The organism is Enterobacter cloacae complex sp. P24RS, from assembly GCF_014982165.1.
GTDB lineage: Bacteria > Pseudomonadota > Gammaproteobacteria > Enterobacterales > Enterobacteriaceae > Enterobacter > Enterobacter quasihormaechei.
Genome location: NZ_JADCKU010000015.1, coordinates 1 through 57671 on the forward strand (window position 1 = coordinate 1; position 57671 = coordinate 57671).

Here is a 57671-nt window from a genome sequence, read left to right on the forward strand (position 1 = left end):
GCTGGGGGTGAGGGGCAACTCACATAAACTCTACAATATCATCATCATTCGGCTTACCGCCGCTGAGCGCTTCATCAAAGTAGTGCTTCGGTACGGTATAGCGCAGATGATCGAGCGCAAACTGCATGCTGCGATCGTCAATGGCATGCCCCAGATCGTCCACGATATCCAGCGTCACATCCCCGCCTTCACGCATCAGCGCGTCCTGGGCTGCAACCGCATGCGAAAGCTCAATCACCCGGTCTTCACTCCCGTGGATCAGATGGATCGTGGTCTGCGTCGTCGCGCTTTGCGGCAGCGTCGCGAAGCGGCCGTTAAAGGCAATCACGCGGGACGCCAGCCCCGGCTGCGCTTTTACGCTCTCAAGGGACATGATCGACCCCTGCGAAAAGCCAATCAGCGCCGTCGCGTCGGCACCCACGCCGCTCTGCTGCTGCCAGTAGCGTACGGTGTCGATAAACGCAGGCATGGCGGCATCAACGCGCGCCTGACGGCTCTCTTCCGTCACGCCCTCAACGGAGAACCACTGCCGTCCGTTCGGACCGCACGGCTCCACGCCACCGATGCTGACGATCAGCGCCTGCGGGAAAACGGGTGCAAACCAGCTGCCTATCTGTCCCATGTTGACGGCATTGTCGCCCACGCCATGAAACAGAAGCAGTAACTGTTTAACCGGTGTGTCCGGGCTTTGCACAACAAAATGGTCATGTTTCATGGCGATCTCCTTAATTGATAAGCAGGATTTTACGCCTCTGCGGGGTAATGACCATGCCACTTTACTGAAGAAGTCATTGAAAAAATTGCCATTGCAAAATGTCGGCTTTCAGCTGCTGGCTGCGGGGATAATCAAGCCTTTCAAGCGCTTGTGCGGTTTCTTCGCGTAATTTTGCCAGCAACGCTTTCCGTCCTACGTCGTGTGTATGCCCTTCCATTTTTCCGCGCAGCGCTGGAAGCGGCATCTCCACGGCTGACAACAACCGGGTCAGCGCCGCTACCGAGGTCGAAAACGCCCGGTGCGCAAAGGCAAATCCCGCCAGCTCCAGCCAGTCGTCACTATTAAGGGTAGCTTCCCACGCATCCGTCACCGGGATCTTTTCGCCGTTCCAGGCCGACAGGACGCGTATATCACGACATAAACGTTGATGTGCCTGCTCGCAGAGCTGATGCCCCGCCTCGCTTAGCGGCAGCAGCGCCATCGCCGTATAGCACCCGCTGCTCGCCTCCCGATGGCTGCCCATTCGCACCAGCACAAAACCGCACCGCTGCCAGAAGCGCCACAGCTCGTCGGTAAAGCCGAAGCTGACCGAGAGATAATCTTCTCCGCTGGCGCTGCGGATCAGCCGCTGGCCGATGCCTTCCCGCTGGCGATGGGGATGAACCGCAATGCGGCTGACGCGTCGGCCCTGAAGCGTCGCCGCGAGGGGCGAGCCGCCGTGCGCCGCCAGCGACTGCGCCACCAGATTTCCACGCGGCCGACGAAAGCCCGCCCATACCGCGCGGCTCAGTTCAGGGGATAATCCCCCCTCCTCCACCAGCCAGAGCGCGCCCGCGATGTCCGCGCCTGCGTGCGCAACGGCAAAGTGCTGGCCGGGGGCGTCCATCATCCGGCGTAAATCGAGGGGTGAGGTGCGGTAGTGCGCGGCGCACAGCAGTTCGTATACGCTTGCCACGCGCGCCGGATCGCTCTCCCACGCGCGTGGCTCCAGCGACCTTAAACATACTTCGCCTGCCGGTTTGCGGTCGATAAGCGCATCGTCAAACAGCAGCGCGTTTGCCACAATCCGCTCAAGCGGACATCCGGCAGCCCAGCGAACGGGCGTTGATAAGGTATAACGCCGCAGCCCGCTGAACCGGGCGCAGAATTTAAGCAGAAATCCCCTGCCCGTTCCTTCATAGCCCTGTACCGTTGTGGTCAACAGCACGCGCGGAAATCGCGACACCAGCTTCTCGAGCAGCGGGCCGGGAACAGCGGCCGCCTCATCGACAATCAGCCAGTCGGCCTGCAACGGGGAGGCCAGCAATGCATCCGGGGCCATAAAGTGAAAATGTTCGCCAGCGAAACGCGCGATGACGTCCGTTGCCCCTTTTGCCGGTGCCGTTACCACCGCATTCCCGCGTATGCCGTTGAGCAACATGCCTGCCAGCGCTGACTTTCCGCGCCCGCGCGGTGCCGTAACGGCGGCCACGCCCGCAGGCATCGTAAGAAGGGCGTCGAGGATCTCAGCCTGCTCGCGCTGCGGTTCACCGCTGGCGGGCTGCCAGGCGGGGACATCTGGCGCAACGGGAAGGCGCAGGGAATGGTGCTGCTGCCAGACGATAGCGTCCGAATCGGCGGCAAGCGTCCGGCAAAAATGGTGAACAAAATGCGGAGTGGCGATCGGCTCTGCGCTGTCGCTCCAGCGCAGAGAATCCCTGTCGGGCCTGTCGGCCCAGACGGCGAATGGCGGCACCAGCAGCACCAGAAGGCTCCCGGCGCGCAGCGTCCCGCTGAGAGCGGCGAAGGCCGAGACGTCAAAACCGTCTCGCGCGTCAAAAACGGCGTGCAGGTATTCACGTCCCAGCAGGCCGCTGAGGGACTTAGACGGGTTCTCCTCCAGCCACAGCCAGTCTCCCGGTAACGTGTCGCGCAGGGTAGTCGCCTGGCTCAACGTCCACGCTTCATCGCCGCTGAGCACCACCAGCCGGCGGTGCCCGGTACGCTGAAGCTGACTAACCAGCGCTTCAAACCCCAGCATCACATTGCTTTGCCGAAGGTATCACACTGTGACGGGTTGCCGCTGTCGAAGCCACGCTTAAACCAGCTGTAGCGCTGTTCGGAGGTGCCGTGGGTAAAGCTGTCCGGCACAACGCGCCCCTGGCTCTGCTGCTGCAAGCGATCGTCCCCAATCGCCTGGGCGGCATTCAGGGCCTCTTCCAGATCGCCTGTTTCCAGCACACCCTGCTGCTGCATGCTGTGTCCCCAGACGCCAGCGAAACAGTCCGCCTGAAGCTCCATGCGCACGGAAAGGTGATTCACCTCCGCCTGAGACGCATTCTGCTGCATCTGACGCACCTTAGGCTCAATGCCGAGGAGCTTCTGCACGTGGTGGCCGACTTCATGCGCGATCACGTAGCCCTGGGCAAAATCGCCGTCGGCGCCCAGCTTGCTTTTCATGTCGTCATAGAAGGAGAGATCGATATAGACGGTGCTGTCCGCCGGGCAGTAGAACGGCCCCATCACGGACTGCCCGGTGCCGCAGCCTGTGCGGGTTGCGCCCCGGTACATCACCAGTTTTGGCGGCTGATAGGTCCGCCCCATTTTCTCGAACTGCTGACCCCAGGTATCTTCGGTCGTCGCGAGAATAACGGAAGTAAATTTCGCCGCTTCATCTTCATTCGGGCTGATGGAGCGCTGCGAATACTGCTGCTGTTGCCCGGTTTCACCGGTCATTAAACCGGTCAGATCGACGCCGTAGTAGCCCGCCACCAGCACCACGACCAGCAGAATAATACCGCCCTTGCCGCTGGGTAACCGGAAACCTGGCCCGCCCATAGACGGACCACCGCCACCACTGCTGCGTCTGTCTTCTACGTTGTCACTTTCACGACGCCCTTGCCAGCGCATAAACACCTCGAACTATTCCATTTATAATAGCTATGATCGTAGGCGGTTAATGAAAGGATTACCATAGTAAACAAGGATAAGACGCCAAAGGATGCAAACATCCTTTGGCAAATGCGCGTATTAGTCGAGCTTAACGCCTAAACGGTGAGCAACCGCTTCGTACGCTTCGACCACCCCACCCAGGCTCTGGCGGAAACGGTCTTTGTCCATTTTATCCAGCGTCTCTTTGTCCCACAGACGGCTGCCGTCCGGAGAGAATTCGTCGCCCAGCACCACTTCGCCTTTGTACAGACCGAACTCCAGCTTGAAATCGACCAGGATCAGGCCCGCGTCATCAAACAGCTTTTTCAGCACGTCGTTGGCTTTGTAGGTCAGTTCCTGCATGCGCGCCAGGTTCTCTTTGCTTACCCAGCCGAAGGTTTCGCAGTAGGATTCATTGACCATCGGGTCGTGCATGGCATCGTTTTTCAGGAACAGATCGAACAGCGGTGGATTCAGTTCGATACCCTCTTCAATGCCCAGACGCTTCACCAGGGAGCCTGCGGCACGGTTACGGATAACGCACTCAACCGGCACCATATCCAGTTTTTTTACCAGACATTCCGTATCGGACAGTAACGCTTCCATCTGAGTCGGGATACCGGCTTCGGCCAGCTTGGTCATAATGAAGTGGTTGAACTTGTTGTTCACCATGCCTTTACGATCGAACTGCTCAATGCGCGCACCGTCTCCTGCTGACGTATCATTGCGGAACTCGAGCACCAACAGATCCGGGTTTTCCGTGCTGTATACGGTTTTCGCTTTGCCACGATACAACTCAGCTTGCTTCTGCATCTTCATTACTCCTGGTGTGATGATTTGTATTCAAAACTGGGCATATTATGCCACGCACACGTTTGCGTGGCACGAAAATAAAAAGGGCTGGATTATCCAGCCCTCGCTATTATTTGCTGAATGCGGCCTGGAAGGCAGCGACCAGCGCATCGTTTTGCGACTGGGTCAGCGTGTGTCCTTTCGGATCGATAAATTGCAGGCTGCTGCGGTTATCGAGGTCGCCGACCTGGATTTTGTAGTCACCGGAAGGCAGCTGCGGATCGCTTGCCCCCAGTTCCTGCCAGGCGCTATCGGACAGCGGCTTATAAGTCGCTGCGATGCTGCCCGTTGAACGGGTGCTGTCGGTCACCTTCATGCCCACTTTTTCAAGCGCAGCTGGCAAACGCTGCCAGGTCTGGTTAAACGGCGCACGCACCACCAGCATTGGCAGACCGGTATCGTCGGCACCGCTCTGCACGTCAAACGTTGAACCGTTACGGTTCTGCGCGGCGTTAGCGGCATCGGTGGCATTCTTATCCAGACCCGCTGCAATCACGTTCAGCATTTCGGTGCTGTAGCGCTGCAAGGCAGCCGGATCGGCAATCGGTTTGCCCGCCTGCTCAAGATTTAACAGCTTAACGGTAACCGCCTGCTGATAACCCTGCGGCTTAACGGAGACTTGATAACGACCGCGATACTGCTGATCTTCATCGAGACGGTTCCACTCAATCCAGTCGGTGGTTAAGGTCTGACTGGCGTCGTCGCGTTTATCAATCGTGTAATTTTTCGACTGAATTACGCTCACCACCTGCGGCCACAGCGTGGTGCCGCGTGCGCTTTCCACCAGCAGAGAGGCCGTATCACCGGTAAACTGAGTACGCGCGCCACTCACCAGCGCCAGAGGCTGAGCCGGCGGACGAATATCGAGCGCTTTACCCACCAGACCGCTACCGTTCGTGACCGGAATATTATAATCACCGTTCTGGATCGGCAGGATCATGCCGGCAGGCGCGTGAAGTTCAGCAAGCGGCGGCGAATCCAGATAGGATTCATCACCGCTCACCTGGCGCTTGTAGCGCGAGTCTGAACTACAGGCAGCGAGGAGCATAACAAGCGAAACACCCGCAACCTTCGCCAGGCGCGACTTCTGTACTGAATAAGCCATCAAATCTCCCTAAACTTTACAGCAGACCGGCATGCTTCAGCGCGCCAGAGACAATTTCACGACCGTGGTCGGTAATAGGTGTCATTGGCAGACGCAGCGTGTCGGTTGCTACAAGCCCCAACTCCTTACATGCCCATTTCACTGGGATCGGATTGGGTTCGACAAATAATTTATTGTGCAACGGCATCAGACGCTGATTAATCACGCGAGCTTCATCAAAGTGACCGGCTGCGGCCAGCTTGCACATGTCAGCCATATCGCGCGCCGCAACGTTCGCCGTCACGGAAATCACGCCATTTCCACCGAGCTGCATAAAGTCCAGCGCGGTCGCATCGTCACCGCTCAACAGGATAAAGTCGTCTGAAACCAGCTCTTTGATCTGATGAACGCGGCTTAAGTTCCCTGTCGCCTCTTTAATCCCGATAATATTTTTTACTTTCGAGAGACGGCCAACGGTTTCCGGCAGCATATCGCAACCGGTACGAGACGGCACATTATACAGAATTTGTGGCAAGTCAGTATGTTCGGCGATGGCTTTGAAATGCTGGAACAAACCTTCCTGAGTAGGACGGTTGTAGTAAGGCGTGACCGTCAGACAGCCAACAACGCCGCTGTCGTTAAAACGCTGGGTCAGGCTAATGGCCTCAGCCGTTGCGTTTGCGCCCGTACCCGCGATGACCGGAATACGCCCGTCAGCCAGCTCAAGGGTCAGCATCACAACGTCGCCGTGCTCGTCGTGGCTCAGCGTTGCGGATTCACCGGTAGTCCCTACCGAAACGATCGCCGAGGTTCCATTGGCGACATGGTAATCAATGAGCTTCTTCATGCTTGACCGGCAGACATTACCTTTTTCATCCATCGGTGTAACAAGCGCGACAATACTTCCCGTGAACATGAGCCATCCTCTGTGCGAACAAGAGCCTCAATGTTACGTTTGGAACTGTAATAAAAGCAAGCGACCTGAGGCTCTCAGGCGGTTGTATGCATGTTTTTTTTATGCTTTCCTTAGGAAGACTTAACCACGCAAAGGAAGAACAGGTTTGACAACCTCATCACAACATTACCTGGTTATCACTGCGCTGGGTGCTGACAGGCCGGGTATCGTGAATACCATCACTCGCCACGTGAGCAGCTGCGGCTGCAATATCGAAGACAGCCGGCTGGCTATGCTGGGTGAAGAGTTCACGTTCATTATGCTGCTTTCCGGAACATGGAATGCCATTACCCTCATTGAATCTACCCTGCCGCTGAAGGGCGCAGAGCTGGATTTACTGATTGTGATGAAGCGCACTACCGCGCGCCCGCGTCCGGCTCTGCCTGCCACGGTCTGGGTACAGGTTGAAGTGCCTGATTCACCTCATCTGATTGAGCGTTTTACGGCGCTGTTTGACAGCCATCAGATGAACATTGCCGAACTGGTTTCCCGCACACAGCCGGGTGATGAGAACGCCATCCCGACGCTGTTTATTCAAATTACCGCCCACAGCCCTGCCTCGCAGGATGCGTCAAATATCGAGCAAGCATTCAAAGCCCTCTGTACAGAATTACACGCGCAAGGCAGTATAAGCGTCGTCGATTATTCGCAGCACGAACAGGATGGAGTTGAGTAATGAACCCACTGAAAGCCGGTGATATCGCACCGAAATTTAGCTTACCGGATCAAGACGGCGAGCAAGTAAATTTGACCGACTTCCAGGGACAGCGTGTTCTGGTCTATTTCTACCCGAAAGCCATGACGCCGGGCTGTACCGTACAGGCCTGCGGTTTACGCGATAACATGGATGAGTTGAAGAAAGTCGGTGTGGAAGTGCTGGGCATCAGCACCGATAAGCCAGAAAAGCTGTCACGCTTTGCGGAAAAAGAGCTGCTGAACTTCACGCTGCTTTCCGATGAAGACCACCAGGTTTGCGAGCAGTTTGGCGTCTGGGGTGAGAAGTCCTTTATGGGCAAAACCTACGACGGGATCCACCGCATCAGCTTCCTGATTGGCGCTGACGGTAAAATTGAGCACGTGTTTGACGACTTCAAAACCAGTAATCACCACGACGTGGTGTTGAACTGGCTGAAAGAAAGTGCCTGAAAGTGAGTGTCGGGTGGCGGCTTCGCCTTACCCGACCTACAAGAATAAGTAGGCCGGGTAAGCGCAGCGCCACCCGGCAAAACTACTTATCTTCCACCGCCGGCACATCCGGCCATGCGTGGACCACGGCTTTAATCAGCGTCGCCAGCGGTATGGCAAAGAACACGCCCCAGAAACCCCACAGCCCGCCGAAAATCACCACTGACAGAATAATCACCAGCGGATGCAGGTTAACAGCTTCTGAGAACAGCACCGGCACCAGCAGGTTACCGTCCAGCCCCTGAATGATCAGGTATACCGCGAAGCAGCTCCAGAACTCCGTGCCCAGACCAAACTGGAACAGCGCGACGCCGACGACCGGAATGGTCACCACAAACGCGCCGATATACGGGATCAGAACCGAGAATCCAACCAGCACCGCCAGCAGCAGCGAATAATTCAACCCAAAGATCACAAAGCCAACCCAGGTCGCCACGCCCACCACGATCATCTCCAGCACCTTGCCGCGAATGTAGTTGGTGATCTGCTGGTTCATCTCCTGCCAGACCTGCCCGGCCAGGCCGCGATTGCGCGGCAGAACGCGGCGTACCGCGTTCAGCATCTGCTCTTTATCTTTGACCAGGAAAAACACCATCAGCGGCACGAGGACCAGATAGACGGCCAGGGTCAGCAGCCCCACCAGCGAGGCCAGCGAGTACTTCACCACCGAATCGCCCATGGTCATGATGCGGGCGCGCATGTTTTCGGCCATCGCATCGATGATCCCGGCGTCCATCAGCGCGGGATAGCGGCGCGGCAGCGTGGCGGCAAAATCAGACAGTTTATTCAGCATGCCGGGCATATCGCGGATCAGGTAGATCCCCTGCTGCCAGGCGATGGGCATGACCACGAAGGACATCAGCAGCAGTATACCGACAAACAGCACCAGCACGATGCTGGTCGCCCAGCGGCGGGAACAGCCGATATGTTCCAGACGCGCGGTGGGCCACTCCAGCAGATACGCCAGCACGATCGCCACCAGCAGCGGAGCCAGCAGGCCGCTAAAGAAGAACAGGATACCGAATCCGGCAACCAGAATAACCAGTAAAGCAATGGCTTCCGGATCGCTAAACCGACGCCGATACCACTGCATTAACATTTCGAGCATACAACCCTTCCCTGAATCGAATGGCGGGAGTGAGACGGTGAATTGTATCTAACTGTCACAAAAAAGACTTTCCTTTTTGTTCCAATGTCAGGTTTCGCAAAACCCTGATGAATGGGATTTTCTTCATCTCTTAACACGGCTACACTCGCAGGGCAGCGGAGATGAACGTTATGCGGGTTCATCGGTCAAATTAGCACATCCAACATACAGGACAGTGGTTATGTTCAGGCAGTTGAAAAAAACACTGGTTGCGACACTGATTGCCGCCGTGACGGTCGGCCAGGTGTTGCCCGCTTTCGCTGACTCGTCCGATTCATTGCCGGACATGGGCACCACGGCAGGAAGCACGCTCTCCATCGGGCAGGAGATGCAAATGGGGGATTATTACGTACGCCAGCTGCGCGGCAGTGCTCCGCTGATCAACGACCCTTTGCTGGTCCAGTACATCAACGGACTGGGGATGCGGCTGGTGGCGCACGCGGACTCGGTAAAAACGCCCTTCCACTTCTTCTTAATCAATAACGACGAAATCAACGCCTTCGCCTTCTTTGGCGGGAACGTGGTGCTGCATTCGGCGTTATTCCGTTATTCCGATAACGAAAGCCAGCTGGCGTCAGTCATGGCGCACGAAATTTCGCACGTTACCCAGCGCCATCTGGCGCGTGCGATGGAAGACCAGAAGCGTAACGCCCCGCTGACCTGGGTGGGCGCGCTGGGCTCTATTCTGCTGGCGATGGCCAGCCCGCAGGCCGGGATGGCGGCCCTCACCGGGACGCTGGCGGGAACGCGTCAGGGGATGATCAGCTTTACCCAGCAGAACGAGCAAGAGGCAGACCGCATCGGCATTCAGGTTTTACAGCGTGCAGGCTTTGACCCGCAGGCCATGCCGAGCTTCCTGGAAAAACTGCTCGACCAGGCACGCTACTCGTCGCGTCCCCCTGAAATTCTGTTGACCCACCCGCTGCCGGAAAGCCGCCTCTCGGATGCGCGTAACCGTGCCAACCAGATGCGTCCGGTGGTCGTGCAGTCTTCGCAGGATTTCTACATGGCAAAAGTGAGAACGCTTGGCATGTACAACTCCGGACGTAATCAGCTCACCAGCGATCTGCTGGACGCGCTGGCGAAAGGCAACGTGCGCGAGAAAAACGCGGCGCAGTATGGTCAGGCGCTCCAGGCTATGGAGGCCAGCAAATACGATGAAGCGCGTAAAGCGCTACAGCCGCTTCTGGCGGCGGCCCCTAATAACCCGTGGTATCTCGACCTCGCCACCGATATCGATCTGGGACAGAAAAAAGCGACCGATGCGATTAATCGCCTGAAGGGGGCGAAAGATCTTCGTAACAATCCGGTATTGCAGCTTAACCTGGCGAACGCTTATTTACAGGGTGGACAGCCCGGTGAGGCGGTGACCATTCTGAACCGCTACACCTTTAACAATAAAGATGACCAGAACGGCTGGGAGCTGCTCGCCCAGGCGCAGGGGCAACTGGGTAACCGCGATCAGGAGCTGGCCGCGCGTGCGGAAGGTCTGGCGCTGGCGGGCCGCCTCGATCAGGCCATTTCCCTGTTGAGCAGCGCCAGTTCACAGGTGAAACTCGGCAGCCTGCAACAGGCCCGCTACGACGCGCGGATCGACCAGTTGCGCGGCCTGCAACAACGCTTTAAGCCGTACGAGAAGATGTAATAAAGGAGAAGTCATGACAGACGCGGTAAAAATTTACCATAACCCTCGCTGCTCTAAGAGCCGCGATACCCTCAGCCTGCTGAAGTCTAACGGCATCGAACCGGAAGTGGTGCTGTATCTGGAGACGCCGCCGGACGGGCAGACGATCCGTCAGCTGCTTAAGATGCTCGATATGGGCAGCGCGCGCGAGCTGATGCGTCAGAAAGAAGATCTGTATAAGTCGCTCAATCTGAACGATACACATCTCACTGAAGAGCGGCTGATCCAGGCAATGGTCGAGAATCCAAAGCTGATTGAGCGTCCGATTGTGGTGGCGAACGGCAAGGCGCGTATCGGTCGTCCGCCGGAAAACGTGCTCGAGATCGTCTAATCGTTACGCCGCAGCGCTTCCAGAAACGCCTGCGGCGTACGCTCTCCCAGCTTTTTCTGCGCTTTCCCCCGGTTGTAAAAATCACACAGTTGAATCAACAGCTCTCCCATCGGTTCACTGTTCACCCGCGGAATGATGTCGCGTAACGGCAGCGCCACCAGTACGGCGCGGATTTGCTGCGGATGCGCTTTCACGCTAACGCTGTGCACCGGCAGCGTCACCGCCAGTCCAAAAGTCTCAACAGATTGAATATCTGCCGGACACGCTTCCAGCACCTCATTCGCCCAGTGGGTTAACAACTGCGGGGAAACGCCGGCATAAAGCCGGGCGTAGCACCAGCCGCTGACGGGTTCACGCGCCCAGAGCAGGTGTTGCTCGCCACCGTCGTCCATATGCAGCGACAGCGGCTGATGATGCAGGAGTAGTTTCTGCGGCATGATGCCGGCCTTCAGCGCCTTCTTGCCCTGCAACAATGCCCCCTTTTGTTTTACCGAAGCCGGCTTGAGGTAGCGGTTCAGGGTCGCGCGGGAAACGGCGATCCCGAGCCCGTCATTCACCAACAGCAGCAACTCATCCAGCGGCGCACCGGTGATATCCCGCAGGGCATTTATCAGTGACGCCTGTTCCTGTCTCAACGCTTTGTGTATCACTTTGGGCGTAGTGTGGTTATCCGATACCTGGTCACGGTTGCGCCAGCGCCTGACGGTGGTGACCGAGATCCCCAGCTCAGTGGCCAGCTCTCTGTCGCTTTTATCGGACTGCTGAAGGTAGCGACGGATACGCGGCGTGGTCGTGGCGTTGGCATGCAGTTTGATTTCCATCGCGTCTCTCTCCGCAACTAATCTTATGAGATTTATTATGCAGCAGCGAATGCTTTGTGACCGATTTCACCTTTCGCGCGCCGCGCTTCACTGATAATCCACAGACATAACATAAACCACACCCCTCAATCTTGTACGGAGTTCACAATGAACAATGTTCTGGGATTTCTTGAAGCAAAACTGATGCCGCTGGCGGCGAAAACAGCCCAGCAGCGCCATCTTGGGGCCATTCGTGGGGCCTACGTTTCATTCATGCCGTTTATCATCGTCGGCTCCATCCTGCTGGTGATCTCCTCTTTCCCTAACCAGGCCTATCAGCAGTTTATGTCTCAGGCCTTTGGTGACAGCTGGAGCGCGATTATTGAGATCCCCTTCAACGCGGTGTTCTCGACCATGTCGCTGTTTATCAGCTTCCTGGTGGCCTACCGTCTGGCGGAACACTACGGCGAGGACCGCATCTCCTGCGGCATCCTGGCGCTGGTCGCGTTTCTGATCCTGACGCCTTTTATCAAAGTGGCGGAAAACGGCGGTATTACCGTGATGCCGGTGGAGTGGATCGGCAGCAAAGGGCTGTTCGTGGCGATGATCGGTTCCCTGCTGTGGACGGAACTGTTCTGCTGGCTGAAGCGCAAAAAGCTGGTCATCAAAATGCCGGACGGCGTGCCCCCGGCGGTACAGGAGTCGTTCGCGGCGCTGATCCCGGCCCTGCTGGTGATGATTCTGGTGCTTATCATCCGCATCATCTTCGAAAACACCCATTACAGCACCATCCACCAGTTTATTTATGAAGTGGTTGCTACCCCGGTGCGCCACTACGGCACCTCCTATTTCGGTGCGCTGATGACGGTATTCAGCATCACAATTCTGTGGTCAGTGGGCATTAACTCCGGTTCGATGATCAACGGCATTATTCGCCCGCTGTGGATGGAGAACCAGACCGATAATATCGCCGCGATCCAGGCGGGGACGACGCCGCCGCACATTATCACGGAACAGTTTTTCGACATGATCTGGATGGGCGGCGCGGGCGCAACGCTGTCGCTGGTGATTGCGATGCTGATTTTCGCCCGCAGTAAAAACATGCGTGAAGTGGCGCGCCTCGGCGCAGGGGCATCGGTGTTTAACATCAACGAGCCGATCCTGTTTGGCCTGCCGGTGATCATGAACCCGATCATGCTTATCCCGTTCAACCTGGTGCCGTTGGTGCTGGTCACCGTGCAGTATGTGGCGATGAAAATTGGCGCGGTCGCCGTCACCACCGGGGTGTTTATCCCCTGGACGCTGCCGCCGGTTATCAGCGGTTTTATCGTCACCGGCCACCTGAGCGGCAGCGTGATGCAGCTGATCAACCTGCTGATTGGCGCCATGCTGTACCTGCCTTTCATGCGTATCGTGGATAAACAGTACCGCGCCGCGGAACTGACCCCGGTGACGCAAACCGACACCACCCTTGCAAAACAGGAGTAAAGCATGTGGGGAATTATCGCAACCTGGCGAATGGCGCTTGAAGGGGTAACGGAGTCTGCGTCTGCCCTGGCGGCGGGAAAACCGGTCGCTGCGGCGGTGGTTGATGCCGTCGCGGCCGTGGAGGACTTCCCGCTGTATAAATCCGTCGGCTACGGCGGGCTGCCTACCGAAAACGGTGAGGTGGAGCTGGACGCGGCGTATATGGACGGCGACACGCTGGCGTTCGGCGCGGTGGGGAATCTGGTGGATATCGCCAACCCGGTGCGCGTGGCGTACGCGCTCAGCCGTCAGCGCTACAACAGCCTGCTGGTCGGCCAGGGCGCGCGCGAGTGGGCACTGAGCCAGGGCTTTACCGACAAAACCATGCTCACGGATCGCGCCATGCAGCACTACCGTAAGCGCTGCCGGGAGACGCTGGATAAGGGGTTAAGCCCCTACGACGGGCACGACACCGTCGGCGTTATCGGTCTCGATAAACAGGGCTCAATGAGCGTTGCCACCTCCACCAGCGGCCTGTTCATGAAAAAACGCGGTCGCCTCGGTGACTCGCCGATTATCGGCTCCGGCTTTTACTGCGACAGCGAAACCGGGGCGGCCACCGCCACGGGCGTCGGTGAAGATCTGATGAAAGGCTGCACCAGCTACGAAATCGTTCGCCGGATGGCTCAGGGCATGACGCCGCAGCAGGCGGCGGATTCGGTCGTCTTTGAACTGGAAGACAGGCTGATGTCGCGCTTTGGCCGCGCGGGCGATCTCTCCGTGGTGTGCATGAACAACAGAGGCGAGTTTGGCGCCGCAACCAACATCAAAACCTTCTCGTTTGTGGTGGCGACGGCCCGTCAGCCCCTCACGGTTTTTCGTACCGAGCGCCTGCGGGAGAAAACACATTATCACGCGGTAGACGAGGCGTGGATGCAGGCCTATGCCGCGCGGATCCGCGCGCCCATTGAGGAGTCATGATGATTACGTATCAGTTTATCAGCGCGCTTGCGGACGCGAAGCCGAACAGCCATTTGATTGCGCGCTCGGCCAGTTCTCTTTTACCGGAAAGCGCGCTTGTCGATGAAATGCGCCAGCAGAGCACCGTTGCGGATACGCGCTTTGGCTGCGCGCCGTTTGCCCGCATCACCCTGCTGCCGGATGCGCTCTGGCATGACGCCCTGACCGAAGGGCTGCTCACCGCCCTGCGGCCGCTGCTTGCCGCCCCCGCCAGCGCCGATATCGTGCTGGACGTGACGGATATCGACGAGGTGGTGCTGGCGCAGGTGCTGCGATTTCTCTTTAATCAGGCGCACAGGCTGAGCGATCTGAAGCTCAAGAAAACGGACGACGCGGTGCGTCTTACGTGCATCACCGCCCTCTGTCTGCCGGAACAGCGGGCGAAGCTGGAGACGTTCTTCCGCCAGCAGCAGGCTATTGCCCTCGGAATGGTCGCGGCGCGGCGGCTGGCGGATATACCGTCTGACCGCTGTACGCCACAGTTTATGGTCGAAGAGGCGCAAAAACTGTGTGCCGACTACCCTGCCCTGCGCTGCGAGGTGCTGAACGAAAAGGCTATTGTTGAGCAGGGTCTTGGGCTGCTGCACGCGGTTGGCAAAGGGGCGGCCTGCCCGCCGCGTCTGCTCGCTGTCCACTATAACGGTGTCTCTGACGGCCCGGTACGCTGCTATGTCGGTAAAGGCATTACCTTTGACACCGGCGGCCTGTGGCTGAAGGAAGGCGCGGGCATGTACACCATGAAATATGACATGTGCGGCGCGGCTAACGTGCTCGGGCTGATGCTGGCCGTTGCGGAGCTGAAATTGCCCGTACGCATCATGGGCGTGCTGGCGCTGGCGGAAAACGCCATCGGCCCGGAGGCGATGCAGCCCGGCACGGTGGCAACGGCCTGCAACGGCACCACCGTTGAGATTAATAATACCGATGCAGAGGGCCGGCTGGTGCTGGCAGACGCCATCGCCTGGGCCAGCCAGCGGCACCCGCAGGCCCGCTATATCATTGATATGGCAACGTTAACGGGCGCGGTGGTGAAAGCGCTGGGGTATGAGCTGAGCGGATTAATGACGCAGGATGAATCGCTGCGCGCCGCGCTGACGCAGGCGGGTAAGCAGAGCGGCGACGAAGTGTGGTCCCTGCCGCTGGACGCACGGCTGAAAAAGCAGACCGACAGCGCCATCGCCGATCTGTGCAACACGCCGACCAACAATGCGGCGATCAGCGCGTCGGCGGCATGGCTGCTGCACCACTTCTGCCCGCCGACGATCCCGTGGGCGCATCTGGATATCAGCGGAACGGCGCTATGGCGGGAGAACGGCAGGAGCGTGGCGTCGGGAAGGCCGATTCCGCTGCTGGTGGAGCACTTGGTGGGGGATCTTTAGCCGGGTGACGGCTGCGCCTTACCCGGCCTACAAGGAGAGCGGTTTTCGTAGGCCCGGTAAGGCGTAGCCGCCACCGGGCAAAAAAATCAAAGCCTTAGGCCGGGTAAGGCGTCGCCGCCACCCGGCAAAACTACAGCTTAAGAATATCTTTCACAAACGGAATGGTCAGCTTGCGCTGGGCGGTAATGGACGCGCGATCGAGCTGATCGAGCGTATCAAAGAGCGTGCGCATCTCGCGATCCAGCCGCTTCAGCAGGAAACGGCCCACGTCTTCCGGCAGTTCGAAGCCGCGCAGTCTTGCCCGCAGCTGGAGCGCCTGGAGTTTGTCCTCATCCGACAGCGGTTGCAGCTTGTAGATTTGTCCCCAGTCCAGACGAGACGCCAGATCCGGCAGCCCAAGATTAAGCTGACGCGGTGGACGATCGCCGGTGATCAGCAGCCGGGTTTTGCCCGACTCCAGAATGCGGTTATAGAGGTTAAAGATTGCCATTTCCCACGGCTCATCCCCCGCCACGCATTCAATATTATCGATGCAGACCAGGGAAAGATGTTCCATGCCCTCAAGCACTTCAGGCACAAACCAGGTACGTTTATCCAGAGGCACGTAGCCGACCGCATCGCCGCGCGCCGAAAGCTCGGCACAGGCCGCATGCAGCAGGTGGCTGCGCCCCGCGCCTTCGCGTGACCAGATATAGATGTATCCGCTGTGTTCCTGGCGCAGCACGTTTTGCAGTGCAGCCAGTAAAGAGGGGTTATCACCCGGCCAGAAACTCGCGAAAGTTTCATCGTCAGGGAGATAAAGTGGCAGAGAGAGCTGTGCCGGTCCGTTCAGAAATACCTCAACCAGAGATCTTACATAAAATCGGAATGGAGTTTAACACGGAACCTGCAAGGAGAGAACCGGGCGATCCGTCGCCCGGCTTGACGATCAATGAGGCGCTTTTTCGCTTTCGTCCGCGTCCAGGACCACCTCTTCCGGGCGGATCACCGAGATCAGCTTGAAAATCAGGCTGAGGCCGACGCCCACGATGGTCGCCAGCGCCATACCCTTCAGCTCCGCTGCGCCGATGTGCACCTTCGCACCGCTCACCCCGATAATCAGGATAACGGAGGTCAGGATCAGGTTCTGCGCTTTGCTGTAATCCACTTTGGATTCAATCAGCACGCGAATACCGGAGGCACCGATCACCCCGTACAGCAGCAGCGAGACGCCGCCCATCACCGGCACCGGGATAATCTGGATCGCTGCCGCCAGCTTGCCAACGCAGGAGAGCAGAATGGCGATGATCGCCGCGCCGCCGATAACCCAGGTGCTGTAGACGCGGGTGATCGCCATTACGCCGATGTTCTCGCCGTAGGTGGTGTTTGGCGTGGAGCCGAAGAAGCCGGAGATGATGGTGGAGAAACCGTTGGCAAACATGGAGCGATGCAGGCCCGGGTCGCGGATCAGGTCGCGCTTCACGATGTTCGCCGTCACCACCAGGTGGCCGACGTGCTCGGCAATTACCACCAGCGCGGCAGGCAGAATGGTGAAGATTGCAAACCATTCGAAGCGTGGGGTGTAGAAGGTTGGCAGCGCGAACCAGTGCGCCTCGGCAATCGGCGTAGTATCCACAACGCCCATCACGAAGGAGAGCGCATAGCCCGCCAGCACGCCGATCAGGATCGGGATAATCGCCATAAAGCCGCGGAACAGCACGGAGCCAAACACCGTCACGCCCAGGGTCACCAGCGAGATAATAATGGTTTTAGAATCCGGTGACTGACCGTCCGCCGGCAGCAGGCCGGCCATGTTCGCCGCCACGCCAGCCAGCTCCAGGCCGATGACGGCAACGATAGCGCCCATCGCCGCAGGCGGGAACATCACGTCCAGCCAGCCGGTGCCCGCTTTCTTCACGATGAATGAGACCAGGCAGAACAACACGCCGCACATGATAAAGCCGCCCAGCGCGACCTCATAACCCAGCGGCAACAGCAGCAGTACCGGAGAGATAAAGGCGAAGCTCGACCCGAGATAGGCTGGAATTTTGCCTTTACAGATAAAGAGGTAAAGCAGCGTACCGACGCCGTTGAACAGCAGCACGGTAGCCGGGTTAATGTGAAACAGGATTGGCACCAGCACGGTTGCGCCAAACATGGCGAACAGGTGCTGCAAACTAAGCGGGATTGTCTGTAAAAGCGGCGGTCTTTCACTCACCCCGATAGCACGGCGCGTCATAGTGTTTTCCTCTGAGTGTTATTGTTGGTTTTTATTCAAAAAAAAGCCGACTATCAAAGTCGGCTTCTTTATCGTTATTCGATTATTTAGTACCAAAAATCTTATCGCCGGCATCGCCAAGCCCCGGGATGATGTACCCGTGCTCATTCAGCCCCTGGTCGACGGATGCGGTATACAGTTCAACGTCCGGGTGCGCTTTTTCCAGCGCCGCAATACCTTCCGGCGCTGCGACCAGGACCAGCACTTTAATGCTGCTGCATCCGGCTTTTTTCAGCAGGTCGATGGTGGCGATCATCGAACCACCGGTCGCCAGCATCGGGTCAACCACCAGCGCCATACGCTCGTCGATGTTAGAGACCAGCTTCTGGAAGTACGGGACCGGCTCAAGGGTCTCTTCGTCACGGTAGATACCCACCACGCTGATACGCGCGCTTGGCACGTGCTCCAGTACGCCTTCCATCATGCCCAGACCCGCACGCAGGATTGGCACCACGGTGATTTTTTTACCTTTGATCTGCTCAACCTGTACCGGACCGTTCCAGCCTTCGATGGTCACTTTTTCCGTTTCCAGATCGGAGGTTGCTTCGTAGGTCAGCAGGCTGCCCACTTCAGAAGCCAGTTCGCGAAAACGCTTCGTGCTGATGTCATGCTCACGCATCAGGCCCAACTTGTGTTTAACGAGTGGGTGTTTCACTTCCACAATCTTCATTCTCTTTCTCCTCTGAGGTGGCATCCGCAAAAAAATCGCGGGATTATACCGCTTTTTTCGGATTGCGCCATACCCAACTTGCTTGATGTATATCAATCAAAAACAAAAAAGCCGGAGGCAGGGCTCCGGCTTGGGTGCGGGATCTTGCCCGGTGGCGCTGCGCTTACGCGGGCCTACGTGTATTGTAGGTCGGGTAAGCGTGAGCGCCACCCGACAATTAGAGGTTATCGCCGTTGCTGGCAATCACCTGCTTATACCAGTCGAACGACTTCTTCTTGCTGCGGTTCAGCGTGCCGTTCCCTTCGTTATCTTTATCGACAAAGATAAAGCCGTAGCGTTTCTTCATTTCACCGGTGCCGGCAGAGACCAGATCGATACAGCCCCACGGGGTATAGCCCATCAGATCCACGCCATCTTCCACCACCGCTTTTTTCATCTCGCGGATGTGTGCAGACAGATAATCAATGCGGTACTGGTCGTTTACCGTGCCGTCGCTCCCCTGCACGTCGATCGCGCCAAAGCCGTTTTCAACAATGAACAGCGGCAGCTGATAGTGATCCCAGAACCAGTTCAGAGAGTAGCGCAGCCCGACAGGGTCAATCTGCCAGCCCCAGTCGGATTTCTGCACGTACGGGTTGGAGACCAGACTCTTGCTCTCGTCGTAATCCAGCGCCGGGTTATCTGCCGTCGCTTTGGTGGCGAAAGACATGTAGTAGCTGAACCCGATGTAATCCACGCAGCCCTGCGTCAGCGCCGCCTTATCTTCTTCGGTGATATCCAGCGCGAAGCCGCGACGCTCGAAGTAGTTGAGCAGATGCTGCGGATACTTGCCGCGCACGTGCACGTCGGTGAACCAGTAGCGGCGATGCATGGCGTTCATCGCCATCATCATGTCGTCCGGCGCGCAGGTCAGCGGGTAGATGGGACACATGGCAATCATGCAGCCGATTTGCAGCGACGGGTTGATCTCGCGGCCCGCCTTCACCGCCAGGGCGCTGGCCACCAGCTCATAGTGCGCCGCCTGGAACATGACCGGCTCGCGGTCTTCACCCGGCGCATATTTCAGCCCGGAGTTGGTGAACGGCGCAAAGTCTTCGTGGAAGTTGGCCTGGTTGTTGATCTCGTTAAAGGTCATCCAGTACTTCACCTTGTGCTGGTAACGCTCAAAAACGACCTTCGCGAAGCGCACGAAGAAGTCGATCAGCTTACGGTTGCGCCAGCCGCCGTATTCCGTTACCAGGTGGAACGGCATCTCGAAGTGGGAAAGCGTGATAACCGGTTCGATGCCGTACTTCAGGCACTCGTCAAACAGGTCATCGTAGAATTTGAGTCCTGCTTCGTTCGGCTCCAGCTCGTCGCCTTTCGGGAAGATACGCGTCCAGGCGATGGAGGTGCGGAAGCATTTGAACCCCATCTCGGCAAAGAGTTTGATGTCTTCTTTATAACGGTGGTAGAAATCGATGGCTTCGTGGTTTGGGTAATTTTTCCCCTCCAGCACGCCGTTGGTGATTTCACGCGGCACGCCGTGGGCGCCCGCGGTCATGACGTCGGCAACGCTTACCCCCTTGCCGCCCTCTTTCCAGCCGCCTTCAAGCTGGTGCGCCGCAACGGCTCCACCCCACAGAAAACCTGCTTTAAATCCAGACATTCGCTTTCCCTCATTCTGCGTTATTTTCTGCAAAAACAGTTACAGAAACCGGTTTCAGTTTGATGATGTGCAAAGGGGAAAGCCGTTGCAAGCAGATCGCAGAAACCGGTTTCATTTTCGTGAACAGAGTCAAGTTTGTCGCCCTTTACAGGCCTTTGAGAAAAAAAGATCTTCGCGCCGAGAATAGGCTCGCAAACGTTTGCCTGGGCTGTTAGAATTGCGCCGATTTTTCTTACTAGCTATGCAATCGCGTGGGGACTTGAGCCGTGACCAACAAAACTTCTCTCAGCTACAAAGATGCCGGTGTTGATATTGACGCAGGTAATGCGCTGGTTGACCGAATCAAAGGTGTGGTGAAAAAAACCCGCCGCCCGGAAGTGATGGGTGGCCTGGGTGGATTCGGCGCACTGTGCGCGCTGCCGCAAAAATATCGTGAACCTGTGCTGGTCTCGGGTACGGATGGTGTAGGGACGAAACTGCGCCTGGCGATGGATCTTAAGCGTCACGATACGATCGGTATCGATCTGGTGGCGATGTGCGTCAACGACCTGGTGGTTCAGGGCGCTGAGCCGCTGTTCTTCCTGGATTACTACGCGACCGGCAAACTGGACGTGGACACCGCAGCCAGCGTCATTAACGGCATTGCCGAAGGCTGTCTGCAATCCGGCTGTGCGCTGGTCGGCGGTGAAACCGCTGAAATGCCCGGCATGTATCACGGTGAAGATTATGACGTCGCAGGCTTCTGCGTTGGCGTGGTAGAAAAATCAGAAATTATCGACGGCAGCAAAGTGGCTGACGGCGATGTGCTGGTTGCGCTGGCCTCCAGCGGCCCGCACTCTAACGGCTACTCTCTGGTGCGTAAAATCCTCGAAGTGAGCGGTTGCGACCCGCTGACCACCGAGCTGGACGGCAAACCGCTGGCCGATCACCTGCTGGCCCCGACCCGCATCTACGTGAAAAACGTGCTGGCGCTTATTGAGAACGTCGACGTTCACGCCATCGCTCACCTGACCGGCGGCGGCTTCTGGGAAAATATTCCGCGCGTGCTGCCGGACAATACCCAGGCGGTAATCGACGCCTCCTCATGGCAGTGGCCGTCCGTCTTCAACTGGCTGCAAACCGCCGGCAACGTGAGCTCGCACGAAATGTACCGCACCTTTAACTGCGGCGTGGGCATGGTTATCGCCCTGCCGGCAAGCGAAGCGGATAAAGCGGTTAAGCTGCTGACAGAAAAAGGTGAAAACGCGTGGAAAATCGGTACGATTAAAGCGTCCGATTCCGAACAGCGTGTGGTCATTGAATGAAAAACATCGTGGTGCTTATTTCCGGCAACGGAAGCAATTTGCAGGCAATCATAGATGCCTGCAAACAGAAGAAAATCAATGGCACCATTCGGGCAGTATTCAGCAACAAGGCCGATGCGTTCGGCCTTGAGCGTGCGCGGGAAGCCGGTATTCCCGCGCACGCGCTGGAAGCCAGTCAGTTTGCGGGCCGTGAAGCGTTTGACCGCGAACTGGTGCAGGAAATTGACGCCTACGCGCCCGACGTCGTGGTGCTGGCAGGCTACATGCGCATCCTGAGCCCGGCTTTTGTTGAACACTACGCCGGTCGGCTGCTCAATATTCACCCTTCCCTGCTGCCAAAATATCCCGGCCTGCACACCCATCGTCAGGTGCTGGAGAACGGCGATGAGGAGCACGGTACCTCCGTGCATTTCGTCACCGACGAGCTGGACGGCGGTCCGGTGATTTTGCAGGCGAAAGTACCGGTTTTTGACGGCGATAACGAAGACGACGTGACCGAACGCGTACAGACGCAGGAGCACGCCATTTATCCCCTGGTGGTAAGCTGGTTTGTCGATGGACGCCTGGAGATGCGCAACGGCGCAGCCTGGCTGGACGGCGTGAAGTTGCCCCCGCAGGGTTATGCGGCCGAAGAGTAGTCTGTTTGAATTGCCCGGCGGCGCTTCGCTTGCACGGGCCTACGGTCCCGTAGGTCGTGGTAAGCGCAGCGCCACCCGACACCCCTCCCCCAACCCTCTAAAATCCCCAACAAAAAAAATAACTGTCATACTTTTCTGGCACTGTTGGACATATCGTGGAAATGCTCGCCATAATAAGGACGAGACGGATTTACCACGTCCTGTGATTGAACTGGAGTGTGAGCTGTAATGGGTCAGGAAAAGTTATACATTGAGAAAGAGCTAAGCTGGTTAGCATTCAACGAACGTGTACTTCAGGAAGCGGCCGATAAAAGCAACCCGCTGATTGAGCGCATGCGTTTTTTAGGCATCTATTCCAACAATCTGGATGAGTTCTATAAGGTTCGCTTTGCCGAACTGAAGCGCCGAATCATCATCAGTGAAGAACAGGGCTTAAACTCCCACTCGCGGCATCTGCTTGGAAAAATCCAGTCTCGCGTCATGAAAGCCGATCAGGAATTTGATGGCCTCTATAACGAGCTGCTGCTGGAAATGGCACGCAATCAAATCTTCCTGATCAATGAACGTCAGCTCTCCGCGAATCAGCAAAACTGGCTTCGCCACTATTTCAAACATTATCTGCGCCAGCACATCACCCCGATTTTGATCAACCGTGAAACCGATCTGGTGCAGTTCCTGAAAGATGATTACACCTATCTGGCAGTGGAAATCATTCGCGGTGAGACCATCAACTATGCGCTGCTGGAAATTCCGTCCGATAAGGTTCCGCGCTTTGTGAACCTGCCGCCGGAAACGCCGCGTCGACGTAAACCGATGATTCTGCTGGATAACATCCTGCGTTACTGCCTTGACGATATCTTCAAAGGCTTCTTCGATTACGACGCGCTAAACGCCTACTCGATGAAGATGACCCGTGACGCCGAGTACGATCTGGTGCATGAGATGGAAGCCAGCCTGATGGAGCTGATGTCCTCCAGCCTCAAGCAGCGCCTGACCGCAGAGCCGGTGCGTTTTGTTTATCAGCGCGATATGCCGGACGCGATGGTGGAAATGCTGCGTGATAAGCTGACCATCTCCCGCTACGATTCCATTATCCCCGGCGGGCGTTACCACAACTTTAAAGATTTCATCGGCTTCCCGAACGTTGGCAAAGCCAACCTGGTGAACAAGCCGCTGCCGCGCCTGCGCCATATCTGGTTCGATAAGTTCCGTAACGGGTTCGACGCCATCCGCGAGCGCGATGTGCTGCTCTACTATCCGTACCACACCTTTGAACACGTGCTGGAGCTGCTGCGTCAGGCCTCGTTCGATCCGAACGTGCTGGCGATTAAAATCAACATCTATCGCGTGGCGAAAGATTCCCGCATTATCGACGCGATGATCCACGCGGCGCACAACGGCAAGAAAGTGACCGTGGTGGTTGAGCTACAGGCACGCTTCGACGAAGAGGCCAACATCCACTGGGCGCGCCGACTGACGGAAGCGGGCGTGCACGTCATCTTCTCCGCGCCGGGGCTGAAAATTCACGCCAAGCTGTTCCTGATTTCCCGTAAAGAAGGCGACGACGTGGTGCGTTATGCCCATATCGGCACCGGTAACTTCAACGAGAAAACCGCGCGTATTTACACCGACTACTCGCTGCTGACGGCCGATGCGCGCATTACCAACGAAGTGCGTCGGGTGTTCAACTTCATCGAGAACCCGTACCGCCCGGTTAGCTTCGACTACCTGCTGGTGTCCCCGCAGAACTCGCGCCGCCTGCTGTACGATATGATCGACAAAGAGATTGCCAACGCGCAGAACGGGTTGTCGTCCGGCATCACGCTGAAGCTCAACAACCTGGTAGACAAAGGCCTGGTAGACCGCCTGTACGCGGCCTCCAGCTCCGGCGTGCCGGTTAATCTGCTCATTCGCGGCATGTGCTCGCTCATCCCCGAACTGGAAGGCATCAGCGACAACATCCGCGTGATCAGCATTGTGGATCGCTATCTTGAACACGATCGCGTCTATATTTTCGATAATGCCGGTGATAAGCGCGTATATCTCTCTTCCGCCGACTGGATGACGCGTAATATTGATTACCGTATTGAAGTGGCGGCGCCGCTGCTGGATCCCCGCCTTAAGCAGCGTATTCTGGACATTATCGAGATCCTGTTCAGCGATACGGTGAAAGCACGTTATATCGACAAAGAACTCAGTAATCGCTATGTACCGCGCGGCAATCGCCGAAAAGTCCGGTCGCAGCTGGCGATTTACGATTACATCAAATCACTTGAGCAACCCGATTAACCTATGCCAATAAACGATAATACCCCACGCCCGCAGGAGTTCGCTGCGGTCGATCTTGGCTCAAACAGTTTCCATATGGTCATCGCCCGCGAGGTGGATGGCGCGATGCAGATCATCGGTCGCCTGAAACAGCGCGTGCATCTGGCCGATGGTCTTGATGCGCGTAACATGCTGAGCGAAGAGGCAATGGAGCGCGGGCTAAACTGCCTGTCGCTGTTCGCAGAACGTCTGCAAGGCTTTTCGCCCTCCAGCGTCTGCATCGTCGGGACGCATACGCTACGCCAGGCGCTGAACGCGCCGGAGTTTCTGAAGCGCGCGGAAAAGGTCATCCCCTACCCGATTGAGATCATCTCCGGTAACGAAGAAGCACGCCTGATTTTTATGGGCGTGGAGCATACCCAGCCGGAAAAAGGCCGCAAGCTGGTGATTGATATTGGCGGCGGCTCAACCGAACTGGTGATTGGCGAAGACTTCGAGCCGCGCCTGGTGGAAAGCCGCCGTATGGGCTGCGTCAGCTTCGCGCAGATGTATTTCCCGGGCGGCGTAATCACCCGCGAAAACTTCCAGCGCGCGCGCATGGCCGCCGTGCAAAAACTGGAAAACCTGGCCTGGCAGTACCGTATTCAGGGCTGGAACGTGGCGCTGGGGGCATCGGGTTCGATTAAAGCCGCCCACGAAGTGCTGCTGGCGATGGGTGAAAAAGACGGGTTTATTACGCCTGAGCGCCTGGTAAAACTCACCGAAGAGGTGCTTAAGCATAAGAGCTTCGACGCCCTGAGTCTGCCGGGCCTGTCCGACGAACGTAAAGCGGTGTTCGTGCCGGGGCTGGCGATCCTGTGCGGCGTGTTTGATGCGCTGGCGATCAAAGAGCTGCGCCTCTCTGACGGCGCCCTGCGCGAAGGCGTGCTGTATGAGATGGAGGGCCGCTTCCGTCATCAGGATATTCGCAGCCGCACCGCCCAGAGCCTGGCGAACCAGTACAACATCGACCGCGAGCAGGCGAAACGGGTTCTGGAAACCACGGTTCAGATGTACGAGCAGTGGGAGGAGCAGAATCCGAAGCTGGCGCACCCGCAGCTCGCCGCGCTGTTAAAATGGGCCGCGATGCTGCATGAGGTGGGGCTGAACATTAACCACAGCGGGATGCATCGTCATTCAGCCTATATTCTGCAAAACAGCGATCTGCCTGGCTTCAACCAGGAGCAGCAAACCATGATGGCGACGCTGGTGCGCTATCACCGCAAAGCCATTAAGCTCGACGATCTGCCGCGCTTTACGCTGTTCAAGAAAAAGCAGTTCCTGCCGCTGATTCAGCTGTTGCGCCTTGGCGTGCTGCTTAATAACCAGCGTCAGGCAACCACCACGCCGCCGTCGCTGAAGCTGAAAACGGACGACCATCACTGGACGCTGAGCTTCCCGCACGACTGGTTCAGCCAGAACGCGCTGGTTCTGCTGGATCTGGAAAAAGAGCAGCAGTACTGGGAAGCGGTCACCGGCTGGCTGTTAAAGATTGAAGAAGAGAGCTCTGAGGCAGCCGCGTAACGGCTCAGGCGCTTTCCTCAGAAGGCTGCGTTTCGAGCAGTGTTTCAAGCTCCACCGGCAGCCCAATCAGATAGCCCTGCACATAATCGATACCTAGCGCGTGCACCGCGCTACGTATCTCTTCTGTTTCCACGTATTCCGCCACCACCAGCATTTTCTTCATCCGGGCCAGATGGCAAATGGAGGCCACAATCTGGTAATCCAGGCTGTTGCTGACAATATTGCGAATAAAGCCGCCGTCGATTTTGAGGATGTCGGCGTCCACGCTTTTTAACCGCGCGTAGCTGGCGTAGCCAGTGCCAAAATCATCAATGGCGATCCGTATCCCCATTTTTTGTAATTTCCTGAGGTTGGTTTCCGCCCGATCCGCATGACCAAAGGCGCTGCTTTCGGTCACCTCAAAAATCAGCTGCCACGCTTCAACGGCATATTTGGCTAACAGGCGGCTCACCTCAAGCGGGAACTGAGCCCGGTAGACGGTAGACGGCGCAAGGTTGATCGCAAAGCGCTGGCCCGGCAGACGCTGACGGTGCTGCGCCAGGAAACGCAACGTACGCTCGAGTACCCATAAATCCACACGCGACGATAAGCCAAACTCCTGTGCTATGGGCAGGAACTGCTCGGGAAAGATCAGCGCACCGTTATCGTCGCGCATCCGCAGCAGCACCTCATGGTAACGATCGCCGCGCAGCCCGCGAACCGGCTGAACCAGCAGGGTAAAGGCATCCTGCTCCAGCGCGGCCTGCAAACGACTCATCATCGCCACCTTATCTTTCAGGCTACGCTGCAAATGAACGGCCCCGCGCTGCTGAAGATTTTCCGGGTGGTTGGTGGACAGGGAGAGGTCGGCCACGATGCCCAGCTCCCCCAGCACCAGATAGAGATGATTGACGGGAGAGCGTACATAGCAGTAGCTCACGCCGACCTGAGGCTGTACCGGCATACCATCCCAGATAAAAACGAACTGCTTGATATGCTCGTCCAGCGTCTCAATACGCTGCTGATGCGACTCCGCATCCAGACGCACCGCCATGTCATACCCGGTGAGGTGATAGACGCGCTCATTTGGCTGAAGGGTGCCATTTATCCATTGCGCCAGCTGCTGTTTATACTGGATGCGCAGCAGTACGCCGTAATTACGCCCCAGCACTTCCAGCTCGGGTACGCGCAGTAAGCAGAGCGCCGACCAGGGGTTACTGGCCAGCTCGCGCGACAGCGCCCGCAGATTCGGCATATGCACAACCGGATCGAGAAACGCCTGTCTGCGGGAACGAATATTAATGGCGCGCTGGCGTGTCGCCAGCATCGACATGTAGATGACGATAAATGAAAAGACCAGATAGCTGGAGGAGGTAATCGCCAGCTGAATGTCATAGCCCTGATGCTGCGGAATGTAGTGATAATAATAGTGAATCGACACCAGCAGGACCGGCGTCCAGATAATCGACATCAGCTTGTAGCCGAAGCGCATTGCGCCCCAGAGCATCACGGGCATCAGCAGAGACAAGGTATAGTTTGTACTGAAAATAGAGCTGTTGATGTTCATGGGCAGCAGCAGCATGCCCAGCAGCCCGCCCAGCGCTAAAAACCACGCCACAAACTCTACGACGGTGACTTTTTTGTCTATTTGCGCGCGAATTTGGGATATCAGCCCTTTGACGTAGCGCGGATGGCGAATCAGACGGATCAGCAAATAGCTGAGCGGCACGCCCGTCAGCCCGCTCACCAGCAGCGCCTGATAGTTAATGAGCGTGGGGATGTTGAAAGGATTTAACCCTGCCAGGCTCTGGCGGCTTTCGTACACGCCGAGATACACCGCAAACTGAAACAGTATCAAAAAGAGCGTTGCGGGGCAGAAAACCTGCCAGAAAATACGCTGTCCCATCAGGCGCGCGTCGCCGTACGCGGTCATATTGCGTCGGGGCGCAAACACGCGATAACCGCCCCAGCTGAGCACCAGGGGAACGATAAAATGCAGAATGCCGGCCACGGTTTCATATAGGCCAACGGAAGGGTAATAGCGTAAAAACAACGACACCACGATGCCGGGGAGCGCCTCCATGCCGAAGAACAGCATCAGCGTCAGCAGAAAAGAGAGCGGTAAATAATAGAGCGCAACGATACCCTCGCCCAGCTGCGTTAAGGTATTTGCCACGCTCAGCACCGGGAGTAACACCACGGGTAAAATAAGAGGAAGTGCCCACCAGCGGTCTTTATTTTGCTTCAGGATGTGCTGAATATTCATAGATGCTCGTTTACAACCCTTGCGCTCCAGAGGGTAAGTGAAGACAGGCATCCAACCTGACGTATAAATTGCCTGGAAAATTCCTGGCAAGCAGTGGAGGAAGGATTTTAAATACCAGAGGCGGGATTCCGTTGACCTAAATCAAATTAAATTATCTGAATAAATCTTTCTTACGTTTTTTTTGAATATTTTTCCTGTAATTATCAAGGCGATAAATAAATGCGTTGTTTTTAATAACATAAATTAATGTAAGCATTGACGGTATTTTACATTCCGCAGAATTGACCCTGACTTGCGGCTGTGCCTTAATAGCTGTATCGCCCAAAAGGGTATACTCAGGAAAAATAAAGTGAGTCAGGCTACGCGTATGCGAAAACGACATCGATTCAACACCCGGATGACCCGCATCATACTGCTCATCAGCTTCATGTTTTTCTTTGGCCGCTTTGTTTATTCCTCCATCGGCGCCTGGTATCACCATCAGGACAAAATTCAGTCGCAGCAGTCAGGTCTTGTGGTGGATACGCCCGAGCGCTAACGCTTGTTCGTTCCCGGCAGACAAACTGTATCGCACTGTATCCCGAGCGCCAGGCTGACAAACTGGTACAAAACGCCCGCAAAAGCAAACATCCCCGATACATAAAAATGGTCTTCTGTATCCCTCGCCATAATAAACTGATGAGGAGAGACACAGATGATTCGTCGATATTTCCTGCTTCCTGTATTTGCGCTGACGTCATTTGCTGGCGCACTGGCCGCACCGTTGGATGGCCTGAGCGCCGCTGAGGTTAATGGCCCGGCCGCCGTAGCGCCGCTGGAAAAACCCCCAGCCGCCCGCAAAACTGATCGTCGATCCGCCGCTGGCGGGACCGCTGAGTAAAGGTGCGGTCTTTATTCAGTACCGCGTCGAAAACCTGCGCATTGAACCTGTATTTGGACCCGACGCGCTGAAAGTCACTCCGCGTATCGGCCATATTCACGTTGTGGTGGATGACGCGCCCTGGCACTGGGCTGATACCAGCGGCGAGCCGGTGATCCTGGTCGGGCTGCCTGCCGGGAAACACAAGGTAACCATCATCGTTGCCGACCCGACCCATAAACCCATCGACCATAAAACCGTTGAATTCACCGTGCCGCCACACGCCGCGGTTCATCACTTTTAAGGAGCCTGTTATGAAAGCATTGTCTGTATTAACAGCGGCGCTGCTGGTGCACGGGGCAATGTGCGCAATCCTATTAATTAGTCACAAATGCCCCTTCCCCCTCGCTTAACCATCAGAAGCTATATGCCACCTTCAGGCTTCCCGTAGGGGACGTTTTTCGCTGAACAATTGGGCTATCGCCTGCATCACCCGTCAGCTGCGTAACGCCGGCTGCGGCAAGCAGGCTCCAGCGAGAGGTGAGCTTATGGGTCCAGTCCAGGTTCAGCGAATACGCATATATTCCGGAACCGGCTTCATGTCGGGCAAATCCCGATTCGGCCGACTGGTCGGCGCTGACGCCGTAGTACGTTTGCATGTACTTGCTGGAACCCCAACTGCCGGTCAGCGCCAGCGTTACCGTATTTTTGGGAGATGTATAAAGCGGGCTGGCAATGCCGAAATGCACAGCTTCCCCATTGTCTCTCTCCGAAACCGGAACCTCAGCCTGCATCTGCACGTTAAGCCAGTCGGTCACCTTGTATTCCAGCCCGGGCACAACGATAGCTGAGCCTTTAACGTCACCCATTCCCCGCAGGTAGTCGCTGCCGGAGGCGATCGAATCGCTGCTTACATCGCGATCCTTACGTCCTGCGCGATAGCTCAGCGCAGCGTTGTAGTTCAGGTTGCCAAAGCTATTGCCGTAGCCGATCCCCCGCGTGGTGCTGACAAAGAAACCATTCGCCATAGCGTAATCAACCACCTGAGCCGCCGTAACGCGGCTCTTATCCGAACCGGAATAGCGTGGCGCAACGTCGACGCCGCCCCCCAGGGTTAACACATTGCCCTGAGGCTGATCAGCCGCCAGCGCCGGGGCGGCCAGTAACGCCAGGACGGCCCCCGGCAGGATGCTTTTCATGCTGCGACCGATGCGTGAACGGGGGAAATTATGACGCAGTTTGATGTTTCTCATTAAAGAAGCCCTTTGGATTCAGAGAATTACGATACAAGCGGTGTTAAACGCCAGAACGAACATTCTGAATACCCACCCTGAGGTTCTAATGAGCCGTAAATGAAGAAATGCTGAAGCACGTGAACGTGCTGTAAACCCTGAATAATTCCTGTTACCGTTTTTTCTTCAGTTGTTCTTCATTCTCTGTTGATACAGTGACCAATGTGAAAATTCTCCTCATTGAAGACGACCTGGATCTCGGCAACGGCGTACGTATCGCCCTTGCAGATCAGGGATTTGATGTTATATGGGTACGCCGCAAAGAGGATGCGCTGCATCAGCTTGCGCTCTGCGTGCCGGAACTTATTTTGCTCGACCTGGGGCTACCCGATGGCGATGGCATGAGCCTGATGACGCGCCTGCGTCAACAGCTTAAGGGCGTCCCCGTCATCATCCTGACGGCGCGGGGCACGCTACAGGACCGCCTGTGCGGGCTGGATGCAGGTGCAGACGACTATCTGGTTAAACCTTTTGTTCTCGCCGAGCTGCTGGCGCGCGTACGGGCCCTTGCGCGGCGTAGCTATGGCTTTGAAAATGAAGCAATCGAAATTCGCGGTTTATCGCTTCATGTGCCGACACGCCGCGTGACCGTAAGCGCACGTCACGTTGAGCTGACGGCCAGTGAATATGCGCTGCTTGAAACCTTAATGCTGCGCGCCGACCGCGTGCTTACGCGGCGGTATCTGGAAGAAAGAATATTCGGCACAAAAGAAAACCTCAGCAACGCGCTAGACGTGCATATGGGTAACCTCCGGCGAAAGATTGGCGAGGGCTTTGTGCGAACGGTGCGCGGCGTTGGGTACGTCATTGATACCGTACCGGTTCAGAAGGCGGCAGGCTGATGCGTAAAGTTTGGTATCACCTCAGGCTCCCTACGCTGGTCAGGCGAATGATGGTCGCCCAGATGCTGCTGCTTACGCTGCTGTGGTGTCTTTTTTTAACCTTCATTTTGCTGGAGGACCTGCGCAGCCCGCCGATCCTCACGGGCAGTGAGACTTACGAAACCGTTTTTTCTCTTGTCGAGAGCATGGACGATCGCCCGCAGGCGTGTGAAGTTGTGCTGGCAGCGTTCAGCAAAGCGCTGCGGGAGGGATATGGCGGCGGCGAAGATCCGGAGCTGTCCATCAACCTCATTGTTCGCAAGCATAATGAGGTTATTTATTCATCGCCTGGCGCGCCAACGGAGGTGAAAAATAACCATCTAGGGGAAATGCAGCGTGTCGAGACTAAGGACCACGCCTGGACGAGCCGTACGCTCAAATCCGCGCACTCCGACGTGGAGGTCACCCTCTTCACCCCGGCCGGGAGCTGGAATTTCTTTATCTACCTGAACTCGCGCGGCTACTACGTCATGCCGCTGATGATATGCATCCCTTTTCTTCTGTTTCCCGCGTGGCTGTCAATCCGCATCGCGATGCGCCCCTGGAACAGGGTGGTGAATGAAATTTCATTGCGTACGCCGGACGATCTCTCTCCTTTAAAGTCCGTCCCGAGGCACAGGGAGCTTCGCCAGACGGTGGACGCGATTAATGACTTTCTCGCCAGGGTGCGGGAAAGCGCCGAAAGGGAGAGAATTTTTATTGCCGATGCCGCACACGAGCTGCGAACGCCTCTGGCCGCGATGCGGATCAACGTCGAGGCGTTGCAGTCCTGGGTCATCAGCGAAAGCCAGCAGGAGCTGCTTGCAGGCATTGTTCGCAGCAATAGCCGTGCTGCTCGTCTCGTCAATCAGCTTCTGCTGATGCAGCACAGCGAAGCGCACATCGACACGGTTATGGAGCCTGTGCCGCTGACAACGCTTATTCAGGAGCGCATGGCTGCCCTGGAGCCGCTGGCGTCGGCGCGCAGTATTGAGCTTGAGTTTTTCGCCGACGATGAAATCCGGGTCGCAGGCATCCGGGAACGGCTGGTGTCACTGATCGACAATTTGATTGAAAATGCCGTGAAGTACAGCCCCGAGGGGGGACACATAGAGGTGCAGCTGCAATCGAGAGAGACATCCGCTCAGCTGCGCGTCTCGGATGCGGGGCCCGGCATTCCGGTTGAACTGCGGGAGCGGGTGTTCGACAGGTTTTTCCGCGATCCCAATCAGATCCAGAGCGGGAGTGGCTTAGGGCTTGCCATCGTCAAAGCCGTTACGCAGCAGCACAACGGCAGGGTCAACCTGAGCACGTCAGCAGAAGGTGGCCTGATGGTAACCGTTGACTTCCCGAGCCCCGCGTTCACATGAATGGAAACGCGGCGCTCCCCAACGGCTGCGTTATTTTGCGGATGCCGCAGATTGCTTCAATAAGATTACCGTATTTGTTATATTGTTACTTATTGATTATTCACCTCTGCGGTGCCAAAAAGAACAAGATTCACCGCGACCCAGGACAGAAAAATGCTAGATTACCGCTTCCCGACAGCTTTGCAGATGGTTCTCAGCGTAGCGATGGCGGAGCAATCGGGTGAACGTTCGACGAGTGCAATCCTGGCCTACGGCCTGGAGGCGAATCCGAGCTTTATCCGCAAGTTAATGGTTCCGCTCGCTCGCGACGGCATTATTGTCTCCACGCTTGGCCGCAACGGCTCTATTCACCTTGGCCGCCCGGCAGAAGAGATTACCCTGCGTGATATTTACCTCTCCGTCACGGAAGATAAAAAGCTGTGGGCGTCCCGTCCTGACGTCCCGGCCCGCTGCGTGGTCAGCGCCAACGCCTGCTGGTATTTCAAATCCATTGCTGATGAAGCGGAGCAGGCTTCGCTGGAGGTTTTAGCGCGCCATACCGTCGCCAGCGCGCTGGAAGAGGTGAAAAAGGCCGACACCAGCGGGTGCGATCCGGTGCCGGAAATCTGTACGCAGCATAAAAAAGCGCCTTAATCCTTTACGGACGGCGAAAAAAAACCGCCTTCACTGCGAAGGCGGTTTTTTATTGTCTGCTACGTCCTACGCAGGCAACACTTCTCTTTCCGCTTTGCCGCGCGTCACGAACTTACGCAGCGTGACGTAAAAGACCGGCGTCAGGAACAGACCAAACAGCGTGACGCCCAGCATACCGGAGAACACGGTGATCCCGGTGACGCCGCGCACTTCGGCACCCGCGCCGTGGCCGAGGATGAGAGGGATCGTCCCGGCAATAAAGGCGATTGAGGTCATCACAATCGGACGTAAACGCAGGCGGCACGCTTCCAGCGCGGCTTCCATAATGCCTTTGCCCTGCATTTCCAGCTCGCGGGCAAACTCTACGATAAGAATCGCATTCTTACAGGCCAGCCCCATCAGCACCACCAGACCCACCTGCACGAAGACGTTGTTATCGCCCCCGGTCAGCCAGACGCCAAACAGCGCGGAGAGCATGGTCATCGGCACGATGAGGATCACCGCCAGCGGCAGCGTCCAGCTCTCATACAGCGCCGCCAGCACCAGGAACGCCAGCAGTACCGCGACCGGGAAGACGATCAGCGCCGTGTTGCCCTGAGTTGCCTGCTGGAAGCTCAGGTCCGTCCATTCAATATTCATTCCGTTCGGCAGGATCTGCTTAGACATGGCGTCCAGCTGCGTCATGGCCTGCGCGGACGAGAGCACGCGAGGATCGGCATCGCCAATGAGATCCGCCGCCGGATAACCATTGTAGCGGATCACCGGGTCCGGCCCGTAGGTGGTGCTGATATTCACCATACTGCCGATCGGCACCATTTCGCCGAGGTTATTGCGGGTACGTAAATTCGCAATATCTTCCACGCTGTCGCGGAACTGCCCGTCGGCCTGCGCCATCACTCGCCAGGTGCGGCCAAACTGGTTAAAGTCGTTTACGTATGACGAGCCCAGATACGTTTGCAGCGTACCGAACAGATCGGTGAGCGACACGCCCTGCGCTTTCGCCTTATCCCGGTCGACCTGCACGTCCAGCTGCGGAACGTTAGCCTGATAGGTTGAGATGGGGAAGTGCATCCCCGGCGTCTGCATTATTGCGCCGGACATGGTGTTCACCGCATTTTGCAGTGCGCCATAGCCCAGACCTGCGCGATCCTGAATGTACAAGGAATAGCCCGATCCCTGTCCCAGCCCCAGAATCGGCGGCGGCAGAATCGAGAAGCCGAAGCCCTGCTGGATTTGCGCGATTTTCGCATTGATCTCCGCGTTAATTTCCGCCGCAGAGTGTTTACGCTGGTCAAACGGCTTCAGGCCAAAAAATACCGTCCCGGTGTTCGGCGTATTGGTGAACTGGAGCGCATTCAGGCCAGGAAACGCGACCGCATAATCCACGCCTTCGGTATTCATACCGATTTCGCTCATTTTGCGGATCACCGCATCGGTCCGCGCCAGCGACGAGCCTTCCGGCATTTTCACGCCGCCGATCAGGTACAGCTTATCCTGCGTCGGAATAAACCCGCCGGGTACGGCTTTAAACATCACGCCCGCGGCACAAAGCAGCAGCAGATAAACCGCAAATACCGCCCCGCGTCGGCCAAGCGTTTTGCCCACCAGCCCCTGATAGCCGGTCGAGCTGCGGTGGAAAAAGCGGTTAAACGGACGGAAGATCCAGCCAAACAGACGATCGATAAGCCGGGTCGGGAAATCTTTCGGCGCGCCGTGCGGCTTCAACAGCAGCGCGGCCAGCGCTGGCGAGAGCGTCAGCGAGTTGATCGCGGAGATCACCGTTGAAATGGCTATCGTTACCGCAAACTGCTTGTAGAACTGGCCGGTAACGCCAGAGAGGAATGCCATCGGCACAAACACCGCGCACAGCACCAGCGCTATGGCGATAATCGGCCCGGACACTTCCCGCATCGCCTGATGCGCTGCCGCAAGCGGGGCGAGCCCCTCTTCAATATTTCGCTCGACGTTTTCCACCACCACGATGGCATCGTCAACCACGATACCAATCGCCAGCACCAGCCCGAATAAACTCAGGGTATTAAGCGAAAAGCCCAGCAGATAGAGAATACTGAACGTGCCCACGACGGATACCGGCACCGCGATCAGCGGGATGATCGACGCCCGCCAGGTTTGCAGGAACAGGATCACCACCAGTACGACCAGCACCACCGCTTCCAGCAGCGTTTGCACCACCGCGCGGATGGAATCGCGGACGAAAACGGTCGGGTCGTAAGGCGCCGCCCATTTCATATCGTCCGGAAAACGGGTGGAGAGTTCGTCCATTTTCGCACGCACCGCGTTAGACAGATCGATGGCGTTTGCCCCCGGAGACTGGAAGATACCAATCCCGACCGCGTCTTTATTGTTGAGTTGTGAACGCAGCGCATAGCTGCCGGACCCCATCTCTATGCGCGCCACGTCGCGCAAGCGGACGACCGTCCCATCCTGCGTTGTTTTCAGGACAATATTGCCAAACTCTTCTTCGGTATGCAGCCGGCCCTGAGCATTAATGGAGATCAGGAAATCGCTCTCTTTCGGCAGCGGCTCGGCACCAAGCTGCCCGGCAGACACCTGCACGTTCTGCTCCTGCATCGCCGTCACCACGTCCGAGGCCGTCAACCCGCGCGCCGCCACCTTGTTCGGGTCCAGCCAGACGCGCATCGCGTATTCGCCCGAGCCGAAAATCTGAATCTGCCCCACGCCGGGCAGGCGCGCCAGCTCGTCCTTCACCTTCAGCGTGGCGTAGTTACGCATGTACAGTGAATCGTACTTACCGCCTGGCGAAAACAAATGCACTACCAGCGTCAGCGTCGGGGACTGTTTCTGAGTGGTGATGCCCAAACGCCGCACATCTTCCGGCAGACGCGCCTCAGCCTGCGCTACCCGGTTTTGCACCTGAACCTGCGCCTGATCCGGGTCGGTACCTGGACGGAAGGTGACGGTGGTCACCAGCACGCCGTCGGAACCCGCAACGGACTTCATGTACATCATGTTTTCAACGCCGTTGATCGCCTCTTCCAGCGGCGTTGCCACGGTCTCGGCAATCACCTTTGGGTTGGCGCCCGGATACTCCGCGCGTACCTGCACGCTTGGCGGGACGACGTCAGGATATTCGCTCACCGGCAGCAGCGGGATAGCGATTAATCCGGTGATAAAAATCAGAATCGACAGTACGGCGGCAAAAATCGGCCTGTCGATGAAAAAACGGGAAAAGTCCATGGGTTGGATTCTCAGGTAAGGGATCAGTTGAGTGCGGTGCTGGCGGTCATAGAAACGGTTTTCGCGTTAACCGGCATACCCGGCATAAACACTTTTTGTAAACCATCGACGATGACTTTATCCCCAGGATTCAGCCCCTGCTGTACGATGCGTAAACCGTCGGCCAGACGCCCGGGCGTGATATCGCGACGCTGCGCTTTTCCCTCTTTATCAACGACATAAACATATTTACGATCCTGATCGGTCAGCACCGCTTTATCGTCAACAAGCGTGGCTTTAAATTCCGCGCTGCCCGGCAGGCGCACGCGGGCAAAAAGACCCGGCGTGAACTGACGCTGCGCGTTATCTAACAGGGCGCGCATGCGGATCGTTCCGGTACTCGGCGTGAGCTGATTATCAAGAAAATCCACTTTGCCCTGGTGGGGATAACCCTCCTCACCGGTCAGGCCGATCTCCACCGGCAGCGCCGTATGATGACTGGACGCCCCCTGCCCGCTGCGGGCAAGGTTTTGATAGTGAAGGTAGGTTGACTCGTCCACGTCGAAGTAGACGTAAACCGTCTTCTGCGAGACCAGGGTAGTGAGCACGCTGGCGCTGTCGCCGGCGGTGACCAGATTACCGCTGGTGATCAGTGCACGGCTGGCGCGGCCATCGATGGGCGCGGTCACTTTGGTGAAGTCCAGGTTAAGCTGCGCGGCATCAACCGCCGCCTGCGCTGCACGAATGTCGGCCTGCGCCTGAGTGGCGGCCGAACGACGCTGCTCCCACTCTTCACGGGAAACCACGTTAGTGTTGACCAGTTTATCGGTCCGGTTAGCCTCGCTTCGCGCCAGGCTGGCCTGCGTTTTGGCTCTCGCCAGCGCCGCCTGCGCCTGTTCCAGCGCGGCGCGATAGGTTCGGTCGTCAATCGTGAATAGCACCTCGCCCTTTTTCACCTCCTGGCCGTCGGTGTAATTCACTTTATCAATGTAGCCGGAGACGCGCGGGCGCAGCTGGACGCTTTCCACCGCCTCAATGCGACCGTTAAAGCTGTCCCACTGGCTAATGGATTTTACAACCACGTCAGCGGCGCTGACGGCGGGCGCCTGCGGCGCAGCATTTTGTGCGACGCTGTCATCGCACCCGACCAGCAGCGCGGAGAATAATATCACCCCCATCGCGCTCAGATGAAAGTTACCCCAGGTTTTTTGCAGGCTCATTATTTTTATTCCGGTTATTGTAGCCGCCGGGCAAGACGCAGCGGGAGGCGCCGCGCCACTTCCTTTGTCCGGGCTGGCTGAAGGCCATTTGTGTCGTTCATCGCCACAAAACTGTAACAGTTGCGAATACACTATCGCGGCGATTGTAGGAAGGCGCTTAATTAAGTGCAAGAATAATTGTTGCACTTTATGTGCTATTTGCGGTGAAGGTAAATAACCTGTTTTTAGAAGGGATTTAAATGTAACAATAATACTTGCAATTAATGCAAAAACGGGCCACCTTTAAATGCAACAAACAAAGATGCTTTTTGGTGCGTGGCGTAGGGGGAAGCAAGATGAACACGGGTGCATTCATTCACGATTTACTCGACTGGATCGACAACAACCTTGATAGCCGTCTGGACATTGAAACCGTCTCCAGGCGAGCCGGGTATTCGAAATGGCATCTCCAGCGGATCTTCAAAGAACATACCGGCTCCCCTCTCGCCGAATATATTCGCGCACAAAAGCTGCAAAAATCGGTTGAACGCCTGGCTCAAAGTGATGAACCGATTCTGAACGTGGCGATCGCGCTGGGCTTTGACTCGCAGCAGTCCTTCAACCGCAGTTTTAAGCGCCAGTACGGTCAGGCGCCAGGCGCATGGCGGCGCAGTATCGGCTGCCGTGGATCGCGGCAGGTGAGTCAGTAGCTGACGTTACGGTCGGATATCGGTTACACATTAAAAACTCTCTGTAAACAGGAAGTTTTATTCAGCTTTACCTATATATGACATTGCAGAAAAGGTTACTGTGTAGCTACCTTATTCCAATGCAATTATTAAAATAATTAATGAATTGCTTTGAGGCAAGGCAACCGTAAACAAGCCCATTCATTTAAAGGCGTTTAAGATCTGGTTAACGTTATCCGCTTACAAACAGCTCAATCGCGTGCAGGGGTACAGCAAGACGTTTCCCGAGCGGCACCGGAATACAAACCATAGCGTGCTACAGTGTCGGTGTCAGTAAATGCCTGTACGACATTTGAGTCTACACGCAGTAAATAAGCAAAACGCATTCAAGATCTGATATGAAAAAGGCCGCTATGGCGGCCTTCTTAACATGTCACGCTACGCAGTTGTTACCTCTCCAGGATACGTTTTTAATAACCTTATCATCACCAAACTCAACATAAATTGTGCAACGCATATCAACTGAATACCCCCCCGTTGAATAAGCATTGGTTGTTGAATATAAACTATTGCCAATAAGATTGGCATTTGTGTTATAGGTTGTTGTTTGCGGTATGTATACAGATCCTGAGTTATCATAAACATAGACCTTATTCCCATCGGGTGATGTCAACTCACCGTTTGGGTAACCCCATTGTTGAATCAGTGAATTTATTGGCTGTCCTCTCCAGGTCAGCATATTCCTTTCAAATTGTGCAGCCGTCTGGCATCCAGCCAAAATAACAACTGCCAAAACCAGAAATATTTTTTTCATATAAATTTCCTACTGCTTTCCCTAATTCTGGCGCTCAGCTGGCTGTGTTTCGCTTGGCTTCCACCAGCTTGTTGTAATGAATTACCGCTACGCGCGGTCCAGTCCCCTGTCGTTGCAGCCAAGGATAGGTTTCTCATGAAGCTAAAGCTGAATCAATTGAAAGGTGCTTACTTTAGCATTCCAGAGGTTGGCGAATGGAGTGATCATACGCCCGGCTTTCAGTGTATCAGTTCCGAAGAAAGTTTTTTATCCTAAAGCGTTTCTGAAGTTGGGTGTTTAGCAGTTTGGTTAAATGCATTGCGAAACTCAACACCGGGCCGCCGCATATGGCTGCGATACTCGAACCATAGCGTGTAAGGTCATGGAATAGCAAATCGTCATAATGGCCGAATGAGCCGCCTTTCACAGTATTGTCTTTACCCCCCCGCAAATCATTCAAATAGCCTGAATCTCGGTGACTGAACCGCCATGCTCGACAATACGTTCTAAAGGTCGCCCACTACACTCTTAGTTAACTCAATCTTCATTATTTCGCCGAGCGTGGGCAAAAATCCCGTTCGATTACCGTCTGCTTCCTGTCATGGATTCAGTCGGCCGGGACGACGTGTTTAATGTAGCTGTAGGTATATACCTCGAATATTTCAGCATCGGCTAACTATCATATTCCGTAGCGTTTCAACACAGCTTGCAGCTGACCTGCCTCCAACAGTGTTTTTCTAAAAATTAATTTCGCGCTAGTTTCCTACAAATTGATACCGTCACCTGTACCGTCGAAAAATGTGGTGTAGAGTGAATAGATATGAGTAGCTATAAACAAAAACCCTCTGCAATTACAGAGGGTTAGAGATGATATTGAATAGTTATGATGTGCTATGAACTAGCTATACATCATTCCCACTCGATCGTCGCCGGTGGCTTACCGCTGATGTCATACACCACGCGGGAAATGCCGTTAACTTCGTTGATGATGCGGTTAGACACGCGGCCTAAGAAGTCATACGGCAGATGCGCCCAGTGCGCGGTCATGAAGTCGATGGTTTCCACCGCACGCAGGGAGACAACCCAGTCGTACTTACGGCCATCGCCCATCACGCCGACGGAGCGAACCGGCAGGAATACGGTGAACGCCTGGCTGACCTTGTTGTACAGGTCTGCCTTGTGCAGCTCTTCGATGAAGATTGCGTCCGCACGGCGCAGCAGGTCGCAGTACTCTTTCTTCACTTCGCCCAGCACGCGCACGCCGAGGCCCGGGCCCGGGAACGGGTGACGGTAGAGCATGTCGTACGGCAGACCCAGCTCCAGGCCGATCTTACGCACTTCATCTTTGAACAGCTCGCGCAGCGGTTCAACCAGGCCCATCTTCATCTCTTTCGGCAGGCCGCCCACGTTGTGGTGAGATTTGATCACGTGCGCTTTACCGGTTGCGGAGGCCGCAGACTCGATCACGTCAGGGTAGATAGTGCCCTGCGCCAGCCACTTCACGTCTTCCAGCTTCAGCGCTTCTTCGTCGAACACTTCCACGAACACGCGGCCAATGATTTTACGTTTCGCTTCCGGATCGTTCTCGCCGGCCAGCGCGTCGAGGAAGCGCTGTTCGCCTTCCACGTGAACGATGTTCAGACCGAAGTGGTCGCCAAACATGTCCATTACCTGCTGGGCTTCGTTCAGGCGCAGCAGGCCGTTGTCCACGAAGACGCAGGTCAGGTTTTTACCGATCGCGCGGTGCAGCAGCATCGCGGTGACGGAGGAGTCCACGCCGCCGGAGAGGCCGAGGATCACTTTGTCATCGCCAACCTGCTGGCGGATACGCTCCACGGCGTCGTCGATGATTTTTGCCGGGGTCCACAGGGCTTCACACTGGCAGATGTCACGCACGAAGCGCTCCAGCATGCGCATACCCTGACGGGTGTGGGTCACTTCCGGGTGGAACTGCACGCCGTAGAAGCGTTTTTCTTCGTTCGCCATGATGGCGAACGGGCAGCTTTCGGTGCTGGCAACGGTCACGAAGTCGGACGGGATGGCGGTGACTTTGTCGCCGTGGCTCATCCACACGTCCAGCAGCGGCTTGCCGTCTGCGGTCAGGGAGTCTTCGATACCGCGCACCAGCGCGCTGTCGGTGACGACTTCAACCTGCGCGTAGCCAAACTCACGCTCGTTAGAGCCTTCTACGTGGCCGCCCAGCTGCATCGCCATGGTCTGCATGCCGTAGCAAACGCCGAACACCGGTACGCCCGCTTCGAACACGTATTGTGGCGCGCGCGGGCTGTTCTCTTCGGTGGTGCTTTCCGGACCGCCGGAGAGGATGATGCCGCTTGGATTGAACTCGCGAATCTGTGCTTCCGTGACATCCCACGCCCACAGCTCACAGTAAACGCCCAGCTCACGCACGCGGCGCGCCACCAGCTGAGTGTACTGAGAACCGAAGTCCAGGATGAGAATGCGATGTTTATGAATGTTTTCCGTCATTGACGCTAATTCCGAGGCAAGTGAAACAAAACAAAGCGCCCGGCATTGAGCCGGGCGCGGAAATTTATCAGGAGCCCAGACGGTAGTTCGGGGACTCTTTGGTGATCGTCACGTCGTGAACGTGGCTCTCCTGGATACCCGCACCGCTGATGCGTACGAATTCCGCTTTGGTACGCAGCAGGTCGATGGTACCACAGCCGGTCAGACCCATACAGGAGCGCAGGCCGCCCATCTGCTGGTGAATGATCTCTTTCAGGCGGCCTTTATAGGCCACACGGCCTTCGATACCTTCCGGCACCAGTTTGTCTGCGGCGTTATCGGTCTGGAAGTAACGGTCGGAGGAACCTTTGGACATCGCACCGAGGGAGCCCATACCGCGATAGGATTTATAAGAACGGCCCTGGTAGAGTTCGATTTCGCCCGGGGATTCTTCGGTACCGGCCAGCATAGAGCCCACCATCACGGCGGCTGCACCTGCGGCGATCGCTTTGGCGATGTCGCCAGAGAAGCGGATACCGCCGTCAGCGATAACCGGAATACCGGTCCCTTCCAGCGCTTCAACCGCGTCAGAAACCGCGGTGATCTGCGGAACGCCCACGCCGGTAACGATACGGGTGGTACAGATAGAGCCAGGGCCGATACCCACTTTCACCGCGCTGCAACCCGCTTCCGCCAGTGCGCGAGCGCCTGCGCCCGTTGCCACGTTACCGCCGATGATCTGGAGATCCGGGTATTTAGCACGGGTTTCACGGATACGTTGCAGAACGCCTTCGGAGTGGCCGTGGGAGGAGTCAATCAGCAGCACGTCAACGCCCGCAGCAACCAGCGCGTCAACGCGCTCTTCGTTACCTGCACCCGCGCCAACCGCAGCACCGACGCGCAGACGGCCATGCTCGTCTTTACAGGCGTTCGGTTTACGTTCAGCTTTCTGGAAATCTTTCACGGTGATCATGCCGCGCAGATGGAAGCTCGCATCCACAACCAGCGCTTTCTCAACGCGTTTTTCGTGCATTTTCGCCAGCACGACGTCGCGGGTTTCGCCTTCACGCACGGTCACCAGACGCTCTTTAGGCGTCATGTATACGCTGACAGGCTGGTTCAGGTCAGTGACAAAACGCACGTCACGACCGGTGATGATCCCCACCAGCTCGTTATCTTCGGTCACAACCGGGTAGCCCGCGAAGCCGTTACGCTCGGTCAGCGCTTTCACTTCGTGCAGGGTGGTGGTTGGCAGAACGGTCTGAGGGTCGGACACGATACCGGATTCATGTTTCTTCACGCGGCGAACTTCTTCCGCCTGACGCTCGATAGACATGTTTTTGTGGATAAAGCCAATGCCGCCTTCCTGTGCCAGGGCGATAGCCAGACGCGCTTCCGTCACGGTGTCCATTGCTGCGGAGAGCATAGGAATGTTCAGACGAATGGTTTTCGTCAACTGCGTGCTGAGGTCGGCAGTATTCGGCAGAACGGTGGAATGAGCGGGAACGAGGAGGACGTCGTCAAACGTCAGTGCTTCTTTAGCGATACGTAGCATGGGCAATATCTCTGACCTGGGTGGTTAAATATTGCCGTGGCATTATACAGAGCGTAACCGATTGCATCTACATTTTTTTGAAAAAAATGCTTGCGCTCCCCTCTCAGCAGGTTACTATCGACTGAATAACTTGCTGATTTAGAATTTGATCCCGCTCACATGTTATCCTCTCAATCCCCCTCAATTTATACTGTCAGCCGCCTTAATCAGACGGTGCGTTTGCTGCTTGAGCAGGAAATGGGGCAGGTCTGGATCAGCGGTGAAATCTCTAACTTCACGCAGCCCGCTTCCGGCCACTGGTACTTTACGCTGAAAGACGACACCGCCCAGGTGCGCTGTGCCATGTTCCGCAACAGCAACCGTCGCGTGACGTTCCGTCCCCAGCACGGCCAGCAGGTTCTGGTGCGCGCCAATATTACCCTGTATGAGCCGCGCGGTGATTATCAGATTATCGTCGAGAGCATGCAGCCCGCCGGTGAAGGCTTGCTGCAACAGAAGTACGAGCAGCTTAAAGCCATGCTTTCGGCTGAGGGGTTGTTTGACCAGCAGTTTAAAAAGCCCCTGCCCTCTCCTGCCCACTGCGTGGGGGTTATCACCTCGAAAACCGGTGCGGCCCTGCACGATATTTTGCACGTGCTGAAGCGTCGTGACCCTTCCCTGCCCGTCATTATCTACCCGACTGCCGTTCAGGGTGACGATGCGCCGGGGCAGATCGTACGCGCCATTGAGCTGGCGAATACGCGTCAGGAGTGTGATGTCCTTATCGTCGGGCGCGGCGGCGGCTCGCTGGAAGACCTGTGGAGCTTTAACGATGAGCGCGTGGCGCGGGCGATCTTTGCCAGTCTTATTCCTGTCGTGAGCGCCGTCGGTCACGAAACGGACGTGACGATTGCGGATTTTGTCGCGGATTTACGCGCGCCCACGCCGTCTGCGGCGGCAGAGGTGGTCAGCCGTAACCAGCAGGAGCTACTGCGTCAGATCCAGAACGCGCAGCAGCGCCTGGAGATGGCGATGGACTATTTCCTCGCTAACCGCACCCGCCGCTTTACCCAGCTTCACCATCGTCTGCAACAGCAGCATCCGCAGTTACGTCTGGCGCGCCAGCAAACCGTGCTGGAGCGTCTGCGTCAGCGCATGAACTTCGCGATAGATACCCAGCTTAAGCGCGCGGTATCCCGCCAGCAGCGCGTCACGCAGCGTCTGAATCAGCAAAACCCGCAGCCGACCATCTACCGTGCGCAAACGCGGATCCAGCAGATCGAGTATCGCCTTGCGGAAAATATTCGTTCACGCCTGAGCACCACCCGCGAGCGTTTTGGCAATGCGGTCACCCATCTGGAAGCCGTCAGCCCGCTCTCCACGCTGGCGCGCGGCTACAGCGTGACCACCGCGACGGACGGCAAAGTGCTGAAACAAACGAAACAGGTAAAAGCCGGGGATGTGCTCACCACCCGTCTTTCAGACGGCTGGGTTGAGAGTGAAGTCAAAGAGATCAAACCGGTGAAAAAAACGCGTCAGCGTAAAAGCGGATAAATCTTCGCCGGTTACAAACTATACTGCTGCTATTGCCTTTTTTAATAAGGAGAGCAGCATGCCCCATCTACATAGCGTCATCCCTCCGTATATTCTTCGTCGTATCATCGAAAGCGGGTCAGAGCCCCAGCAGCGCTGCGCCCGTCAGACGTTAACCCACGTGCAAACCCTGATGGCGCATATGCCGGGTAAGCCCGCCGCACCGCACGTCAATAAAGCCGGTCAGCTTGAGCGTGACATCTACGATGCAAAACAGACCCAGGAATTGCCGGGTACCCAGGTGCGCTATGAAGGCCAGCCGTCTAACGGCGATGTGGCGGTGGATGAAGCGTACGATTATCTGGGCATCACCCATGATTTCTTCTGGAAGGAATATCAGCGCGATTCGCTTGATAACAAAGGGCTGATCCTCACCGGCACCGTGCACTATGGCCGGGAGTATCAAAACGCCTTCTGGAACGGTCAGCAGATGGTCTTTGGCGATGGCGACGGGGAAATCTTCAACCGCTTCACCATTGCCATCGACGTGGTGGCACATGAGCTGAGCCACGGCGTGACGGAGACCGAGGCCGGACTGATCTACTTTGAACAGTCAGGCGCGCTGAACGAGTCGTTATCCGACGTGTTTGGTTCGCTGGTGAAGCAATACCATCTTAAGCAGACTGCCGATCGGGCAGACTGGCTGATTGGCGAAGGACTGCTGGCGGAAGGCATTAACGGCAAAGGGCTGCGCTCTATGTCTGAACCGGGCACCGCCTATAACGATCCCCTGCTCGGCAAAGATCCGCAGCCCGGGCATATGAAAGATTTCATTAAGACCCGCGAGGATAACGGCGGCGTACATCTCAACTCCGGCATCCCCAACCGGGCGTTTTACCTGGCCGCGACGGCAATCGGCGGTTACGCCTGGGAAAAAGCTGGTTATGCCTGGTACGACACGATGTGCGATCGCAATCTGGCGCAGGATGCCGATTTTGACGCTTTCGCAAAACTGACGATCGCCCACGGCGAGAAGCGCTCCGGTAGTGACGTTGGGGCGGCAATTAAACAAGCCTGGGAACAGGTGGGAGTACTGTAATGCAGGTACCGGAACTGACGGATGACGCCGTGGTTGAGCTGGCCCGGGAAGGCGGCGTCGCCTTTATTCCTAAGCTGAGCGGTCAGCGCACTATCGCCCTCTCCACCCTCAACGAGGCGCAGCGTCAGCGCGTGGTGAATATTCTGGAACAGGCTATCCCGCGCGGGCAGCCGCCGGGCCAGGCGTCGTCTCCGGGCAGCGGCGATCAGCGCTATTTTCGCATTCAGATCATTTGGACCCGGCACAATCAGGCGCAGTATACCGATATTATCGTGCTGGTTCCGGAGCAGGAAGCGCCGGAATCGCTGATTGAGCTGTGGCAAAAAGGCGAAGGCTGCGTGTGCGATTAAGCTTCGGCCCTGACGAACTCGACGCGTTTTTTTGAGATCAGCCCGTGGCCGTTCTGACAGAAGTAATCCACCGCGCCGCAGGCTTTGAGTACCTGAAGCGGCTGGTGACAGTCAGGGCAGCGCGCTTCGAGGGGAATATCTTTATTGCAGCTGTCGCAGTGCGCGACACCGTTTTGCGGCTCGAGCTCTGCGTGGCAGTCAGGACAGGTAATGGACATGCTCTCTCCCGTTAAGTTGGGCCGGGGCAGGATAACCGCCCCGGCAGTCTGAGAATTATCAGGCTTCAGTAGCCGGTTTAGTCTGCGCATTTTCCAGCATGCGACGTACCGGAACAATGAGGACGATCAGCACCGCAGCACAAATCAGCAGCGCGATGGAGCAACGGGCAAAGAGGTCCGGCAGCATGTCCAGCTGGTCGGCCTTCACGTGCCCACCAATGAGGCCCGCCGCCAGGTTACCCAGCGCACTGGCGCAGAACCACAGGCCCATCATCTGGCCGCGCATTCTTTCCGGTGCCAGCAGGGTCATGGTTGCCAGGCCGATTGGACTCAGGCACAGTTCCCCGAGCGTCAGCATCAGGATACTGCCCACCAGCCAGAACGGCGATACGCCTGCCCCACCGTTGCTCAGCACGTTCTGTGCCGCCAGCATCATCAGCCCGAAGCCCCCTGCCGCACACAAAATACCAATGACGAACTTGGTGATGCTGCTCGGGCGAATATTATTGCTCGCCAGCTTCGGCCATGCCCAGCTAAATACCGGGGCCAGCAGAATGATGAACAGGGCATTAATCGACTGGAACCATACCGCCGGGATTTCAAAATCACCGATCATGCGGTTAGTGTAGTCGTTGGCGAACAGGTTGAAGGAGGTTGGCTTCTGCTCGAAAGCGGACCAGAAGAACGCGGCGGAGACCAGCAGAATAAAGCACACCAGCAGCCGGGCGCGCTCTTTGCGGTTCAGACCGGCGAAGATGAACAGGTAGATAAAGTAGAGCGCAACGGAGGCGGCGATCACATACACCAGCACGCTGGCGACCGCGACCGGATTGATCACAATCACGCCCTGGGCAATCAACGTAACGATGATTGCAACACCCACCGCCAGCGCCAGCAGCCAGGCACCTACGCCGTTACGTTTCACCACCGGGCTGTTCCAGGTAGAGTCCAGACCCACTTCAGCGTCATAGCGCTTCATGGCCGGAACGGCAAACACGCGGAAGATGATCAGCGCCACCAGCATCCCGATACCGCCGATACCAAAGCCCCAGTGCCAGCCGTGCGTTTTGATCAGCCAGCCGGAAATCAGCGGGGCAATGAACGAGCCCATGTTGATGCCCATATAGAACAGCGAGAAACCGCCGTCACGACGCGCGTCGCCCTTTTTGTACAGGGTACCGACCATGACCGAGATACAGGTCTTAAACAGGCCGGAGCCGAGCACGATGAACATCAGGCCGATGAAGAACAGGTTGTCGCCCATGATGGCCGACAGCGCGATCGACAGGTGACCAAGCGCAATCAGAATCGAACCGTACCAGACGGCACGCTGCTGGCCGAGCCAGTTATCCGCCAGCCAGCCGCCCGGCAGCGCGGCCAGGTACATGGTTCCGGCAAAGATACCGACAATCGCCGAGGCGTTTTCGCGCGCCAGGCCCATCCCGCCGTCATAGACGGTGGCGGCCATAAACAGGATTAGCAGCGGGCGAATACCGTAAAACGAGAAACGCTCCCACATCTCGGTGAAGAACAGCGAACCGAGCGGATAAGGATGGCCGAAGAAGGTTCGGCTCTCTTTTTGATTAACAGAGGATTGCATAATTCTCCCGAAAAGGTATGTGTCGTGCTTGTAAACACCAGCATGTACGCCGAACGGTTACGTATCCGATCGATTTTTTACATGCGGCGAAAAGTTGGTTAACCATTTGATAACCAGGCGCTAGTTTTGTCTAGTACCGAACCCTGGACTTTAAGACGAAAATTCGACGATTGTCTACTTTCTTAGATATAAACATGGTTAAAAGTGAATAGTGATTGACATCACAGAGACTTAATAATGGCCTGCCGCCAGGCATAAAAAAACCCGCGACAGGCGCGGGTTTCAGTGGGAAGAGCAAGGCTTATTTGCTTTTCTTAATGTGCTTAATCAAACGCTTACGCTTACGCATCTGGTTCGGCGTCAGGGTGTTGCGTTTATTCGCAAACGGGTTTTCCCCTTCCTTAAACTGAATACGGATAGGCGTACCCATTACGTCCAGCGACTTGCGGAAGTAGTTCATCAGGTAGCGTTTGTAGGAATCCGGCAGATCTTTCACCTGGTTGCCGTGGATCACCACAATAGGCGGATTATAGCCACCGGCGTGGGCATATTTCAGCTTCACGCGACGACCGCGCACCAGCGGCGGCTGGTGATCTTCCGCAGCCATATTCATGATACGGGTCAGCATCGCCGTGCTCTGGCGGCGGGTAGAGCTGTCGTAGGCTTCACGCACGGATTCGAACAGGTTACCAACGCCGCTGCCGTGCAGGGCAGAGATAAAGTGTACGCGGGCAAAGTCGATAAAGCCCAGACGGAAGTCCAGGGTCTCTTTCACCTGTTCACGCACCTCGTTGCTCAGGCCGTCCCACTTGTTGACGACGATAACCAGTGAGCGCCCACTATTGAGGATAAAGCCGAGCAGAGAGAGATCCTGATCGGAGATACCTTCACGTGCGTCAATCACCAGCAGCACTACGTTCGCGTCTTCAATCGCCTGAAGGGTTTTGATCACCGAGAATTTTTCCACCACATCGGTGATTTTCCCGCGCTTACGCACGCCAGCGGTGTCGATAAGGACATACTCACGTTCATCGCGCTGCATTGGAATATAAATGCTGTCACGCGTTGTGCCCGGCATGTCGTAAACCACCACGCGTTCTTCACCCAGAATACGGTTAGTAAGCGTAGACTTACCTACGTTAGGACGACCAACGATAGCCAGCTTAATAGGCAGATCCTGCGGGTTGAAGTCGTCTTCCGGCTCTTCCTCGCCTTCTTCTCCGGTTTCAAACTGCGCCCAGTATTCGGCGTCTTCATCCACCTCTTCCGGCGGGTTCACTTCATCCACCCACGGCAGAAGAACGGTTTCCAGCAGGCTGGTCACGCCGCGGCCATGCGAAGCCGCAATAGGATAAATATCGCCCAGGCCTAAAGACCAGAAATCCGCAACGGCCTGATCGGCATCGATACCGTCAGTTTTGTTCGCCACCAGGAAGGTTGGCTTTTCGCGTGAACGCAGATGTTTGGCAATAGCAGAATCCGCCGGCATCAGGCCAGCGCGCGCATCCACCATAAACAGAACCACGTCCGCTTCTTCGATAGCCAGCAGAGACTGCTCTGCCATGCGGGTTTCTACGCCGTCTTCCGTACCGTCAATACCCCCGGTATCGATACAGATGAACTCGCGTCCTTCCACCTCTGCACGACCGTACTTACGGTCACGCGTCAGCCCCGGGAAATCCGCAACCAGCGCATCACGGGTGCGTGTTAAACGGTTAAAAAGAGTGGATTTTCCAACGTTAGGGCGCCCGACAAGCGCGACCACAGGTACCATGTTTGAAGCCTCATAAAATTCAAAATAACGTCGCTTTCGCGGCGTTTTTAAAAATGTCAAAACGGCTCCTGAGTGAACAGGAGCCGTTTAGTATACTACAACCGCCGTGTAATTAACGCGTGATCGCGTACAGCGTGCCGTCTTTTGCCTGAATCAGCAGTTTGCCGTCAGCCACAACCGGGTCGGTCAGGAAGCCTGAGCCGTCCACTTTCTGCTGCGCCACGAAGCGGCCATTCTCTGGATCGATCCAGTGCATATAGCCTTCGCTGTCGCCCACCACCAGGCTGCCGTTATACAGTGCCGGTGCGGTCAGCAGACGGTGCAGCAGATCGCTCTGCGTCCACAGCGTCACGCCACCTTCGGTGCTCAGCGCCAGCAGACGGTCGTTCTGATCCACCATATAAATACGGTTGCCGTCGACGATGAAATCGTTCACGGAGCCCAGTTCACGTTTCCACATGATCTGGCCGCTACGCAGATCCAGCGCCGTCAGGTTGCCGTTATACGCCAGCGCGTAAACGACACCGTCAACGATAACTGGGGTCGTGTCCACGTCGCTCAGACGGTCAATTTCAGTTGAACCGGTCGCCTGAGAGATACGCTGCTGCCAGATCATCTGACCCTGCTGCATCAGTACCGCACTGACGCGGCCGTTGTCACCGCCCACAATAGCGGCGCCGAAGGCGGTCGCCGGAGCAGATTCACCGCGCAGAGACAGCGCTGGCATATCCAGGTTAACGGTCCATTTGACCAGACCGTCGGCTTCGTTCAGCGCCTGAAGCTGGCCGTTGCTGGTATGGATCAGCACCAGCCCGTCGCTCACGACCGGACGAGACAAGGATTCACCGGCAACGGCGGTCTGCCATGCAACAGAACCGTCGCTGGCATTCAGCGCGTAAACCTGCGCTTTTTCGCTGCCCACGTACACATGACCACCGGCAACGGTCAGGCCGCCAGAAAGCAGTGCAGGCTTACGGGAGAACCAGCCGTCTTTTTCCGCCAGGTTAATGGACCACACTTCTTTTCCGTCATCCGCGTTCAGCGCTTTGACGGTGCCTTTGCGATCGGCTGCATAGACCACGCCGTCAGCAAACGCCGGGTGCAGGTTGGAATAAAAATCGCCAATACCATCACCCACGGAGGTATCCCAGGCGGTGGATGGCGTGAACTGGTTTTCAACCGTCGGCAGCGGGGACATTTTGACAACGTCTTCTTCACCACTGAACAGTGAACAACCGCTTAATAACGTAACAGAAAGCAGTCCTGGCAGAAGTAATTTACGCAATTGCATTGGGTCCCTCTCAGACGGACAAATTATTTATTTTCATCTGCATCATTTCGCTCAGCGCAGGTGAAGCTTTGCTATCCACGCCAGCTTGCCACGCTTTGCGCGCGCCCGCCTTGTCACCTTTGCTCAGCAGTGCTTCACCGCGGAGATCGGCAACGATGGCGGCAAAGCCTTCGCCTTTGATGGTATCAAGCGTTTTCAGCGCGTCGTCAGCTTTTTTCTGCTGAACCTGAATACGTGCCAGGCGCAGATTAATTACCGCTTTCAGATTTTCGTCACTGGCAGCAGCAAGCCCCTGGGACAGCTGCGCAGCGGCTTTGTCCAGTTCGTTTTTATCAACATACTGCTGAGCCACTTCCAGCGCAGCCAGTGCGCCGTAGGTGTTTTTGTTATCAGCGGCAAATTTTTCCGCGGCCGCCAGGGTTTGCGGCCGATCGGCACTGATTGCGCTAACGGTATTTTCGTAGTTCAGGGACGAACCGCGAGCAGAGTCAGCCTGATGATTGTTCCAGTAACGCCAGCCTACCAGCGCACCTACACCTAAAATAACCCCAACAACCAATGCCTTGCCGTTTTCGGCAAAGAAGCGTTTAACCGCATCCACCTGGTCGTGTTCGTTCTCGTAAATTTCCACGCAGTCCTTCTCCTTAGCCTAATAGAGTGCGCAAGTGTGCCGCAACGCCGTCCTGCGTTACCGTAGTTTGCTCACCAGAGCGCAGGTCTTTTACTACCACTTCGCCGTTGGCCACTTCGGACTCACCCAGCACCAGTGCGATACTTGCGCCCCACTTATCGGCACGAGCAAACTGTTTTTTAAAGTTGCCGCCGCCGTGGTTGGTCATCAGCTTAACGTCCGGCAGCGCATCGCGCACGCGTTCGGCAAGCTGCATCGCCGCAGACTGCGTATCCGCACCTGAGGCCACCAGGTATATATCGACAACAGGATCGGCTTTAAATTCCGGATTAACTGCCTGAACCAGCAAAACAAGTCGCTCAAGGCCCATCGCGAAGCCAACGGCCGGTGCTGCACGACCACCCAGTTGCTCAACCAGACCGTCATAACGACCGCCGGCACACACGGTGCCCTGTGAACCGAGGCTGGAGGTGACCCACTCAAATACGGTGCGGTTGTAGTAGTCCAGACCGCGAACCAGACGCTGGTTAACGGTATAGGCAATGCCCGCCGCTTCAAGCAGCTTGCACAGGCCGGCAAAGTGTTCGCGGGAATCTTCGTCCAGGTAGTCACCCAGTGCAGGGGCATCATTCAGCAGCGCCTGAACGTCAGGGTTTTTGGAATCCAGCACGCGCAGCGGGTTGCTGTACATACGACGCTTACAATCGTCGTCCAGCTTCTCTTTATGCTGTTCCAGGAATGCCACCAGCGCATCGCGATAGTTCGCACGCGCTTCCAGAGAACCGATTGAGTTCAGCTCCAGTGAAACGTGCTCAGAAATACCGAGCGCACGCCACCAGCGGGCAGTCAGCATAATCAGTTCAGCGTCGATATCTGGGCCTTGCAGGCCAAACACTTCCACGCCAAGCTGGTTGAACTGACGATAGCGGCCTTTCTGCGGACGTTCGTGGCGGAACATCGGGCCGATATACCACAGGCGCTGCTCCTGATTGTACAGGAGACCATGTTCGATGCCGGCGCGTACGCAACCCGCCGTCCCCTCAGGACGCAGGGTCAGGCTGTCGCCGTTGCGGTCCTCAAAGGTATACATCTCTTTTTCAACCACGTCGGTCACTTCACCGATCGCGCGTTTGAATAACGGGGTCTGCTCTACAATCGGCAAACGAATTTCGCTGTAACCGTAGCTGCCGAGCACCTGCTTCAGTGTGCCTTCAATGCGCTGCCAGATGGCGGTTTCGCCAGGCAGATAATCGTTCATGCCGCGGATGGCTTGAATGTTTTTTGCCACGTTTATTCTCTTTCTATATACAAAAAAGAACCCAAAGAATGGGCTCAATCATACATGGGAAGCAGCCTGCTTCCCATCACGTTATTTTTCAACCTGCTGAACGCTGATGCGCTGCGCTTCGTCCATCATCGTCGCTTTTGCGCGAATGCGGGCTTCGAGCTGGTCGATCATGTCGCTATTATCCAGACGATCTTTACGAACGCCATCTTCATAGAGACCACTTTTCTTGTTACCGCCGGTCACGCCCAGCGTGGACACCAGCGCTTCACCCGGACCGTTCACCACGCAACCGATGATGGACACGTCCATCGGGGTGATGATGTCTTCCAGGCGCTGCTCCAGGGCGTTCACGGTGCCGATCACGTCAAATTCCTGACGTGAACAGGTTGGGCAGGCAATGAAGTTGATCCCGCGCGCGCGGATGCGCAGTGATTTCAGGATATCGAAACCGACTTTGATCTCTTCCACCGGATCGGCCGCCAGAGAGACGCGTAACGTGTCGCCGATGCCTTCAGAGAGCAGCAGGCCAAGGCCAATCGCCGATTTTACCGAACCGCTGCGCAGACCGCCCGCCTCGGTGATCCCAAGATGCAGCGGCTGATCGATCTGTTTCGCCAGCAGGCGATACGATTCAACGGCCAGGAAAACGTCAGAGGCTTTTACGCTCACTTTGAACTGTTCGAAGTTAAGGCGATCCAGATGATCGACGTGACGCATGGCGGATTCGAGCAGCGCCTGCGGCGTTGGCTCGCCATACTTTTCCTGGAGATCTTTTTCCAGAGAGCCGGCGTTCACGCCGATACGGATTGGAATGTTTTTGTCGCGGGCGCAGTCAACCACCATGCGAATGCGTTCTTCATTGCCGATGTTGCCTGGGTTAATGCGCAGGCAATCGACACCGTATTCAGCGACTTTCAGCGCGATACGGTAATCGAAGTGAATATCGGCAACCAGCGGCACGCTCACCTGCTGTTTGATCAGTTTGAACGCCTCAGCGGCGTCCATGGTCGGCACAGAGACGCGGACAATGTCCGCGCCTACGCGCTCTAACGCTTTGATCTGATTGACCGTCGCTTCCACGTCCGTGGTGCGCGTATTGGTCATCGACTGGACGGCGATAGGCGCCCCATCGCCGATTGGCACGTTCCCAACGTAAATCCGTTTCGATTTTCTACGTTGAATAGGAGCCTGGTTATGCATGTAAAATCTCCCGCATTGCCCGTCTGTTACTGTGCTGCTGATTGTTCGGCATTAACGGTAAGACGCGCAACCTGGTTAGTTCTGATAAAGCGGCTCAGATCGACAGGTTTTCCTTGATACTGGATCTGTACCGCTGCCGGTGCGCCGATTTTAAGCTTGTAAGGTGCCTGGCCCGTTAGATTTAACGTGCCATCTTTGCGTTGCAGGCCGCTGAACAGCTTTTTACCTGTTGCGTCAGTCACTTCCAGCCAGCAATCCGCCGTAAAATTCATCACCAGCGCATTCGGGTCAACGGCAGGGGCCGCCGTTCCAGCCGGGTCAGTTGGCAGCGACGCCGCGGTGTTATCCGTCTGTGCCGTTGCCGCAGGTGCGGTATCAACATTTGCCTGTGAAGGCGATACCACCGCATTCTGATCCTGAGCCTGGGTGGCTGGCGCGGTATTCGCCGTCGCCTCTGGCGCTGGAGCAGCTTCGGTTGCAGGCGCGTTCGCTGCTGCCGTCTGCGGTTCGCTGGAGGTCGAAGCCCCTTCCGTACTCAGCGGCACGCTTTGTGCACCGTTGGATTGATTAAGCTCAGCGGAGGACTGATCGGCCATGGTGGTGATCTCTTCCTGCTGCGCTTTGTGGTTTTGCCACCACCATGCGCCCGTCAGGCCGACAACCACAAACAGAACCAGCCAGGTAAAGCTCATCAGCCAGCCATCGCGTTTTTTACGACGCTTACCCAGCGAGAAGCTTTGCATCGGCGCCACTTTTGCTGCACGTACCGGCGCCTGCTTCTCCATCATCGGCAGTAATTCGTCTTCAGGGATATGAACCAGTTTGGCGTAAGAACGGATATAGCCGCGCAGAAACGTTGAAGCCAGATCGGCAGGAGCCTTATCTTCTTCAATGTCGCGAACGGTGGACACCTTCAGGCACAGGCGTTCTGCAACGGCTTGCTGGCTGAGTCCGAGTTGTTCACGGGCGTTGCGAAGACGAACGCCAGTGGAGAGTGCTGCATTTTGATCGTGAGTGGCTTCAGTATTCATTCGCTACAACTACTGGTACGTGAAAATAAGGGTTCAGGTGCCGGTGAGTCACAATGCCACCCGCACCGCGAAACTTCAGGTCAGTTAACCTGGAACAAACAGTATAAGACTGTCGGGCCGCAGATGACAGCGCTGGCGGGCCTTCACGCTAAACTGTTGTTACGTCGTTACATACTGCCCGAAAGTCGTATGAAACGCACCGTAATTATTAATCAGTTGTAATGATTGTGGCTGATTATTCAGTAAATTAATGCTTCACGGCGCAAAAAATGCGCCGTGTCTGCATAATAATCAGACGGTTTTAACCGCGATTGACTCACCCTGCATGCGCTTGCGCAGCGTACGTTTGGTACGGTCAATAACGTCACCCGCCAGCTGACCACAGGCTGCGTCAATATCATCACCACGCGTTTTACGCACGATGGTGGTGAAACCATACTCCATCAGCACTTTGGAGAAGCGATCGATACGGCTGTTTGAGCTACGGCCATACGGCGCGCCCGGGAACGGGTTCCATGGGATCAGGTTGATCTTGCACGGCGTATCTTTCAGCAGTTCTGCCAGCTCGTGAGCATGCTCGGTACCGTCGTTGACATGATCCAGCATCACGTATTCGATGGTCACGCGGCCCTGGTTGGCGTTGGATTTCTCCAGGTAACGGCGCACGCCGGCCAGGAAGGTTTCGATATTGTACTTTTTGTTGATCGGCACAATTTCGTCACGGATGGCGTCGTTTGGCGCGTGAAGGGAGATTGCCAGCGCGACGTCAATCATGTCGCCCAGCTTGTCCAGCGCAGGCACAACGCCGGAAGTAGAGAGCGTCACGCGGCGCTTGGACAGACCAAAACCGAAGTCGTCGAGCATGATTTCCATCGCTGGCACGACGTTGGTCAGGTTCAGCAGCGGTTCACCCATCCCCATCATCACCACGTTGGTGATGGGACGCGTACCGGTGACTTTCGCCGCGCCCACGATTTTCGCGGCACGCCAGACCTGGCCGATGATTTCCGACACGCGCAGGTTACGGTTAAAGCCCTGCTGCGCCGTCGAGCAGAATTTGCACTCCAGCGCACAGCCCACCTGAGAAGAGACGCACAGCGTGGCGCGATCGTCTTCCGGGATATACACGGTTTCAACGCGCTGATCGCCAACGGCAATGGCCCACTTGATGGTGCCATCCGAGGAGCGTTGCTCTTCCACCACTTCCGGCGCGCGGATTTCCGCCACTTCTTTAAGCTTATTGCGCAGCACTTTGTTGATGTCCGTCATGTCATCAAAGTTGTCGCTGCAATAGTGGTACATCCATTTCATGACCTGATCGGCACGAAACGGCTTCTCGCCCATCTCTTTAAAGAACTCGCGCATCTGCTGACGGTTCAGGTCCAGCAGGTTAATTTTTCCATTTTTATTGGGAACCGCAGGAATGGCGACTTCGGAGGTATTCACTAATTCAGACATAATATTTTCCGGCCTCGTTGTTACACGTTGTGGCCCTTGGTGGGTTGAAAAGAAACGCCCCGGTAAGCAGTCTGCTCGTCCGGGGCGTTGCATTGTACAAAGTCTGGCGCAGGGATGCCACGTTTGCACGCGGCATTTACGAAATTATTAGCGAGTGCGCGGGCACACTTCGCCTTCAGCGAAGAAGAACGCGATTTCGCGCGCAGCAGATTCAACGGAGTCGGAACCGTGGGTGCCGTTCTCGGTGAAGCTGTCTGCGTAGTCAGCGCGCAGAGTACCGGCCAGCGCGTTGTCCGGGTTGGTTGCACCCAGCAGGTCACGGTGACGCTGTACCGCGTTTTCGCCTTCCAGTACGGATACCACGATTGGGCCAGAAGTCATGAACTCGACCAGACCGTTAAAGAATGGGCGACCTTCGTGCTCAGCGTAGAAACCACGAGCCTGCTCAACGGTCAGGTGCAGCATTTTGGTGCCAACGATCTTAAACCCTGCTGATTCAAAGCGAGCGAAGATGCTGCCAATAACGTTTTTTGCCACCGCGTTTGGTTTGATGATGGAAAAAGTACGTTCAATAGCCATTGATAACCTCTGTAAAATGTTCTGTTGTTTTTGCATACCTGAGTATGGTGTGGCGCGGATTATAAAGAGCAATAGCGCCATTGCCTATGGTTATACATAACATTTTTTTAAAATGAGACGAAGATTAGCAACAGCCCATATTTCGCATACCGTATTGATGGTGAAAACAGAGCGGACACTGCTTTTCATCAGGCGTAAATGACCAGAAATGACGGTGGCACGCCAGGCAAACGGCTTCATATGCCGGTATGGCCACGCTTTTCGCTGTCCCCTCAGTTTGCGTCACTTTTATCGCCCCATGCTGGCACACCGCTTCGCAGCCGCCGCAGCCGGTACAGCGCCCGGTTTCCACGACCAGTTCAGCGTTTTCAAACCGAATCGCGTTTTCCGTACAGCTCCGCCAGCACGCGCCGCACAGTACGCACGTTTCGGCGTCGAGGGTGATATCTGCCTCGCTAAACGCAGAAAACGCCCTGCGCAGTTCACGCTGACCGGGCACGACGCTACAGGCCCGGACATCTTCGCGGGGTACGTGCATCAGCGCGCGGCGGGCGATATTCACCTCGCTGGCGGGTATCAGTTTAAACGCCCACGCCGCTTCACC

General features: G+C 56.4%; 49 protein-coding genes and 1 pseudogene (1 of these 50 running past the window's edge). 20 read left to right on the forward strand and 30 right to left on the reverse strand.

From position 1 onward, the window contains the following. Positions 1-19: 19 nt before the first annotated feature. From ypfH to dapA, 6 genes are all read right to left on the reverse strand, one after another. Positions 20-715 carry an esterase gene (gene ypfH / locus INF58_RS15820; protein WP_193528062.1) on the reverse strand — a complete coding sequence of 232 codons (696 nt, stop codon included), beginning with the start codon at positions 713-715 and terminating at the stop codon, positions 20-22. Between the two features lie 73 nt (positions 716-788). Next, positions 789-2735 carry a tRNA(Met) cytidine acetyltransferase TmcA gene (locus INF58_RS15825; RefSeq protein WP_193528063.1) on the reverse strand — a complete coding sequence of 649 codons (1947 nt, stop codon included), beginning with the start codon at positions 2733-2735 and terminating at the stop codon, positions 789-791. Beyond that, the gene (locus tag INF58_RS15830) at positions 2735-3604 is read right to left on the reverse strand and encodes a neutral zinc metallopeptidase (RefSeq protein WP_063450479.1); all 870 of its coding nucleotides are present in this window, start codon (positions 3602-3604) and stop codon (positions 2735-2737) included. The genes INF58_RS15825 and INF58_RS15830 overlap by 1 nt, the downstream gene beginning before the upstream one ends. Positions 3605-3724: 120 nt before the next feature. Continuing rightward, the gene (gene purC / locus INF58_RS15835; RefSeq protein WP_001171626.1) at positions 3725-4438 is read right to left on the reverse strand and encodes a phosphoribosylaminoimidazolesuccinocarboxamide synthase; all 714 of its coding nucleotides are present in this window, start codon (positions 4436-4438) and stop codon (positions 3725-3727) included. Positions 4439-4547: 109 nt separating this feature from the next. Continuing rightward, entirely contained in the window at positions 4548-5582 is a 1035-nt protein-coding gene (gene bamC / locus INF58_RS15840) for an outer membrane protein assembly factor BamC (protein WP_193528064.1), read from the reverse strand. A 16-nt stretch (positions 5583-5598) separates the two neighbouring features. After that, positions 5599-6477, reverse strand: a complete 879-nt coding sequence (gene dapA, locus INF58_RS15845; protein WP_063868057.1) for a 4-hydroxy-tetrahydrodipicolinate synthase — start codon at positions 6475-6477, stop codon at positions 5599-5601. Positions 6478-6622: 145 nt separating this feature from the next. On the opposite strand from dapA, the gene INF58_RS15850 reads away from it, so the two are divergent. Both INF58_RS15850 and bcp read left to right on the forward strand, forming a co-directional pair. Further along, positions 6623-7192 carry a glycine cleavage system transcriptional repressor gene (locus INF58_RS15850; RefSeq protein WP_000213743.1) on the forward strand — a complete coding sequence of 190 codons (570 nt, stop codon included), beginning with the start codon at positions 6623-6625 and terminating at the stop codon, positions 7190-7192. Beyond that, positions 7192-7662, forward strand: coding sequence for a thioredoxin-dependent thiol peroxidase (gene bcp / locus INF58_RS15855; RefSeq protein WP_193528065.1), 471 nt, complete (start codon positions 7192-7194; stop codon positions 7660-7662). Before INF58_RS15850 ends, bcp begins: the two co-directional genes overlap by 1 nt. Before the next feature lie 82 nt (positions 7663-7744). Here the strand turns inward: bcp and INF58_RS15860 are convergent, their stop codons facing one another. After that, a complete protein-coding gene (locus tag INF58_RS15860; RefSeq protein WP_193528066.1) occupies positions 7745-8809 on the reverse strand; it encodes an AI-2E family transporter in 1065 nt (354 codons plus the stop codon). Positions 8810-9029: 220 nt separating this feature from the next. Here INF58_RS15860 and bepA point away from each other — a divergent pair, with 220 nt between their 5' ends. Further along, on the forward strand, positions 9030-10493 hold the full coding sequence (gene bepA / locus INF58_RS15865; RefSeq protein ID WP_131636499.1) for a beta-barrel assembly-enhancing protease: 1464 nt from the start codon (positions 9030-9032) through the stop codon (positions 10491-10493). Positions 10494-10506: 13 nt separating this feature from the next. Further along, positions 10507-10863 (forward strand): arsenate reductase (glutaredoxin), encoded by a 357-nt coding sequence (gene arsC, locus INF58_RS15870; protein WP_193528067.1) that lies wholly within the window; start codon positions 10507-10509, stop codon positions 10861-10863. Here arsC and INF58_RS15875 read toward each other — a convergent pair. After that, the gene (locus INF58_RS15875; protein WP_193528068.1) at positions 10860-11684 is read right to left on the reverse strand and encodes a helix-turn-helix domain-containing protein; all 825 of its coding nucleotides are present in this window, start codon (positions 11682-11684) and stop codon (positions 10860-10862) included. The genes arsC and INF58_RS15875 overlap by 4 nt on opposite strands. A 147-nt stretch (positions 11685-11831) precedes the next feature. Between INF58_RS15875 and celB the strand changes: the two genes are divergently transcribed. Genes celB through INF58_RS15890 form a run of 3 tightly spaced genes read left to right on the forward strand, consistent with a single transcriptional unit; the run spans position 11832 to position 15529 of the window. Beyond that, positions 11832-13151, forward strand: coding sequence for a PTS cellobiose transporter subunit IIC (celB, locus tag INF58_RS15880; protein ID WP_193033530.1), 1320 nt, complete (start codon positions 11832-11834; stop codon positions 13149-13151). A gap of 3 nt (positions 13152-13154) precedes the next feature. After that, the gene (locus INF58_RS15885; RefSeq protein WP_193528069.1) at positions 13155-14111 is read left to right on the forward strand and encodes a N(4)-(beta-N-acetylglucosaminyl)-L-asparaginase; all 957 of its coding nucleotides are present in this window, start codon (positions 13155-13157) and stop codon (positions 14109-14111) included. Continuing rightward, positions 14111-15529 carry a M17 family metallopeptidase gene (locus INF58_RS15890; protein ID WP_193528115.1) on the forward strand — a complete coding sequence of 473 codons (1419 nt, stop codon included), beginning with the start codon at positions 14111-14113 and terminating at the stop codon, positions 15527-15529. Before INF58_RS15885 ends, INF58_RS15890 begins: the two co-directional genes overlap by 1 nt. A gap of 130 nt (positions 15530-15659) precedes the next feature. On the opposite strand, the gene INF58_RS15895 is transcribed toward INF58_RS15890, so the two are convergent. From INF58_RS15895 to INF58_RS15910, 4 genes are all read right to left on the reverse strand, one after another. Then, the gene (locus tag INF58_RS15895) at positions 15660-16361 is read right to left on the reverse strand and encodes a DnaA inactivator Hda (RefSeq protein ID WP_211482948.1); all 702 of its coding nucleotides are present in this window, start codon (positions 16359-16361) and stop codon (positions 15660-15662) included. 96 nt (positions 16362-16457) lie between these two features. Then, positions 16458-17747: a uracil permease gene (uraA, locus tag INF58_RS15900; protein WP_063450489.1), complete on the reverse strand. Its 1290-nt coding sequence runs from the start codon at positions 17745-17747 to the stop codon at positions 16458-16460. A gap of 82 nt (positions 17748-17829) precedes the next feature. After that, on the reverse strand, positions 17830-18456 hold the full coding sequence (gene upp, locus INF58_RS15905; protein WP_040074548.1) for a uracil phosphoribosyltransferase: 627 nt from the start codon (positions 18454-18456) through the stop codon (positions 17830-17832). 217 nt (positions 18457-18673) lie between these two features. Continuing rightward, positions 18674-20104, reverse strand: a complete 1431-nt coding sequence (locus tag INF58_RS15910) for a 6-phospho-beta-glucosidase (RefSeq protein ID WP_193528070.1) — start codon at positions 20102-20104, stop codon at positions 18674-18676. A 266-nt stretch (positions 20105-20370) separates the two neighbouring features. On the opposite strand from INF58_RS15910, the gene purM reads away from it, so the two are divergent. The 4 genes from purM (at position 20371) to ppx (ending at position 25877) form a co-directional block, all read left to right on the forward strand. After that, complete coding sequence (gene purM, locus INF58_RS15915; RefSeq protein ID WP_063450491.1) at positions 20371-21408, forward strand: phosphoribosylformylglycinamidine cyclo-ligase; 1038 nt, start codon at positions 20371-20373, stop codon at positions 21406-21408. Continuing rightward, entirely contained in the window at positions 21405-22046 is a 642-nt protein-coding gene (gene purN, locus INF58_RS15920) for a phosphoribosylglycinamide formyltransferase (RefSeq protein WP_112791615.1), read from the forward strand. Before purM ends, purN begins: the two co-directional genes overlap by 4 nt. Positions 22047-22274: 228 nt before the next feature. Beyond that, positions 22275-24335 carry a polyphosphate kinase 1 gene (ppk1, locus tag INF58_RS15925; protein WP_006811494.1) on the forward strand — a complete coding sequence of 687 codons (2061 nt, stop codon included), beginning with the start codon at positions 22275-22277 and terminating at the stop codon, positions 24333-24335. 3 nt (positions 24336-24338) lie between these two features. Beyond that, positions 24339-25877, forward strand: coding sequence for an exopolyphosphatase (gene ppx / locus INF58_RS15930; RefSeq protein WP_193528071.1), 1539 nt, complete (start codon positions 24339-24341; stop codon positions 25875-25877). Between the two features lie 4 nt (positions 25878-25881). On the opposite strand, the gene INF58_RS15935 is transcribed toward ppx, so the two are convergent. Then, positions 25882-28122 (reverse strand): EAL domain-containing protein, encoded by a 2241-nt coding sequence (locus INF58_RS15935; RefSeq protein ID WP_193528072.1) that lies wholly within the window; start codon positions 28120-28122, stop codon positions 25882-25884. A 367-nt stretch (positions 28123-28489) separates the two neighbouring features. Here INF58_RS15935 and INF58_RS15940 point away from each other — a divergent pair, with 367 nt between their 5' ends. Both INF58_RS15940 and INF58_RS15945 read left to right on the forward strand, forming a co-directional pair. Then, complete coding sequence (locus INF58_RS15940; protein ID WP_064910267.1) at positions 28490-28660, forward strand: YfgG family protein; 171 nt, start codon at positions 28490-28492, stop codon at positions 28658-28660. A 156-nt stretch (positions 28661-28816) separates the two neighbouring features. Then, positions 28817-29285, forward strand: a pseudogene (locus INF58_RS15945) (DUF6130 family protein). A gap of 112 nt (positions 29286-29397) precedes the next feature. On the opposite strand, the gene INF58_RS15950 reads toward INF58_RS15945, so the two are convergent. Then, positions 29398-30234 carry a MipA/OmpV family protein gene (locus INF58_RS15950; protein WP_193528073.1) on the reverse strand — a complete coding sequence of 279 codons (837 nt, stop codon included), beginning with the start codon at positions 30232-30234 and terminating at the stop codon, positions 29398-29400. A 203-nt stretch (positions 30235-30437) separates the two neighbouring features. Between INF58_RS15950 and INF58_RS15955 the strand changes: the two genes are divergently transcribed. The 3 genes from INF58_RS15955 to INF58_RS15965 all read left to right on the forward strand — a co-directional run bounded on the left by INF58_RS15955 (position 30438) and on the right by INF58_RS15965 (position 33136). Next, entirely contained in the window at positions 30438-31115 is a 678-nt protein-coding gene (locus INF58_RS15955; protein WP_112791776.1) for a response regulator, read from the forward strand. Then, the gene (locus INF58_RS15960; RefSeq protein WP_193528074.1) at positions 31115-32503 is read left to right on the forward strand and encodes a HAMP domain-containing sensor histidine kinase; all 1389 of its coding nucleotides are present in this window, start codon (positions 31115-31117) and stop codon (positions 32501-32503) included. The genes INF58_RS15955 and INF58_RS15960 overlap by 1 nt, the downstream gene beginning before the upstream one ends. Before the next feature lie 153 nt (positions 32504-32656). Then, a complete protein-coding gene (locus INF58_RS15965; RefSeq protein WP_063868028.1) occupies positions 32657-33136 on the forward strand; it encodes an Rrf2 family transcriptional regulator in 480 nt (159 codons plus the stop codon). A 66-nt stretch (positions 33137-33202) separates the two neighbouring features. On the opposite strand, the gene oqxB is transcribed toward INF58_RS15965, so the two are convergent. Together oqxB and INF58_RS15975 are read right to left on the reverse strand one after the other, a co-directional pair. Continuing rightward, on the reverse strand, positions 33203-36355 hold the full coding sequence (gene oqxB, locus INF58_RS15970; RefSeq protein ID WP_063868027.1) for a multidrug efflux RND transporter permease subunit OqxB: 3153 nt from the start codon (positions 36353-36355) through the stop codon (positions 33203-33205). Positions 36356-36378: 23 nt separating this feature from the next. After that, positions 36379-37554 (reverse strand): efflux RND transporter periplasmic adaptor subunit, encoded by a 1176-nt coding sequence (locus tag INF58_RS15975; protein WP_193528075.1) that lies wholly within the window; start codon positions 37552-37554, stop codon positions 36379-36381. A gap of 335 nt (positions 37555-37889) precedes the next feature. On the opposite strand from INF58_RS15975, the gene INF58_RS15980 reads away from it, so the two are divergent. Continuing rightward, positions 37890-38243: a helix-turn-helix domain-containing protein gene (locus tag INF58_RS15980; RefSeq protein ID WP_112791747.1), complete on the forward strand. Its 354-nt coding sequence runs from the start codon at positions 37890-37892 to the stop codon at positions 38241-38243. 412 nt (positions 38244-38655) lie between these two features. Here the strand turns inward: INF58_RS15980 and INF58_RS15985 are convergent, their stop codons facing one another. The 3 genes from INF58_RS15985 to guaB form a co-directional block, all read right to left on the reverse strand. Then, complete coding sequence (locus INF58_RS15985) at positions 38656-39036, reverse strand: membrane lipoprotein lipid attachment site-containing protein (RefSeq protein ID WP_193528076.1); 381 nt, start codon at positions 39034-39036, stop codon at positions 38656-38658. A gap of 888 nt (positions 39037-39924) precedes the next feature. Beyond that, positions 39925-41502, reverse strand: coding sequence for a glutamine-hydrolyzing GMP synthase (gene guaA, locus INF58_RS15990; protein ID WP_063450503.1), 1578 nt, complete (start codon positions 41500-41502; stop codon positions 39925-39927). 67 nt (positions 41503-41569) lie between these two features. Next, complete coding sequence (guaB, locus tag INF58_RS15995) at positions 41570-43036, reverse strand: IMP dehydrogenase (RefSeq protein WP_039270203.1); 1467 nt, start codon at positions 43034-43036, stop codon at positions 41570-41572. A gap of 159 nt (positions 43037-43195) precedes the next feature. Here guaB and xseA point away from each other — a divergent pair, with 159 nt between their 5' ends. Genes xseA through INF58_RS16010 form a run of 3 tightly spaced genes read left to right on the forward strand, consistent with a single transcriptional unit; the run spans position 43196 to position 45997 of the window. After that, a complete protein-coding gene (gene xseA / locus INF58_RS16000) occupies positions 43196-44569 on the forward strand; it encodes an exodeoxyribonuclease VII large subunit (RefSeq protein WP_193528077.1) in 1374 nt (457 codons plus the stop codon). Positions 44570-44627: 58 nt separating this feature from the next. After that, a complete protein-coding gene (locus INF58_RS16005) occupies positions 44628-45647 on the forward strand; it encodes a M4 family metallopeptidase (protein ID WP_193528078.1) in 1020 nt (339 codons plus the stop codon). Beyond that, complete coding sequence (locus INF58_RS16010; RefSeq protein WP_003860606.1) at positions 45647-45997, forward strand: protealysin inhibitor emfourin; 351 nt, start codon at positions 45647-45649, stop codon at positions 45995-45997. Before INF58_RS16005 ends, INF58_RS16010 begins: the two co-directional genes overlap by 1 nt. Here INF58_RS16010 and INF58_RS16015 read toward each other — a convergent pair. From INF58_RS16015 to INF58_RS16065, 11 genes are all read right to left on the reverse strand, one after another. After that, entirely contained in the window at positions 45994-46215 is a 222-nt protein-coding gene (locus tag INF58_RS16015) for a zinc ribbon domain-containing protein (protein ID WP_063450507.1), read from the reverse strand. The two genes, INF58_RS16010 and INF58_RS16015, sit on opposite strands and share 4 nt — an antisense overlap. Positions 46216-46273: 58 nt before the next feature. Beyond that, positions 46274-47815, reverse strand: coding sequence for a peptide MFS transporter (locus INF58_RS16020; protein ID WP_107533509.1), 1542 nt, complete (start codon positions 47813-47815; stop codon positions 46274-46276). Positions 47816-48116: 301 nt separating this feature from the next. Further along, positions 48117-49589 (reverse strand): ribosome biogenesis GTPase Der, encoded by a 1473-nt coding sequence (gene der / locus INF58_RS16025; RefSeq protein WP_193033515.1) that lies wholly within the window; start codon positions 49587-49589, stop codon positions 48117-48119. Positions 49590-49701: 112 nt separating this feature from the next. Beyond that, positions 49702-50880 (reverse strand): outer membrane protein assembly factor BamB, encoded by a 1179-nt coding sequence (gene bamB / locus INF58_RS16030; protein WP_063450509.1) that lies wholly within the window; start codon positions 50878-50880, stop codon positions 49702-49704. Between the two features lie 10 nt (positions 50881-50890). After that, on the reverse strand, positions 50891-51511 hold the full coding sequence (locus INF58_RS16035; protein ID WP_063450510.1) for a YfgM family protein: 621 nt from the start codon (positions 51509-51511) through the stop codon (positions 50891-50893). Positions 51512-51524: 13 nt separating this feature from the next. Next, positions 51525-52799 carry a histidine--tRNA ligase gene (hisS, locus tag INF58_RS16040; RefSeq protein WP_107533511.1) on the reverse strand — a complete coding sequence of 425 codons (1275 nt, stop codon included), beginning with the start codon at positions 52797-52799 and terminating at the stop codon, positions 51525-51527. 81 nt (positions 52800-52880) lie between these two features. Then, positions 52881-53999, reverse strand: coding sequence for a flavodoxin-dependent (E)-4-hydroxy-3-methylbut-2-enyl-diphosphate synthase (gene ispG / locus INF58_RS16045; RefSeq protein ID WP_193528079.1), 1119 nt, complete (start codon positions 53997-53999; stop codon positions 52881-52883). A gap of 26 nt (positions 54000-54025) precedes the next feature. Then, a complete protein-coding gene (gene rodZ, locus INF58_RS16050; RefSeq protein ID WP_063868017.1) occupies positions 54026-55030 on the reverse strand; it encodes a cytoskeleton protein RodZ in 1005 nt (334 codons plus the stop codon). A gap of 291 nt (positions 55031-55321) precedes the next feature. After that, the gene (locus INF58_RS16055) at positions 55322-56488 is read right to left on the reverse strand and encodes a bifunctional tRNA (adenosine(37)-C2)-methyltransferase TrmG/ribosomal RNA large subunit methyltransferase RlmN (protein ID WP_003860623.1); all 1167 of its coding nucleotides are present in this window, start codon (positions 56486-56488) and stop codon (positions 55322-55324) included. A 147-nt stretch (positions 56489-56635) separates the two neighbouring features. Next, a complete protein-coding gene (ndk, locus tag INF58_RS16060; RefSeq protein ID WP_193528080.1) occupies positions 56636-57067 on the reverse strand; it encodes a nucleoside-diphosphate kinase in 432 nt (143 codons plus the stop codon). A 124-nt stretch (positions 57068-57191) separates the two neighbouring features. Then, positions 57192-57671, reverse strand: the 3' portion of a protein-coding gene (locus INF58_RS16065; RefSeq protein WP_193528081.1) for a 4Fe-4S binding protein. 396 nt of this gene lie beyond the right edge of the window; 480 of the gene's 876 nt are visible here — the last part of the coding sequence; its start codon lies off the right edge, out of view; the stop codon is at positions 57192-57194.

Bases quoted from the DNA above. Each gene is read 5' to 3' on its own strand.
- ypfH (WP_193528062.1), bottom strand. From the start codon at position 715: ATGAAACATGACCATTTTGTTGTGCAAAGCCCGGACACACCGGTTAAA.
- INF58_RS15825 (WP_193528063.1), bottom strand. From the start codon at position 2,735: ATGCTGGGGTTTGAAGCGCTGGTTAGTCAGCTTCAGCGTACCGGGCAC.
- INF58_RS15830 (WP_063450479.1), bottom strand. From the start codon at position 3,604: ATGCGCTGGCAAGGGCGTCGTGAAAGTGACAACGTAGAAGACAGACGC.
- purC (WP_001171626.1), bottom strand. From the start codon at position 4,438: ATGCAGAAGCAAGCTGAGTTGTATCGTGGCAAAGCGAAAACCGTATAC.
- bamC (WP_193528064.1), bottom strand. From the start codon at position 5,582: ATGGCTTATTCAGTACAGAAGTCGCGCCTGGCGAAGGTTGCGGGTGTT.
- dapA (WP_063868057.1), bottom strand. From the start codon at position 6,477: ATGTTCACGGGAAGTATTGTCGCGCTTGTTACACCGATGGATGAAAAA.
- bcp (WP_193528065.1), top strand. From the start codon at position 7,192: ATGAACCCACTGAAAGCCGGTGATATCGCACCGAAATTTAGCTTACCG.
- INF58_RS15860 (WP_193528066.1), bottom strand. From the start codon at position 8,809: ATGCTCGAAATGTTAATGCAGTGGTATCGGCGTCGGTTTAGCGATCCG.
- bepA (WP_131636499.1), top strand. From the start codon at position 9,030: ATGTTCAGGCAGTTGAAAAAAACACTGGTTGCGACACTGATTGCCGCC.
- arsC (WP_193528067.1), top strand. From the start codon at position 10,507: ATGACAGACGCGGTAAAAATTTACCATAACCCTCGCTGCTCTAAGAGC.
- INF58_RS15875 (WP_193528068.1), bottom strand. From the start codon at position 11,684: ATGGAAATCAAACTGCATGCCAACGCCACGACCACGCCGCGTATCCGT.
- celB (WP_193033530.1), top strand. From the start codon at position 11,832: ATGAACAATGTTCTGGGATTTCTTGAAGCAAAACTGATGCCGCTGGCG.
- INF58_RS15885 (WP_193528069.1), top strand. From the start codon at position 13,155: ATGTGGGGAATTATCGCAACCTGGCGAATGGCGCTTGAAGGGGTAACG.
- INF58_RS15890 (WP_193528115.1), top strand. From the start codon at position 14,111: ATGATTACGTATCAGTTTATCAGCGCGCTTGCGGACGCGAAGCCGAAC.
- uraA (WP_063450489.1), bottom strand. From the start codon at position 17,747: ATGACGCGCCGTGCTATCGGGGTGAGTGAAAGACCGCCGCTTTTACAG.
- upp (WP_040074548.1), bottom strand. From the start codon at position 18,456: ATGAAGATTGTGGAAGTGAAACACCCACTCGTTAAACACAAGTTGGGC.
- INF58_RS15910 (WP_193528070.1), bottom strand. From the start codon at position 20,104: ATGTCTGGATTTAAAGCAGGTTTTCTGTGGGGTGGAGCCGTTGCGGCG.
- purN (WP_112791615.1), top strand. From the start codon at position 21,405: ATGAAAAACATCGTGGTGCTTATTTCCGGCAACGGAAGCAATTTGCAG.
- ppk1 (WP_006811494.1), top strand. From the start codon at position 22,275: ATGGGTCAGGAAAAGTTATACATTGAGAAAGAGCTAAGCTGGTTAGCA.
- ppx (WP_193528071.1), top strand. From the start codon at position 24,339: ATGCCAATAAACGATAATACCCCACGCCCGCAGGAGTTCGCTGCGGTC.
- INF58_RS15935 (WP_193528072.1), bottom strand. From the start codon at position 28,122: ATGAATATTCAGCACATCCTGAAGCAAAATAAAGACCGCTGGTGGGCA.
- INF58_RS15940 (WP_064910267.1), top strand. From the start codon at position 28,490: ATGCGAAAACGACATCGATTCAACACCCGGATGACCCGCATCATACTG.
- INF58_RS15950 (WP_193528073.1), bottom strand. From the start codon at position 30,234: ATGAGAAACATCAAACTGCGTCATAATTTCCCCCGTTCACGCATCGGT.
- INF58_RS15960 (WP_193528074.1), top strand. From the start codon at position 31,115: ATGCGTAAAGTTTGGTATCACCTCAGGCTCCCTACGCTGGTCAGGCGA.
- INF58_RS15965 (WP_063868028.1), top strand. From the start codon at position 32,657: ATGCTAGATTACCGCTTCCCGACAGCTTTGCAGATGGTTCTCAGCGTA.
- oqxB (WP_063868027.1), bottom strand. From the start codon at position 36,355: ATGGACTTTTCCCGTTTTTTCATCGACAGGCCGATTTTTGCCGCCGTA.
- INF58_RS15975 (WP_193528075.1), bottom strand. From the start codon at position 37,554: ATGAGCCTGCAAAAAACCTGGGGTAACTTTCATCTGAGCGCGATGGGG.
- INF58_RS15980 (WP_112791747.1), top strand. From the start codon at position 37,890: ATGAACACGGGTGCATTCATTCACGATTTACTCGACTGGATCGACAAC.
- INF58_RS15985 (WP_193528076.1), bottom strand. From the start codon at position 39,036: ATGAAAAAAATATTTCTGGTTTTGGCAGTTGTTATTTTGGCTGGATGC.
- guaA (WP_063450503.1), bottom strand. From the start codon at position 41,502: ATGACGGAAAACATTCATAAACATCGCATTCTCATCCTGGACTTCGGT.
- guaB (WP_039270203.1), bottom strand. From the start codon at position 43,036: ATGCTACGTATCGCTAAAGAAGCACTGACGTTTGACGACGTCCTCCTC.
- xseA (WP_193528077.1), top strand. From the start codon at position 43,196: ATGTTATCCTCTCAATCCCCCTCAATTTATACTGTCAGCCGCCTTAAT.
- INF58_RS16005 (WP_193528078.1), top strand. From the start codon at position 44,628: ATGCCCCATCTACATAGCGTCATCCCTCCGTATATTCTTCGTCGTATC.
- INF58_RS16010 (WP_003860606.1), top strand. From the start codon at position 45,647: ATGCAGGTACCGGAACTGACGGATGACGCCGTGGTTGAGCTGGCCCGG.
- INF58_RS16015 (WP_063450507.1), bottom strand. From the start codon at position 46,215: ATGTCCATTACCTGTCCTGACTGCCACGCAGAGCTCGAGCCGCAAAAC.
- INF58_RS16020 (WP_107533509.1), bottom strand. From the start codon at position 47,815: ATGCAATCCTCTGTTAATCAAAAAGAGAGCCGAACCTTCTTCGGCCAT.
- der (WP_193033515.1), bottom strand. From the start codon at position 49,589: ATGGTACCTGTGGTCGCGCTTGTCGGGCGCCCTAACGTTGGAAAATCC.
- bamB (WP_063450509.1), bottom strand. From the start codon at position 50,880: ATGCAATTGCGTAAATTACTTCTGCCAGGACTGCTTTCTGTTACGTTA.
- ispG (WP_193528079.1), bottom strand. From the start codon at position 53,999: ATGCATAACCAGGCTCCTATTCAACGTAGAAAATCGAAACGGATTTAC.
- rodZ (WP_063868017.1), bottom strand. From the start codon at position 55,030: ATGAATACTGAAGCCACTCACGATCAAAATGCAGCACTCTCCACTGGC.
- INF58_RS16055 (WP_003860623.1), bottom strand. From the start codon at position 56,488: ATGTCTGAATTAGTGAATACCTCCGAAGTCGCCATTCCTGCGGTTCCC.
- ndk (WP_193528080.1), bottom strand. From the start codon at position 57,067: ATGGCTATTGAACGTACTTTTTCCATCATCAAACCAAACGCGGTGGCA.